The organism is Paraburkholderia sp. AV2, from assembly GCF_054968425.1.
The window spans coordinates 49,450-107,120 of sequence record NZ_JBANLK010000018.1 but is presented as its reverse complement, the minus strand read 5'-3'; the positions used below and the strand labels follow the sequence as shown (position 1 = coordinate 107,120).

Here is a 57,671-nt window from a genome sequence, read left to right as displayed (position 1 = left end):
GTCGCGAGCGGATGCGGCGTCAAACGGCGGCGCACCCACGCGGCGAGCGGATGGTCGTCGGGAATGCCAGTACCGGCAAGACCGTTCACCGGCATTCCAAGCCTTTGCCCGCTTCCCTCGACCGCCGCGAGGCGTTCGGCGACGACGCTGCCCGGCAACACGTCCATAGCCGATTCGCCGCTTTCGACCAGCAGGCTGTCAAGACACACCAGAGCACGAATGGATTCGCGCCGCCGGTCCGCAACGCCGGAGGCCACGAGGCCGCCGAAGCTATGCCCGACCAGCACCACGTCTTCCAGTTCTTCCGCCTCGAAAAGGCGTTCGATGTCGGAGATCGATACGTCGAGCGACGTCACCGCTTCCAGCAGGTGGCGCCGCTCGCCGAGCCCGGTGAGCGTCGGTGCGAAGGCACGGTGCCCTCGCGCAAGCAGGCGCTCCATCACGAACCGCCAGCACCAGCCGCCGTGCCAGGCGCCATGGACCAGAACGAACGTATACCCCTGCTGGTGCCCCGCCTGATCGGCAGCCGATACGGTTGATGTTGCTTGATGCATGCGAGTGCCTCCATCGGCAACCCTGATAGTGGATCCATCGTCAGCGCTTCTCGAAGACTGCGATGACGCGCCCGCTCCGGTCTCTCCGCAGCAGAATCGTTGTGCGAACCGTGACGACCAGCGCCCATCTCCCAGCGTTGCGCAGGACGACCAGACAGCCGCTCCGCCATCTCGGCGACCATTGTCTGGTCGTCGCCACTGAGCCTGGCAAGCAGCGGCCTCACATACTTCCGCTGATCGCGTGAGCATCGCGTCGATGGGTGATCGTCGAATTTCGCGTCGGTGATTTTTGTTCTGGATAACGACGCATTGGAAAAAATTCCGGTGTTTCTACGCCCACTCGACAACAACCGACAACTCCCGCAAGCGTCCTACTCTTGTCCTTCGGCCTCGGTCTTCTCCAGCATTCGCATGGCGGCCTTCTCGGCATTCGCCACATGCAGACGCGCGGCTTCCTGGGCCGCGTCGGCATTGCGCGCCTTGAGCGCCTTGTAAAGCCGGTCGATTTCGCGCAGGCTGCTGGGCAGGCGATCGCGGTGCATCAGCGAGGTCGCCCGCAGCAGATTCACGCGCGAATAGAGACTCGTCAGTATCTCCTTGATAAGCGCGTTACCGCAGTTATCGAGCAGCACGTCATACAGCGCGGCCTTTGCCTTCAGCACGCCAGCCTGGTCTTGCGCCGCGGCCTGCGCGCGCAATTCCTTCGCCGCCTCACCGAACCGGGCGATTGCCGCATCGGCTGCCAGCCGCGCAAATTCGTGCGCGGCGAAGCCTTCGAGCAATCCGCGCAACGCATACAGTTCCGCCGCTTCCTGTCGTGACATGACCGCGACGACCGGCCCTTTGTGCGGCACGCTGCGGACCAGCTTCTCCGCTTCCAGCCGGCGCAGCGCTTCACGCACCGAGGTCCGGCTCACACCGAGCGTCTCGCACAGTTCACGCTCGATCAGTCGCGCGCCGGGTGCGAAGCGCCCGCTCATGATCGCCTGCCGTAATACGTTCTCGACCTGGTGGCGCAGTGTCTCAGGCCTTACAACGGCAATCTCGATCGACATAATGTACTCCCGTCCGACAATTCAAACCGTTCGCATCATACATGGAATGTCTTCGAATTATCCAGGATTGCGCCTCTCAACAGCGCCACGCCGGTCAAAAATCCGCAGCCAGATCGACGTTCTTCGTCTCCTTCAGGAACAGCAGCGCGATGACGAACGAACCGACGATCCACGCCACCGGATACCACAGCCCGAAATAGATGTTGCCCTGTTGCGCGGACAACGCGAACGAGATTGTCGGCAGCAGGCCACCAATCCAGCCGCTCGCGAAATGATACGGAAACGACATCGACGTATAGCGGATTCGCGTGGGGAACATCTCGACGAGCGCGGGCGCGGTCGGCGTCAACGCGAGCGTCATGAGCGCGAGCAGCACGACCAGCAGCAGAAACACCATCGGCTTGTTAAAGCGTTCCGGCGAGGCCTTGCGCGGGAAGCCAGCGGAGTCGAGCGCCTGCCTCAAGCGCGCGGCAAATGCCGTCGACTTCGCCTTCGCTTCGCCCGCCGCGAGACTTGATATGTCGTAGGCCTCGACGGCATCGCCGCCGATATGCACTGTCGCCGGTTGGCCCGCCGGCGCGTCGTGGGTTTCATAGCTGACGCCCGCTTCGGTCAGCGCTTCGCGTGCGATGTCACACGAACTCGTGAAATGCCGCGAGCCGAGCGGGTTGAACATGAACGAGCAGGATTGCGCGTCGGCGCCGACCCATACGGGCACGTTCGCCTGCGCCTCGGCAAGCGCGGGATTCGCGTAGCGCGTCATCGCGTGGAAAATCGGGAACAGCGTGAGCGCGGTCAGCACGAAGCTGATCAGCAGGATCGGCTTGCGTCCGAAACGGTCGCACAGCCAGCCCGATACCAGAAAAAGCGGCGTGCAGACAAGCGTTGCCAGCGTGACGACGACGTTGGCCGCGGTCGCGTCAACCTTCAGCGTATGGGTCAGGAAAAAGGTCGGATACAGTACGGCGGTGTAGTACACGCAGGTCATGCCGCCGCAGATCGCGAAGAGCGCGACCAACAGCCGCTTCAGATTCGCCAGATCGAAGAACGTGTCCTTCAGCGGCGAGCGCGACAGCCGGTTCTCGTTCTTCAACGCCTGAAACGCCGGAGACTCTTCCATCTTCATCCGGATAAGTACCGAGACCACGAGCAGCAGGATCGAAAAGATGAACGGAACGCGCCAGCCCCAGGTGTCGAATTGCTCGCCGGTCAGCGCGCGCGTGGCAAGCACGACCGCGAACGACATCAGCAGGCCGACGGTGCCGGTCGCCGAGATCCACGAGGTATTGAATCCGCGCCGGTTCTTCGGCGAATGCTCGGCGACGTAGGTCGCGGCGCCGCCGTATTCGCCGCCCAGGGCGAGCCCCTGCAGCATGCGCAGCCCGATCAGAATCACCGGCGCGGCAATGCCGATGGACGCATAACCCGGCAACAAGCCGACGCCAACCGTGGACAAGCCCATGATCGCGATCGTCACGATGAAAGTGCGCTTGCGGCCGATCCGGTCGCCGATCCGGCCGAACACCACCGCCCCCACCGGCCGCATGATGAAACCGACCCCAAAGGTCAGCAGTGCAAATATAAATCCCGTCACCGGATTCACGCCGGCGAAGAAGCGGCTCGCAATTACCGTTGCGAGCGAACCGTACAGCGTGAAGTCGTACCACTCGAACACCGTGCCGATAGAGGCAGCCGCAATGACCCGCACCGTCGAGGTGCTCATGCCTTCCGATACCTGCGTGCCATTGCGAGCGCTTGCCACGTCCGAACCCATCATTTTCTCTGTCTCCTGCCTGTCGTGTCTGGAAAGTACCGCGCGTGCGGGCCACGCGGACATCTCGCGCCTCGCGCCGGCCCGTGCCGCTACATCGTCACGATCTGCCGGACCGCCCTGCCATCGCGCAAACGGTCCATTCCGGTGTTGATCTCGTCAAGCGGCAAACGATGCGTGACGAGCCGGTCCACCGGCAAACGGCCGCGCCGGTACAGATCGAGGTAGCGCGGCACGTCGCGCGACGGCACGCTACTGCCCATATAGCTGCCGCGAATCGATTTCTCGTCGGCGACCAGCGAGACGGGGGGAATCGAGAAAAGTGTCGATGGCGGCGGCAAACCCGCCGTCACCAGTTCGCCGCCGCGCCGTGCGATCGCGTAGCCGAGTTCCAGCGCGGCGCCCGCGCCGGCCGTCTCGATCACCACCTCGACGCCACCGCCCGTCGCATCGCGCACCGCTTCGACGACGTGCCCGGACTTCGCGTCGAATGTCTCGGTCGCGCCGAGTGCGCGCGCCAGTTCCAGCTTGTCCGGGTTCACGTCGATCGCCACGACACGCGACGCGCCGGCCGCGAGCGCACCCAGTAGCGCGGCGAGACCGACTCCGCCCAACCCGATCACCGCCACCTGCGAACCCGGTGCGATACGCGCGGCGTTCACCGCCGAGCCGACGCCGGTCAATACCGCGCAGCCGAAAAGCGCGGCTTCTTCGAGCGCGATCTCCGGGTCCACCTTCACGAGCGAATACCTCGATACGGTTGCGTACTCGGCGAACGCCGAAATGCCCGAGTGATGGTTCAGCGGCTCGCCATTGCGCGACAGCCGACGGCCGCCGCCAAGCAACGAGCCAGCCGCGCCGGCAATCGCGCCGGGCTCGCACAGCGCCGGGCGGCCGCTCGCGCAGGGATTGCAATGGCCACATGCGGCGACAAACACGGACACGACGTGATCGCCCGGCTTCAGATCGGTCACATGAGGTCCGATCTCCTCGACCACGCCGGCGGCCTCGTGGCCGATCACCATCGGCAACGGCCTGGGTCGCACGCCCTCGACCACCGACAGGTCCGAATGGCAAATACCCGCCGCGACGATGCGGATCAGCACCTCGCCCGGACCCGGCGGCGCGAGCTCGACCGTTTCAATGGAGAGCGGCCGCGTCTCGGCGTAGGGCGCCGGGAGGCCAGACCGGTCGAGCACTGCAGCGCGTATCTTCATCATATGGTCTCCTTAATTAATTGAAAGGACAGCGGGACCGGTGCGAGTCCATCGCGCTCACCGGGCCGGCTGTTCCCCGGCAAGACCTGCGGGATAAGCGTTCACGGAAGCCGCTTATCCCTGGTCCGCTGTCAGTTCCGCCTCGTATGCGCGGATCGCCTCGCTTGCAATCCGGAACGCGGCCAGCGCGAGCGGCACGCCGCAATACACGCTGGCCTGCATGAGCACCGCACGGATCTCGTCTTTCGTCACGCCGTTGCGCAGTGCGCCACGAACGTGGACCGCCAGTTCGTGGTGCTGGCTCATCGCGGTGAGCATGCCCAGATTGAGCAGACTGCGAATCTTGAACGGCAAGGTATCGTCGCCCCATATCTCGCCCCAGCAGTATTCGGTGACGAGCTTCTGCATCGGCCGGTTGAAGTCGTCCGCGTTGGCCCATGACTTCTCCACGTGCGCGGCTCCCAGGACCGTCTTGCGGTTCTCGAAACCCCTCTTGAAACATTCGTCGCGTTCCATTGCATTTTTCCTTTGTGGTTCATGACGGGCGATCAGCGGTCGGGCAAGGCGCCATGCTGCATGGTTTTCCCGACCCGTTGCCCGGCAATGAATCCGGTGAATTTTCCCGGTAATCAATGCGGCTCGTAGCCGACCAGCGCCTTCGTCTCCAGATACTCCCGCAGTCCGGCCTCGCCCCACTCGCGGCCGTTGCCCGAGCGCTTGTAGCCACCGAACGGAGCCTGAAAGTCGACCGGCGGGTAATTCAGGTGTACGCCGCCCGCGTGTATCGCACGCCCGACTTTGCGCGCGCGCGCGAGGCTGCCCGACTGCACGTACGCGGCCAGGCCGTAATCGGTATCGTTGGCAATCGCGATCGCCTCGTCTTCGGTGTCGTAGGGCATCATCGACAAAACCGGCCCGAAGATCTCCTCGCGCGCAATGGTCATCCGGGGCGTCACGTCGGCAAAGATGGTTGGTTTGACGAAGTAACCGCGCTCGATGCCCTCGGGCCTGCCAATCCCCCCCGTGACGAGCCGTGCGCCTTCGTCGATGCCGGTCTGGATCAAGGTCTGAACCCGCGTGAACTGATTGCGGTTCACCAACGGTCCTAGTTGCGTCGCGGGATCGTCGGTCGGGCCGGTGCGATAGCATTCGGCCGCCTGCTTCGCGATCCGCGCGGCATCGTCCATCAGTGCGCGCGGCACCAGCATGCGCGTCGGAATCGAACATGACTGGCCCGAATTCGTGAAACACGCGCCCACGCCGCGCTTCACCGCCTCGGTGAGATCGACATCGTCGAGCAGGATGTTGGGCGACTTGCCGCCCAGTTCCTGCGCAACACGCTTCACGTTGTCCGCGGCCATCTTCGCGACGAGAACGCCGGCCCGAGTCGAGCCGGTGAACGACACCATGTCGATGCCGGGATGCGATGCGATCGCCGCGCCGACACCCGGGCCATCGCCGTGCACGAGATTGAACACGCCCGGCGGCACGCCCGCCTCGTCCAGCACCTCGGCAAACAGCCACGCGCTGACCGGCGAGTACTCGCTCGGCTTGAGCACCATCGTGCAGCCCGCGGCCAGTGCGGGGGCGATCTTCACGACGATCTGATTGACCGGCCAGTTCCACGGCGTGATGAGTCCGCAAACGCCGATCGGCTCCAGCACGACACGCGTGCTGCCGCGCTGCGTTTCGAACTCGAAACGCTGCAGTACGTCGATCAGCGCGCGCAGGTGCGCCACTCCGCGAACCGCCTGGCCGCCGCGCGCGAACGCGATAGGCGAACCCATTTCAATGCGCATCGCCTCGGCGAATTCGTCGATGCGGCGCTCGTAGATATTCAGGACGCGCTCGAGCAACACGACGCGTTGCTCGACGCTCGTTGCGGCATAGCCGGGAAATGCACGACGCGCGGCATTCACGGCGCGCTCGACATCGTCCGCGTTGCCCATTGCGAGCTTTCCGAACGGCGTCTCGGTTGCGGGATCGACCAGTTCGAACCACGCGGGCGCCGAGGGCTCCACCCATTTTCCGTCGATGTAGAACTGCGTTCCTCGTTGCATTGCAAAACTCCTGATTGGCGGCCGCTCAGGCCTCGTCGGCGAGCAGGCGGTACATCTCGGTGTGATCGGTCGCGGGCGTGGAAAGCGCCGCTGCGTCGCTCCACAGGCCGACGCAGGTCACGCCGAGTTTCATCGGATAGCGGACTGCCTCGGAGAGCGCGCGGGCGATCTTCAGATCCTTGTTCATCAGTTGCAGCGCGAAGCCGGATGCGAACGTGCCGCTCAGCATGAACTGCCGCACCTTGTTTTCCGATGTGTTGCTGCGCCCCGTCGACGCATTCAGCACGTCGTTCATGACAGCCGGATCGATGCCGAAGCGCTCGGCGACATGAAGGGCTTCGACCGTCGCTACGAGCCCCGCCGCGGAGACGTAGTTGTTCAGCGCCTTGGCCGCATGTCCGGCGCCGGCTGCGCCGATGTGCAGCACGCTCTTGCCCATTGCGTCGAGCACGGAACGGCAGCGCTCCAGCACGGCCGCGTCGCCGCCCACGAGGATCGCGAGTGTGCCGTCGGTTGCGCGCTTCACGCCACCGGACACGGGAGCATCGAGATAGTCGAGACCGGACTCCGCGAGCGTCTTGCCGAGGCGGCGGGAGCGCTCCGGCTCCGCCGAACTCATGTCGATCACGACGCTGCCTTTTTGCAACCGCGCCGCCCAGCCCGCCACGCCGCCGTCGCCCGACAGGACCCGCTCCACGATCTCCGAATTGGGCAACATCGTGATCAGCACGTCGAGCGACGCGGCACTCCCGGGGGTCAGCCGCGCAATGTTGGGCAGCTCAGCCAGCGTGTTCACGCGCGCTTCGTCGACGTCGTCGATGAACAGCTCGAAGCCCGCGCCCACAAGACATTTCACCATCGGCGCGCCCATCATGCCGAGTCCGATAAAGCCGATTTTTTTCGGTCGTTTCATGATTCTTTCCTGCCAAGCGATAAGGAATACGTAATGTTTCCGAGTTTCAACGCAGCGCCGAATAAGTGGTCGGCGTCAGAAAAATATTCTCTATGCGTTCGACGATGGGCTTGTCCGCTTCGCTCGCGGCACGCTTCTCGATCCATTCGGGATCCGCCTGGAATGCGTTCCACCTGGCCTCGCGCTGTACAAGACTTTCCCATTTCAGCAGATACGTCAGCGAGTGATTGCTCGGTCCGATCAGCGTGGTCCAGAAGCCTATCTGCTCGATTCCGTACTTGTCGAAAAAGCCAAGCGTGGTGCTGGTGAAACGCTCGTGTAGCGCCGGTAGCCGGCCCGGCGCGCAGTGATAGATCCGCATTTCGACAATCATTGGTTTCTCGCTGGCTCACTATGAACAAGGGATAACAGCGGCGCGCACCGCAAACTACGTACGGCTTTCGCGGTCGGAAAGCAGGCTGGACGATGACCGCGCGTTGCGCCGGAACGCGTGAAAAACCGGGTCGATCGGGCGTGCATGCCGGTCTGTCTCCATCCTGATGCCGAAGGCCAGCACTCCCGTAAAGTGGGCCGGCTCGTGTCGTTTCTATTTTCGTGATTATATTCTTGTCGGACAATCGGTCAAGAATATAAATGTACTTTTTCGCGCCGGCCGGACGACGGCTTGGCCGTGCCGCGCAAAAAAAAGGCCGCCGGGCAATCCCGGCAGCCTTTTCCAGCGCTGCGGCCTCATTCCGGACAAGCCGTTACATATCGGACGGAATCGCTAACCCCGCTTCTTCGCGGTGGCGAAGATGTCGACCCGATGCGACTCGCGATACAAGAACAACGTCACGACGATGGCCAACGCCGTCCAGAACAGCGGATACCATAGCCCCGCATAGATATTTCCGCGCGCGGCTGCAATCGCGAACGAAAGCGCCGGCAGCAGCCCGCCGATCCAGCCGCTTGCAACGTGAAACGGAATCGACATCGACGTATAGCGCAATTCCGTTGGGAACATTTCCACGAGAATCGCCGCGATGGGCGCATAAGTCAGGCTCATCACGAACACGAGGTAAAGCACGAGCAGGAGCACGGGCAGGAAACGGAACTGCTGCGGGTCGGCCTTCAGCGGATAACCGGCCTTCACGAGCGCGGCGCCGATCGCCTTGTTGAATCCTTCGGCCTGCGTTTTCAACCCGACGGCGTTCAGGCCTGTGGCGTCGAAGCCCGCAACCACCGTGTCGCCGATCGTCACGGTCGTTTTCGCGCCAGGCGCCGCCGGCGCCACCGAATAGTTGGCCGACGCGCCGCCCAGCGTCTTGCGCGCGACGTCGCAAGCATTGCTGAACGTGCGCACGCCGACCGGATCGAACATGAACGCGCACTGCCGCGGGTCGGCATGAATCACAGCGGGACTCGCGGCCTGCGCCTCGGCAAGCGCGGGGTTGGCGTAGTGCGTGATGGTGCGGAACACCGGGAAAAGCGTCAGCGCGGCCAGCAGATAGCCGGCCAGCAAGACGGGCTTGCGGCCGAAGCGGTCCGACAACGCGCCGCAGCCGTAGAGCATTGGCACGGCGGCGATCATTGCGATCGCGACGATCAGGTTCGACGTGGTCGCGTCGACCCGCAATACGCGCGTCAAGAAAAACATCGGATAGATGACGACGACGTACCAGACCACCGTCATTCCTCCGCAGACGCCGAACAGCGCGATCAGCACCTGGCGCAGGTTGCGCCCGCGCAGCGCGTCGCGCACGGGCGCGCGGGAGAGCTCGCCAGCCTTGCGAGCCTTCTCGAATGCCGGCGACTCGTCCATGCGCCGGCGCAGCAGCAGCGACACGACGAGCAGCACGATCGACAGCGAGAACGGCACGCGCCAGCCCCACACGAAGAAGTTCGCGCCGGTCGCAACGCGTGTCACGATCGTCACGATCAATGCGCCAAGCAGGCCCGTCGATGCGGTCGCCTGGATCAGCGCCGTATTGCGGCCGCGATGCCGCTGCGGCGAATGCTCGGCCACGTAGGTCGCCGCGCCGCCGAACTCGCCGCCCACCGCGAAGCCCTGCAGGAGCCGCGCGAGAATCAGGATCACCGGCGCGGCGATGCCGATCGACGCGTAACCCGGCGTCAACGCCACCGCGCAGGTCGAAAGTCCCATCAGCGACACGGTGGTCATGAAGGTCTTCTTGCGTCCGATCATGTCGCCGAGCCGGCCGAACACCACGGCGCCGAGCGGCCGCACAACGAAGCCGACCGAGAACGTCATCATCGCGAAGATGAACGCCGTGCCCGAATCGATGCCGGTGAAGAAGTTCGCGGCAATCACGTCCGCGAGCGAACCGTAAAGCACGAAGTCATACCATTCGAACACGGTTCCCGCCACCGCGCCCGCCATGGCCCGCTTGTCCTTGCGCGACAGCTCGAGGCTGCCCCGCACCATACCGACATCCATCGCTGTCTCCTGTGTCGACCGCCGCTCGCGCCCTGCCGCCCGCGCCGGTCTCATGCACGACCATTGCCGCGGCGGTCTTCGCGCTGCCTGCCGCCTTACGTGCGTCTCATGATGGGCGAGTTATCAAACGAATCCTACCTGTACCTTGCCCAGCACCCCGAAGTCCACCACCATCGAGTTGCCGGCGGCGACTGCCATCGGCGCGACACAGGCCCCGGTCGTCACAATGTGGCCCGCCTGCAGGCCCTCGCCGATGCCGTTCAGTTCGTTCGCGAGCCACGTCATGGCGATGCGCGGATCGCCGAGCACGTTCGCCCCGCTGCCTTCGCCCGCCAGCGTGCCGTCGCGATACGCGCGCACGCCGTGGCCGACCAGGTCGATCGATCGCCAGTCGGCCGGCGTCGCTCCGCTCACGACGAGCCACGACGCGCAGGCGCCGTCGGCGATCAGCTGCAACGCGCCCACGCTCGCGAAGTCGCGGTAGCGCGAGTCCGGTACCTCGATCGCGAGATGCAGCGTATCCACCGCGTCCATCACTTCCTCGCTGCGATATGGCTCGGCGCGCGGCGGCAGCGCTCGCTTCATGCGAAACGCGAATTCCGCCTCGGCGACATTCATCACGTTCGATCCCATCGGAATCGCGAGGCCGTCCGCGATCACGCGCTCGGACAGAAGCCGCGCGGCAATCGGCCCGTCCACGCCGATGTGCTTCTGCCCCGCTGCGCTGGTCGCGGCGATCTTCCAGCCGGCAACCTGCCGCCCCGACAAGCGTGCCACCTCGCGCTGCACCGCGTAGGCGTCGGCACGGTTGTCGGGCCGGCACGCAGCCGGCAATGCGTCGAAGCGCGTTGCGTGGTCGAAATGTGCCCACAGCGCGCGGGCCGCTTCATTCAGATGTTGCTGGTTCACGTTGGCTCCCGTCTCGATCAGTCAATGCATACCGCCCAAATAAGCCGCCCGCACCGCCTCGTTGTCGTGCAGGCTCGCGGCCGGCCCTTCGATCGTGATCCGGCCGTTCTCGAGCACATAGCCGTAATCGCTTACCTGCAATGCCGCCGCCGCGAACTGCTCGACGACGAGCATCGTCACGCCCTGTTCGCGCAGGCGCTCAATCGTTCTGAAAACTTCCTCGACGAGCAGCGGCGCCAGTCCCATGGACGGTTCGTCGAGCAGCACGACCTCGGGATTGAGCATGATCGCGCGCGCCATCGCGAGCATCTGCTGCTCGCCGCCGGACAGGGTGCCCGCCAGTTGCGCGGCGCGCCGGCGCAATACCGGGAAGAGGTCCATCGCGCGCTCCAGGTCCTCGCCGATATCGCCCTTGCTGCGTGCGCCGATGAAGCGCGAGAACGCACCCAGCTCGAGGTTGTCGCGCACCGAAAGCGTCGGGAACACGCGCCGACCCTCCGGACTGTGTGCAAGGCCCAGTCGTGCGATACGGTGCGCGTCGAGGCCGGTAATGTCGGTGCCGTTCAACACCACGCGCCCGGCCCGGGCATGCACCATTCCGGAAATCATCCGCATCGTCGTCGTCTTGCCGGCGCCGTTCGAGCCGATCAGGCTCACAACGCTTCCCCCCGCGACGACCAGCGAAATGCCGTGCAGCACCTCGGTGGAACCATAACCAGCATAAGCGCCGTCAACGATGAGCATACGGGTCTCCTATGCCGCGCCGCCGACCAGCGGCGTGGCGGCGGATGCGCCGAGGTAGGCCTCGATCACGCGCCGGTCGTTCGAGATCTTCGTCGGCGGCCCTTCCGCGATCTTCTGGCCGAAATCGAGCACCGACACCTGATCGCAGATCGCCATCACCAGGTCCATGTGATGCTCGATCAGGACTACTGTGATACCGTGCTCGCGGATCTTCTCGATCATTTTCCGCAGCTCCGGCAGATCGTTCGGACGCAAGCCGGCGGCCGGCTCGTCTAGCAGCAGCAGCGACGGCTCAGTGCCGAGCGCGCGGGCAATCTCCAGCATCCGCTGGCGGCCGTACGGCAGATCGCGCGCGCGAGTCGGCGCGAACTCCTGCATGCCGACGAAGCCGAGCAGAGCCGCCGCGCGCGCACGCGCCGCCCGTTCCTCTCGCCGGAAGCGCGGCGTACGGAAGATCACGTCGATCAGGTTAGAACGGAACATCTGGTGCAGCCCGACCAGCACGTTGTCGAGCGCGCTCATTTCTCCGAAGAGTTGCACATTCTGGAAGGTGCGCGCCATGCCGCGCTGCGCGATGCGAGCCGGCTTGAGTCCATCGCAGCGCTCACCATTGAACTGGATGTCGCCGCTCGTCGCCGCGTAGACGCCGGTGAGCACGTTCATCATCGTGCTCTTGCCGGAACCGTTCGGGCCGATCAGCCCGTGAACCGAGCCGCGCTTGACTTGCAGCGTGACGTCGTTGAGCGCGCGCAGGCCGCCGAACTGCATCACGACCGACGCGAGGTCGAGCACGCACTCCGGCTGGGCCGCCGCCGCCGCGTCGCGCGCCGAACGCGCCAAGGTCCACGCGCCGACCGGGACGGCGACGGCGGGCGTCTGCGCATCGACCCGCTTCGCACCGCGCCAGTTGGCGGCGAAGTCCCGCACGTAGCCGGCAATGCCATCGGGCAGGTAGTAAACCACGCCGAGAATCATCAGCCCGAAGATCGTGAGGCGCTGGCTCACGATGTCGGTAAGCGTGAAAGCGAACGCGACGAACGCGGCCATCACGAGCACCGGCGCGAGCAGCGTTTTCCATGCGGCGCGGCGCGTGCGCCACGCGTGCACGACGAGCAGCGCGACCAGCACGGCGAGCACGACGGTCAACCAGCGAAACAACACGATGTCCGACAGCAGGTTCGGCAACACGACGATCGTGGTCGAGCCGATCAGCGTGCCGACCCGCGAGCGGCGCCCGCCCAGCGTGACGGCCAGCAGGAACAGCGTGGAGAGCTCCATCGAGAACGTGTTCGGCGCGATGTATTCCTCCGAGATCCCGTAGAGCGAGCCCGCCAGCCCTGCGAACGCCGCGCTGATGACGAACGCGATCACCTTGTAGCGATACACGGACACGCCCATGCAGTCCGCCGCGACGGGACTTCCGCGCAGTGCGAGAAACGCGCGGCCATAATGCGAGGAGAGGATGCGCGTGACGACCAGCATCGCCAGCGTCGTGACCGCGAGCACGACATAGTAGAAGTCGGTGGCGCTCACCAGATGCCCGGCGACTACGGGCTTGTTAATGGCGAGACCTTGCGCGCCGTTGGTGAGAAAGTCCATTTCGTTCAGCAGGATCTGGACGATGGTGCCGAATGCGAGCGTGACCATTGCGAGGTACGGTCCCGTCAGCCGCAGCGACGGCACGGCCAGCACCGCGCCGAACAGCGAGGTCACCACGAGCGCCGCAGGCACGGCGATCCACACGGACAGCCCGGCGCTCGTCATCAGGATGCCCGTCGTGTAGGCACCGATGCCGAAGAGTCCCGCATGCCCGATCGACACCTCGCCCGTATACCCCACCACGATGTCGAGCCCGAAGATCAGCACCGCATAGATGCCGATGATAACCAGCAGGTGCGTGTAGTACGGATTGCTGCTCACCAGCGGGAAGACTGCAAGGGCCGCGAAGAGCAGCCAGCCCGCGAACGTTTTCGAGCGGTTCATCGCTACACCTTCCTGATCGAGGTCCGGCCGAACAGGCCCGCCGGCTTCACGGCCAGCACGGCGAGCAGCAGCAGCAGACCGGGCACGTCCTTGTAGCCGCTCGACACGTAGTAGCCGGTGAACGTTTCGACTACGCCTAGAATGAGCCCGCCCGCGATGATCCCGAAGCCCGAGGTCAGCCCGCCGATGATCGCAACGGCGAATGCCTTCAGCCCGAGCGTCGCGCCCATGTCCGCTCCCGCCACGGTCAACGGCGCGATCAGGATGCCCGCGAACGCGGCGCTCATGCACGACAACGCATAGGAAAACGTCACGACCAACCGCGTGTTGATGCCCATCAGCGCAGCCGCGTCGGCGTCGCTGGCGGTCGCGACCACCGCCTTGCCGTAGATGGTCTTGCGGTTGAAAAGCTCAACCGCCGCCATCAGCGCGAGCGCGCCGACGATCACGAGTATTTCCATCGGCAGGATGTTCGCGCCCGCCACCGTGATGCGCGTGTCGGGCAGCGGCGATGGAAATTTCAGGTCGTCGGTTCCCCAGATGTTCTCGGCCACGTTGGTCATGATGATGCCGAGCGCGATCGTCGCCATGATCCAGCCTTCGCTTTTCGCCGCTATCGCGCGCCGCACGCTGATGCGCTCCGTGATCACGCCGACGGCCGCCCCCACGATCAGCACGAGCGGGATCATCAGCCAGTAGCTACCCACGAACTCCATGATGGTGAGGCCGGACAGCGCGCCGATCGCGAGCGCCTGCCCCTGCGCGAAATTCATGGTGCCGGAGGTGGCGAAAGTGAGCTGATAGCCGAACGCGGTGACCGAATAGATCATGCCGACCGCGCATCCGCTCACGATGATCTGCAGGATGACGTTCATGTGAGTCTTCCCGTGCCGGTTCAGCGCGCCGCCTGCGCCTGGGTCTCGTCCATCTTCACGACGCGCCCGCCCTTGATCTCGGCCATCACCGCGACCGAGCCGTCGCGAATCGCGTCGTGGTCGGTCTTCGAGAACGGATGGTCGTAGGTCATGATGAGGCCGTCGATCTTCTGGTTCAGGTTCTCGAGCGCATCGCGCACCTTCGGGCCGTCCGTCGTGCCTGCCTGCTTCATCGCCGCCGCCATCAGATACACCACGTCATAACCTTGCGCCGCCCATACCGCGCCCGGAATGTAATTCGTGTGGTACGCCTTCGCATATTTCTCGATGAACGCCTGGCGGCGCGGCGAGCCGTCGGCCACGAAGGTCTGCGGAAAACGCGTGCCCTCCGCGTTGGGGCCCGCGAGCTGGATGTAGTTCGGCATCGATAGCGTCCAGCTGCCGATCATCGGCACCTTCCAGCCGAGCTTCGCCATCTCGTTGGCGATCTGCGCGAGTTCCGGCCCCTCGCCATAGGTGAGCAACGCCTGAGCGCCGGCCGCCTTTGCCCGCAGCACCTGCGAGGTCATGTCCACGTCGCCCTGGTTCCACTTCTCGACGTCCACCGGAGTGATGCCCAGCCTGGCGAGCGCTGCCGTCATGTCCTCGCGCCCGAGCTGGCCGTAGTTCGACGAATCGGCGAATACGGCAACCTTCGTGAGGTGCTCGCGATTGATGGCCTCGTTCGCGATCATGCCGGCCTGGATGCGGTCGACCAGCGACACGCGGAACACATAGCTCTTCGGATAGGCCGGCGTCATGAACACCTTCGTGACCTGAGTGCCGCTCGGCCCCGGTGTCAGGAGCGGAATCTGCGCGTCCTGGTAGACTTTCTGGCTTGCGAGAATTACGCCGGTAGAAATGATCCCGACGCTCGCCGCCACGTGCTCCTTGTACACCAGCTCCTGGGCGATCTGCAGACCGCGGGCGTTGTTCGCCTGATCATCGCGCTCGACCATCACGAGCGGGCGGCCCAGGACGCCGCCTGACGCGTTGATCTCGTCGATCGCAAGCTTGATGCCGTTGCGCATGGAGATGCCCATCGGCGCGGAGCCGCCCGTGAACGGACCCGACACGCCCAGTTTGATGGGATCGGCGGCATGCGCGGCGATCGTTACGCAGGCCGCTGCCACGGCAATTACCCAGCGCAGATTTCTTTTACTCGACATGACTGTCTCCTTCGTTGACCGGAGTGCGCACACTGTCATGGACTCCGGTCACGTGAATGTTATTGACTGGTGCTTAAGCGCTTACTCCGTACCCGTACAAGTCGTTTATGGCGCCGCATCGTATGCGGCTTCATATGCGAACAGCAGAAAAGCTCAGTGGATGTGGTACCCGCCGTTTACGTCGAGCACGACGCCCGTTACGTACGCGGACAGATCGGAGGCAAGGAACAGGCACACGTTCGCCACGTCCTGCGCGGTGCCGAGACGGCCGAGCGGCGTGCTGGCCGCCACGCTGGCCTTGCCTTCGTCGGTGATCTTGCCGATCAGCAGATCCGTGTCGATCAGCCCCGGGGCGATCGCGTTCGCACGAATGCCGTCGGGCGCCAGTTCGCGCGCCATCGACTTCGCGAGCGCCTGCACCGCGCCCTTCGCGGCCGCATAGTGCGGGCCGCCCAGCACGCCGCCGCCGCGCTGCGCCGCAAGCGAGCCCATACAGACGATCGTGCCGCTGCGACGGCCGCGAAAATGCGGCGTCATCGCGCGGGACATGTTGAACGTGCCGCGCAGACTGACGTCGAGCACGAGGTCGTAATCGTCCATCGAGCTGTCCATCAGGCGGTTCGCCTGACTCACACCCGCGTTGTTCACGAGGATGTCGACCGCGCCGAACGTCTCGACAATGTCCTTCACGACCTGCTCGCAGCGCCCGGCATCGCGCACGTCGCACGCGTAGCCCCGATGCGCGTCGCCGATCGCCGCAGCGGCTGCGCGCGCGTCCTCCTCGCGCAGGTCGATCAGCGCGACACGCGCGCCGTGCTGCGCGAAAAGCCGCGCCGTTGCCCAGCCAATGCCCTTCCGCGATGCGCATCCCGTCACGATCGCCGTCTTGCCGTCCAGTAACATCGCTTGGTCTCCTGCCTGTGTTGGTGATGAATTCCGTGGGCGCCTAGGCGATCAACACGACCGAGCCGAGCGTGCGGCCCGCCACGATGTCGCGATGCGCCTGTGCGGCGTCGCGCAGCGGATAACTGTTGCCGACCTTGACCTTCAGCACGTTGTCGCGCACCAGGCCGAACAGCGCGGTCGCCCCCGTGCGGAAATCGCTCGCGTCCGCCGTGTATTGCGTCACCGTGGGACGCGTGATGAACAGCGATCCCTTGCTGCGCAGATGCATCAGCGAGACCGGCCCCGGATCGCCCGACGGCCAGCCGAACGAAACGATCAATCCAAAACGCCGCGCGCTGTCGAGCGAGCCCTCGAAGGTCGCGCGCCCGATGCTTTCGTAGACGACCGCGACGCCCTTGCCGCCGGTCACCTCCTTGACCTTGGCGACGAAGTCCTGCTCGGGAATCACGACCGCGTGCGCACAGCCGAACTCGCGCGCCGTATCGGCCTTCAGCAGCGTGTCGACCGTGCCGATCACCGTCGCTCCCAGATGCGTGAGCCACTGCGTGAGCATCAGTCCGACGCCGCCGGCCGCCGCGTGCACGAGCACCGTGTCGCCGCGCTCGATCGGACGCAGGCGCGTGGACAGGTACCACGCGGTCAGGCCGCGAAAGAGCGCGCCAGCCGCGAGATCGGGCGCGAGTGTCTGGTCGGGCAGCGCGATCACGCGCTCCGCCGGTACTACCCGCTCCTCGGCATAACTGCCGGGCGTGAAGTACATGTAGGCGACCCGCTGCCCCTCTTTCACGTGCTGCACGTTCGCGCCCACTTCCGTCGCCGTGCCCACCGCCGCAAAGCCGATTCCGGTGGGCAGCGCGGCCGGCATCTCCCCGGCGCGGATCTGCGTATCGATGTAATCGACACCGATCGCCTCGTGCTTCACCCGAATATCGTCCGGGCCGGCCGGCTTCACCGGCTCCTCGACCCATGTCATGACTTCCGGTCCCCCGGTTTGCTCGACAACGAGACGTCCTGTAGTTCTGCTCATCGATTCACTCCAGACGGACTACTGCTGTAGTCGGGTTGATCGTATTGGTTCATGGACCCGTGCTCACCGGTTCGCGCTCATTGCGCGGTCCAGCCGCCATCCACCAGCAGCGAGGTGCCGGTCACCATCGAGGCCGCCGGCGAGCACAGGTAGACGGCCGCCGCCGCGATGTCGCGCACATGCGCCATGTGCCCGAGCGGGATCTTCGAGACGAGAAAATCGTACTTCTCCTCGGTATCGACGATGCTGCGCACGAGCGCCGTGTCGACGAACGTCGGCGCAATGCAGTTCACGCGGATGCGCTGCGGTGCAAGCTCGATCGCCATGGCTTTCGTGAGCCCTTCCACCGCGTGCTTGGTCATGCAGTAGACGGTACGATTCGGCGAGCCGATGTGCCCCATCTGCGACGAGATGTTGAGCACCACGCCGCCGCGCGCCGCCCGCTGCGGGTCGGCGAGCATCTTGCGCACGGCCGCCTGCGCGACCACGAAACACGCCCGCACGTTCAGGTCGAGTACCGTATCGAGATGGGCATCCGGGACATCGACGAACGGTTCCGGAATATTGGTGCCCGCATTGTTGACGACGATGTCGAGCTGCGCGAGATCGTCGATCACCGCGCGAATGGCCGCGCTGTCGGTCACGTCGCACACGGCCACGCGCGCGCTGCCGCCGCGCCGCTCGATCTGCGCTGCGACGGCTTCCAGTTCGGCGCGCGTGCGCGAGACCAGCACGACCTGCGCGCCCGCGTCGGCCAGCGCGCGCGCAATGGCCGCGCCGATGCCCCGCCCCGCGCCCGTCACGAGCGCGACCTGGTTGTCGATGCGAAACGGCAACACGGGAGCAAGGTCTTCGTTGTGGTTTGGGGCGCTCGTCGGAAACATGGCGGTCTATCGGCTCGCAAATAAATGAGTGAAGAAGGGTCGATCGCGTGCTCAACGGATCACGAACGGATCGGCTGTCTCCTGGGCGGTGCTGATCCAGACGCTCTTCGTCTGCAGGTATTCGCGAATCGCGTCCATGCCGTTCTCGCGGCCGATTCCCGAACGCTTGTAGCCGCCGAACGGCGACATATAGCTCACGGCGCGATACATGTTGACCCACACGATGCCGACCTTCAGCCGCTTCGGCAGTTCGATCGCGCGGCGCAGGTCGCTCGTCCATACGCCCGCGGCGAGACCGTACAGGCTGTCGTTGGCGATCTCGACCGCCTCGTCGTCGTCGCGAAAACGGATGCAGCTGAGCACCGGGCCGAACACTTCCTCCTGCGCGATGCGCATGTCGTTGCGCACGTCGGCGAAAATGGTGGGCTCGACGAACTGGCCCGAGCCGCATTCGGGGCGGTGCGCGGGCGAACCGCCCAGCACGCAGCGCGCACCTTCCTTTTTCGCTATGTCGATATAGCTCAGGATCTTTTCGTATTGCGGCGGCGTGGTCACGGGGCCCACCTGGGTCGTCGTTTCCTGCGGATCGCCCATGCGCGCCGCGCGCGCGAACGCGACCAGCCGTTCGACGAACTCGTCGTACACGCTCTCCTGCACGAGCACGCGCGAGCCGGCCACGCAAGTCTGCCCGGTCGCGGCGAAAATGCCGGAAATCGCACCCTTCACCGCATTGTCGAGATTCGCATCGGCGAACACGATGTTCGCGGACTTGCCGCCCAGCTCGAGCGTCACGTGCTTGAAGTCGCGCGCCGCCGCCTCGTAGATCTTCTGGCCGCCGGTCTCGCTGCCGGTGAAGCCGATCTTCGCGACGCGGCGGTCCGCAACGAGCGGCGCGCCCACTTCGGCGCCATAGCCGGTCACGACGTTGAGCACGCCCGGCGGAAAACCGGCTTCCTCGAATAGCCTCGCGAGTTCGAGCGCAGACGCCGACGTGAACTCCGAAGGCTTCAGCACGAACGTATTGCCGGCGGCCAGCCCCGGCGCCAGTTTGTTGACGGCGAGCAGAAGCGGCGAATTCCACGCCGTGATCGCGACGCAGACGCCAAGCGGCTCGTGACACGTGTAGTTGAACGTATCGGCCTTGTCGATCGGCAGTACCGCGCCTTCGATCTTGTCTGCGAGACCGCCGAAATACCGGAAGTATTCCGGCAGGTACGCCATTTGTGCGCGCATCTCGTTGATGAGCTTGCCGTTGTCGCGCACCTCGACGCGTGCGAGGCGCTCCGCATCGCGCGCGATCAGGTCGGCGAGACGGTGCAGCAGCAGCCCGCGCGCACTCGCCTTCAACTTCGCCCACGCACCGCCCTCGAACGCCCGGCTGGCCGCATCGACCGCGCGCGCCGCATCGAGCTTGCCGGCGCGCGGCAACACCGCCCACGGTTTCTGCGTATAGGGGTCGATGGTTTCGAAGGTCGCGCCGTCGGCGGCGTCGACCCATTCTCCGCCGATATACATCCGGTACTGCTGCAAATCGCTCGTCATCGGGATAGCGCTCCTTCCGGATCCATGGTTCAGATCACGCCGGCTTCGGCCAGCGCGCGCAGGTCCGCGTCACCGAGTCCCAGCCAGCTTGTATAGACTTCGCTGTTGTCGGCGCCCAGCGCGCGGCCCGCGTGGCGAAACTGCGCCGGCGTCGCGGACATTCTCGGCACCGGCGCCGGCACCACCAGTTTGCCGACGCGCGGATCGTCGATATGCAGGAGATTGCCGCGTGCCTCGTATTGCGGGTCCTCGAATATTTCGCGGATCGAATAAATCTGCGCGCACGGCACACCGCCGTCGCGCGTGCTCTCGAGCACCTCCGGTAGCGTGCGGCTGCCTATCCAGCCGGCAACGAGTGCGTTCACGCGGTCGCGGTTCGCCACGCGGATGGCGCTGGTGCGAAACTGCTCGACGAGTTCCGGCTGCCCTATCACGAGCGCGAGGCGCTCGAACATCTTGTCGTTGGTGCATGCGAGCGCGACCCATTCGCCGCTCGCGGTCTGGTAGTGGCTGTGCGGCACAACGTTGACCGTGTCGGCGCCCATACGCTCGCGCACGTTGCCGTACTTCGCATAGGCCGGCGCGATTTCGTCGAGCAACCGGAACACCGACTCGTACAGGCCGATGTCGATGAATTGTCCGCGCCCGCTCACCGCGCGCGCCTGCAACGCGGTCAGCACGCCAATCGCGCCCCACATGCCCGACACGTAGTCGGCCATCGACGTGGAGCCCGGCACAACCGGCGGTCCATCGCGTTCGCCCGCAAGCCAGGAGAGTCCCGCGAACGCATGCGCGATACGCGCGAAGCCGGGCTCGTCGCGCTTCGGCCCGGTCTGCCCGTATGCGCTGATGCGCAGCATGATGAGACGCGGGTTGATTTCGCTAAGTGCGTCGAAGCCGAGGCCCCAGCGTTCGAGCGTGCCGGGGCGGAAGTTTTCGAGCACGACGTCTGACTGTGCGACGAGCTTGCGAAACACCTCCGCGCCCGCGGGCTTGCGCAAGTCGAGCGTCACCGTCTTTTTGTTGCGCGACTCGCTAAGCCATACGAGGCTGTCACCGCACTCGGTCACCGTGCCAAACTGGCGCAGCGAATCGCCGGTTTTGGGCTGCTCGATCTTGATGACCTGCGCACCGAAGTCCGCGAGTATCGTGCCGCAAAACGGCGCGGCCACGAATGTCGCGATATCGAGCACCTTGAGATCCGCGAGTGCGCCCGGCTTGAGGTCGCCCAGCACGGTCTCTGCTTCATCCGATGTTTCCAATGCCATCATCGATTCCTGTTCGTTATCCGCGTCGCGCCAAGGCGCATCCGATGAAGCGAACTTTACGATTCAGGCATGGAACCAACAAACGCATTTATCTTTTGAATTGTGCAATCTGTTGGCACAATCGGCTGCGCCCGGCGCCGCGGGGAAACCCTGAGCAACAAGCAATGGCGGGGCTTGCGCGCGGGTCCGCTGACATCTCGCCGACGCCTGCCGACCCGCCGCACCCGGCGCGGGTGACGCATGGGTACCTTGCGCGAGCGTCGTCTAAGGGAAAATCATTAGGCGCGGTCATGGCGCGGACAAACCGGCCAATCCGGCCTATTATCCGGTTCAGTCGATTACTTGCGAGCCCAGCATGGCGTCTCCAACCCGATCGCTGGCCAACATCAATCTGAAACTGCTGCAAACGTTCATCCTCATTGGCGAGCACGGCAGTTTTCGCGTCGCGGCCGAAAAATCGTTCAAGTCGCAGTCCGCGATCAGTTCGCAGATAAGGCAGCTCGAACTGCAATTGGGCGTCGATCTCTTTCACCGCACCACGCGCAGTGTGCGGCTCACCGACGAAGGTACCGAACTGCTGCAATGCGCGAGACGCGCACTGCTCGAAGTCGAGTCGGGCCTGCGGCGAATACACGAACTCGCGGACATCCGGCGCGGCCGCGTGTCGCTATCGTGCTCGCCGACCATCGCGGAAACGCGGCTCGCCAAGGTGCTCGCCGAGTTCGAGCGCGAGTATCCCGGCGTCGAGGTATTCGTGCAGGAGGTCACGTCTGAGGCCCTCTTCGACAGCATCCGCAAGCGCGAGGTCGATTTCGGCGTGGGGCCGGTGGTCAATCACCCGGAGTTCCGTTTCGAGCCGATCCTGACCGACCCGTTCTACGCCATCGTGCCCAAGCGCTTCATCACCACGAGCCGCAAGACCATCGATCTCGCGACGCTCACCAACATGCCGCTGCTCGTGCTCAACCGTGCCACCGCGCTGCGCGCGATGCTCGAGGAGGTCATGAATACACAGCATCTGTCCTATACGACGCGATACCAGTTCGCGCAGGCGCAGACGCTGATCTCGATGGCCAACGCCGAACTCGGAGCGGCGATCCTGCCCGAGATCGCCCTACCGTCACGCACCGATCCGTCAACATGGGTGCTGCGCATCGTCAATCCGCCGCTATCGCGGCAGATCGCCGTCATCACGATGCGCGGCCAGAACCTGTCGCCCGCCTCGACACGGCTCGTGCAGTTGCTCAAGCAACTGATCGGAGGCCCGGTCACCAACCGACCCGCGCTCGCACACGATTGATTGAGCGAAGAACACGCATAATCGACGCAATAATGTCAATTGTCAGCCGGATGGCAGACCTATTAAAGTGGGCCGGAAGAAACCTTGCGTCCCCACGAGCCATTCGACGATATGACGAACAAAGGCACTTCCGCCGCCAAGCATCGCCCGGGCCGATTCTTCGAGGATTTCCGTCTCGGCCAGGTCATCCGCCACGGCACGCCGCGCACCGTCACCGACGGCGACGCTTCGGTCTACATAGCACTTACGGGCAGCCGCCACGTGACCCATTCGTCGGTGATGGTCGCGCGCGAGCTGGGCTTCGAAAGCCGGCCCATCGACGATCTGCTGCTGTTCAACATGGCCTTCGGCAAGACGGTTCCCGAAGTCTCGCTCAACGCGGTCGCGAACCTCGGCTACGCGGAAGCACGCTTCCTGAGCCCGGTGTTCGCCGGCAGCACGCTGCATTGCGAAAGCGTCGTGATCGGCCTGAGGGAGAATTCGAACGGCCGCAGCGGCATTGTCTACGTGCGCTCCACGTGTTACCGGGAAGACAGCCACGCGGTATTGAGCTGGGTGCGCTGGGTGATGGTTCACAAGTCGTCGCCGGGCGCAACGACGCGCGAACAGCATGTGCCCGACCTGCAGGATCATGTTGCGCCCGGCCAGCTGGTGGTGCAGGCACGCCTGCGCTCGACCGAGGCACTCGAGGATCTGCGCGAAGCCACGGGGTCCGCCGACGTTTGGGATGACTACACAATCGGCGAACGGATCGATCATCCCGGCGGCGCGACGATCGAGGAAGCCGAGCACATGATGGCCACGCGCCTCTATCAGAACAACGCACGGCCGCACTTCGACGCGCTCGCCATGCAGCGCGCGCCGACCGGCCGGCGGCTCGTGTATGGCGGCCATGCGATGTCGGTTTGCCGTTCGCTCGCCTACGACGGGCTAGAAAACGTGCTCGGCATGCTGGCCATCAACGGCGGCACGCACGTCGCGCCCACTGTCGGCGGCGACACGCTCTATGCGTATTCGGAGGTGCTCGACAAGTGGAAATTGCCGGGCCGCGCCGATGTCGGCGCATTGCGGCTGCGTCTTGTCGGGGTGAAGAATCTCGCACCCGCCGAAGTGCGCAACGCCAGGATCCGGCACGACAACGGCGCGATGGGCTGGCATCCGGCGGTCGTGCTCGATCTCGACTATACGGTGGCGATGCCGCGGCGGTCGAACGGACGCGCACGCGCCGAATGACGACTGGATGACCGACGGCGGACCCCAGGCTATTGGACCGTCCACCCGCCATCCACCGGCATGGCCGCGCCGCGAATCTGGCCAGCCGGCTCCGAGCAGAGGAACACCACCAGCGCGCCGATCTGCTCCGCGGTCTGGAACTGACCGGTCGGGATCTTCTCGGCGATCATCAGCGCCTGGGCCTGCTGTTTCGTAATGCCGTCGCGTTCGGCCCAGTCGTCGATCTGCTTCTGGACGAGCGGCGTCAGGATCATCCCCGGGCAGATTGCATTGCATGTCACGCCGCTCTTCGCCGTCTCCAGCGCGACAACCTTTGTCAGGCCGATCACGCCATGTTTCGCCGCGGCATAGGCCGACTTCGTCACCGAGGCGACGAGCGCATGCGCAGACGCGATGTTGACGATGCGTCCCCAGTCGCGCGCGCGCATTTGCGGCAACACGGCCTTGATCGCATGAAAGTTCGACGAGAGATTGGTGGCGATGATCGCGTCCCAGCGGTCCTCCGGGAACTCGTCGATCGGACAGGTATATTGAATGCCCGCGTTGTTCACGAGGATGTCGACGGCACCGAGACGCTCCGTGCACTGCTGCACCAACGCGCGCACTTCAGCCGGTTTCGTCACGTCAGCCGCGCCATGCACGACGCGCCCGCCGGACAGTTCCGCGAGTTCCCGGCACTGCGCGTCGATCTTCAACGCATCGCCGAAACCGTGGATCATCAGGTCCGCGCCTGCCAGCGCCAGGCAGCGGGCGATACCAAGCCCGATGCCGCTCGTCGAGCCAGTCACGAGCGCAATCTTGCCGTTCAGCGTATTCATGAGGTTTCCCGTTGGACGTGGCCGCGTGGTCAGGCTGCCGTTTGCGCGCGCGCGGCTTTGCTCGCGTCCACCAGCATCTGCAGGCGCGGAACGAAGAACGGTGCCGGCTTCAGGATTCGCGACTGCTGGTCGACGATCAGCGGCATCAGCTTTTTCAGATAGTCCTGCCAGTCCGGGTCGGCAACCATCTGCTCGCGCAGCTTCACGCGCTGATTGATGTCGTCGAAGGCCCACAGATGAACGATCAGGTTCAACGTGCCGATTTCCGACGAGTAGTAACCCACCATATACGGCAAATGCCTCGCCTGAATCACCATGCCCTCCTCCTCGTACAGCTTGAGGAAATCGGGCGCCTTGCCGGGCTGGACCGTATAAATGCGTTCTTCCACGAACATGATTTGCTCTCCTTATCGATATGAAGATTCGACTGCCCAAAAACGGCGCTGCGGCGCCGTCGCTCAGTTGCGCGCGTCTTCCAGGATCATCTGCGACGCTTTTTCCGCGATCATGATAGTCGGCGCGTTGGTATTGCCCGAGGTGATGGCCGGCATCACGGAAGCGTCCACCACGCGCAGATTGCCGACGTCGTGCACGCGCAGACGCGCATCCACCACCGCCATGCCGTCGCAGCCCATCTTGCAGCTACCCACCGGGTGATACATCGGCTGCGCGTTGGCGCGCAGGTACGCAAGCAGCTCGTCGTCCGAGCCCACGCCGGGCCCGGGCACCGTCTCCTTCACAACGTGCTCCACGAAAGGCGGCGCGGCGAACATCCGGCGCATCCAGCGCACGCCGGACATCAGCACGCGGCAATCCTCGCTGTCGGTCAGATAGTTGAACAGAATTTGCGGCGAGGCGAACGGATCGGCGGCTGCGAGCGAGAGCCGACCACGCGATCTCGGCCTGCTCTGACTGCACGACGCGGTCACGGCCGGAACGTTCTCGGCCGTAATGCGGCCGTCCTTGCGCACGAGAATGCTGAAAGGCCGGAACTGCAACTGCAGATCGGGCCTCGTCAGGTCGGGCCGCGAGCGCAGATACGCGCCGACCTGCGCGGCCGCGCTGGTCAGCAGCCCGCTGCGGGTCAGCACGTAACGCAGCACGTGCGGCAGCACGCGCAGGTTCGACGAAATCTTCCGGTTGATCGAAAACTCCGGCGACACCTGCGCAAGATAATGCACATAGGTGTGATCGTGCAGGTTTTCGCCGACACCCGGCAGGTCGTGCACGACGTCGATCCCGAACGAACGCAGTTGCTGCGCCGGACCAATTCCCGACAACATCAGCAACTGCGGCGAATTGATCGCACCACCCGAAAGGATCACCTCCCGCGCAAGCGCCCGATGTTCGACGCCTGCCTGCCGATACACGACACCCGTCGCGACGCGCCCCTGCATGAGCACCTTCAGCACGTGCGCGTTGACACGCACGTCGAGATTCGGGCGACGCCTCGCGGGCGCGAGAAATGCGCTCGATGCGGACTCGCGCGCGCCCTGGCGCAGATTGAGTTGCAGATAACCGATGCCTTCGTGCGTCTCGCCGCCGAAGTCCGTATTGAGCGGCACGCCGATCCCTCGGCCTGCCTCGACGAATGCCCGCGACGCGACATGCGGCGCCTTCAGGTTCTCGACGCTCAGTTCGCCATCGGCGCCGTGATAAGCGGTGCTGCCGCCTTCGTAGCACTCGCTGCGCCGATAGAACGGCAACACGTCGTCCCACCCCCAGCCGCGATTGCCCAGGTCGCGCCAATGGTTGTAGTCGTCCGGATGTCCGCGCATGTAGACAAGACCATTAATCGAGCTCGATCCGCCGAGCGTCTTGCCGCGCGGACACGCCAGCATGCGGCCATTCAATCCCGGCTCGCTGCTCGTCGTATAGCGCCAGTTCACGCCGGGGTCGGAAATGAGGCGCGTCATGCCGGCTGGAATTCTGATCCAGAGCTTGTTGTCGGGCGGCCCCGCTTCGAGCAGCAGCACGCGGGTGCGCGCGTCCTTTGACAACCGGTTCGCCAGCACGCAGCCCGCGGAACCCGCGCCCACGATGACGTAATCGTATTGCGTCGTGTCCATCTGGTGTGTCTCGCTCCTCATGGCAGGCCGCGATGCGGGCTACCTTATGTTGTGACGCTACTTTACGGGCGCCGTGCCGGCCTGACCAGCGCAATAATGTGAGCCATTCTGCAATTTGGCCGATCAATCGGGCCGTTCGGCGCGAGGGCTCATTGTGCTGTCCATCCGCCGTCCACGCGGATGCAGGTGCCGGTCGTCATCGCCGCCGCCGGCGACGCCAGATAGATGGCCGCGCCCGCCACGTCTTCGATCTGCCCGAGGCGGCCGAGCGGAATCTTCTCCACCATCTCGCGCTGCTTCGCGGACGTATCGACGATACGGCGAATCAGCGGCGTATCGATAAAGGTCGGCGCGATGCTGTTCACGCGAATCCGCTGTGGCGCCAGTTCCACCGCCATCGCTTTCGTCAGCCCTTCCACCGCATGCTTGGTCATGCAGTAAGGACCGCGCAGCGGCGCGCCCACGTGTCCCATCTGCGAGCTCACGTTGATCACGCACGCATCCGTCGCGCGCGGACCCGCCGCGAGCATGCGCCTCACCGCGGCCTGCGCGACGACGAAATACGAACGGACATTGAGTCCCAGCATCACGTCGAGCTCCGCCTCGGACACGTCGACGAACGGACCCGGAAAATTGGTGCCCGCATTGTTGACGACGATGTCGAGCGCATCCAGACCGCCGATGATCGCGCGCATGGCGTCGCTGCACGTGACGTCGGCGGGAGCGATGTTCAGGCGCCCGGCGCCAGCCGCGCGAGCGCGCCGGGCAAGCAGTTCGAGTTTCGCGGCCGTGCGCGCAACCAGCACGAGATCCGCCCCCTCGCGGGCAAACGCAAGCGCGATCGCCGCGCCGATGCCTTCGCTCGCGCCCGTAATGAGCGCCGTCCTGCCCGCCAGCAACGCGCGTCCGTGAGCCCCCGCGCGCGGCATCTCAATGCTTGCTCCGGCCATGTCTGACACCGTCCTCTCTATCGATCCCTATCGGAGAGCCGCGTCGTCCCGGCGGCCCGATGCCTCGCCGCGCCTCGCGCGCGCAAGGATCCGCTGCGCGCGCGCGATCACTGGCGCGTCGACCATCTGTCCGTCAACCGTGAACACCCCGTCACCGTGGCGAGCGCCCTCGACAATCCGCTCGGCCCAAGCGCACTCCTCTTCTCCCGGCGTGAAGGCGCGATTGACCACCGGCACCTGCGCCGGGTGAATGCACAGCTTGCCGCCAAAACCGAGGCGGCGCGCGTGTTCGCTCGCCCGCCGCATGGCGTGAGCGTCGCGAAATTCGAGCGACGGACCATCGAGCGGCGCACCGATACCCGCCACGCGCGAGGCCAGCACGAGCCGCGAACGAAAGTACAAGAGCGCTTCCTCGTCGCCCTGCAGGTCGAGGTCGGCGGCGAAATCGACGGTGCCGAACATCAGCCGCGCGACGCCGGGCCATGCCGCGATCCGCTCGACGTTCGCCATGCCGGACGCCGACTCGATCAGCGGGAAAAATGGCCTGGGCTCGCGCAAGCGGTTCGACGCCTGCGCCAGATCGTCCGGCTCGCCGACTTTCGGCAACACGATGCCGAGCACGCCGGGCCGGTCGCATAGCGCCATGTCGTCGTCGAACCACGCGCTGCCGGGCGCATTGACTCGCACGAGCGCGCGCGCGCCGGCGTCGGTCCATGCGCGCACCGCCTCGCGCGCCTCGGCTTTCGCAGACGGCGCAACGGCATCCTCCAGGTCGACGATGACGCCATCCGCGCCGCTGCGCAGCGCCTTGCCGAAGCGTTCGGGATGGGTAGCCGGCACGAACAGGCAGGAGCGCAGATCAACGGGATTCGTCATGGCAAGCCTTCGGAGATGGAACGCTCAGACGCACACGGTGGGATCGGCCTCGGGGCCGGCCACCACGCAGGCCTCATGCAGCTGCGAACGCGCGGACGCATCGAGGCCAAGCACTCCGGCGAGCACCTCGTCGGTATGTTCGCCGAGCATCGCTGCCGGCCGCTGCGCGCCGCGCAGCCGGTCCGGCGCGCGTACCGGCGTACCGGCCGCCCAGTGCGTGCCGATGCCGGCCGTGCTCACGCGCTCGTAGAGCGGATTCGACCCGCCTACGCGGAGATCGTCCGCAAGCAGTTCGCGAACGCTGCGGTAGGGTCCCCAACACACGCGGCGAGCATCGAAAAGCGTGGCGATCTCGTCGTATGAGCGCGTCGCGAACCACGGCTCGAACACGGCAGCGATCGCGTTGCGTGCCGCGTAACGGTCCGCCTCGCGGGCGAAGTCGCCGCCGACGCGCGTCTCCAGTTCCGCGAACTCGCGCGCGAGTCCGCATGCGTCGACGAGCGCGCGCCACTGCCCGGCTGAGATGCCCGCGATCATCAGCCTCCGGCCGTCGCGCGTGACGAAATCGCGGCCGAACGCGCCATATATGTGATTGCCGATCGCTTCGCGCTGCGTGCCGAGTACTTCCACTTCCGTCATCACGCCCAGATGCGACAGCATCGAAAACGCGACGTCCGACAATGCGAGCCGCAACTGCGTGCCCGCCCCCGTCTGCCGGCGCGACATCACCGCGCACGCGATCGCCATCGCCGCCTGGTAGGCGCAGCACGCATCCCAGGCGGGAAACGGGTTGTTGACGGGCGCGTCGCCCGCGCCTGTGACGAACGGATAGCCGCTCGCGCAATTGACCGTGTAATCGACGGCCGTGGAGCCGTCGAAATTGCCTTCGATCGTGCAGGTGATCATGTCCGCGCGCCGCGCGGCGAGGAGCGCGTGATCGAGCCACGGCACGCCGATATTGGTCAGCAATATGCCGCCCTCCGGGCCGGGTGCGGTGGCGAGACGCTGGACGAGTTCGCGGCCCGCGGCGCTGCGCAGGTCGATCGCGATGGACTTCTTGCCCTTGTTCAGGCCGGTCCAGTAGAGGCTGCGCCCGGACGGCGCGACCGGCATGCGGTTGTAGTCGATGCCGCCGCCGATCATGTCGACGCGTATCACCTCCGCGCCGAACTGGGCCAACGTGAGCCCCGCGAGCGGCGCCGCGATGAACGCCGAGCTTTCGATCACGCGCACGCCGCGCAAGAAATCGTAGCTCACAATTTCTCCCCGAAAGCCGCGTGCGCTTCCATGGTCACGCAGCCTTGCGCGTCGCGGGTCCAGAGATCCGCTGCCGCGCCGTCCGCGCACGGCGCCCCGCACAGCGAGAAAGCGTGAGGGCCGGCAAGCGGGCGAACGCCGCGAAACGAAAAGCTCGCAAGGCGGCGGCCCGTCGCGCTGACGGCCAGATGCGCGAGCAACGTGGCGAGCAGCGGACCCTGCACGACGAGACCCGCGTGCCCCTCGGCATGCATCGCGTAGTCGCGATCGTAGTGAATGCGATGTGAGTTGAAGGTCAGGGCGGAATAGCGGAACAGCAGCGCCGGATCGGGCCGCATGCTCCGCTCCCACCGGGCGTCGCCCCGCGCGGGCTTGCCGGGCACGGGCACGCCGCCGCCGCTCGCAGCCGGACCGCGATAGACCAGATCCTGCTCTTCGTCGACAAGCAGTTCGGCGCCGCGGCTGTACCGGTGACGCAGCGTGACGAACAGGAGTCTGCCCGAGCGCCCGGCCGTCTCGCGTATGCCCGCGACCGACGACGCGCGTGTCAACGTATCGCCAACGCGCAAAGGCGCATGAAGCGTCAGGCGGCCGCCGGCCCACATGCGGCGCGGCAGGTCGGCCGGCGGCGGGAAGATACCGCGCGTGGAGTGACCATCCTCTCCGAGTTCGCGGGCAAGCGCTGGCGTCACGCAGTACATCCAGTGCCAAAGCGGCGGCAACGGGCCGCCTGCGCGAGGTGCGTCGTCGGCCAGCGTCGCCGCCGCCGCCGATGCGCGAAAGTGATCGACGCACTCAGTCCGGGTTTCGATGCGGTCGACCCAGTCGTGCGCAATGTCGTTTTCCATGCTTCGCGTCGGCCCGCCTGTCGATATGGTGCGGACAAGGTTAGGGAAACTCGACGGGCCTGACAAACAAAATTATTGCACCGACTATGCGAATTGATCGATCAATTCACCTGTTCCGCGGCGGATGGAAATGGCGATGTTCATGCGCTTGACCCACTGGGTCGGGCGACCCGCCGCGGACTTCGTGCGGATGCGGCCGCAGTAGGCCCCCCTCCCGGCTGTAGCCTTGCTCGCCACCTAGAAGCATGGAAGACGGACTTCCGCAGCCAATCCACCTTCCGGCCGGATTGAAAGTTCGAGCTTGCCATGATGTTGCCGCGCGATCCTCTCCGCGATCGCAAGACCCAGTCCGGTACCCGCAGCCCGGTCAGCGCTCTCCACGCGCCTGAACGGTTGCCGGATTACCGTCAGCAACTCCTCGGGGACACCCGGTCCAGCGTCCTCGACGACGAGCACGACGCATCCTCCATCGCAGTATGTTCGGACTGCCAATCCAACTTTTCCGTGAACCACCGCGTTGTGCATCAGGTTCATCAGTAGCCGTTGCATGCCGACGGCGCGATAAGGAATCTCCGGCAACGGCGCCAGATCGAGCTCAAACACGTGCCCGAGCCCCGCGTAATCAGCGGCAAGCTGTTCCACCAGGGCATTGAGATCACCCGGCACGCGCGGCTCGTCATCCCAGCCGCGGGCGAAATCGATGAACTGGGCGACGATCGTATCGATCTCGGAGACGAAGCGCTCCGCGTTCGCGAGCGGCGCATCGAACGACTCCGGTGCGGTAATCGCCATACGCAACTTCGTCAACGGCGTGCGGATATCGTGCGAAATGCCGGCCAGCATTTCCGTGCGCGTTGCCTCCACGCCGGCAAGCGCTTCCACCATCCGGTTGAAGGCCTCGGCCACTCTCGCCAGCTCCGTGGGCCCTTTCGCGGGAACGGGCTCCGGCCAGCTGCCGCGCTCGATCGTCGCGGCAGCATTCGCGAGTCGTCGCAGTGGGCCGGCCGTGTGACGCTGGATCAACCACGCGCCGAGCGCGGGCAGCATGGCGAGTGTCAGCGCGATACCCATCGCACCGAGCGACAGCGACTGCCCGATCGCCGCGGCCACGGGCAATGCGACCCAGTAGTACCGGCCGTCGATCACGAGGCGCACCCAGAAGCGATGTTGGCCGCCAGCTTCCCCATACGCCTGCGCCCCGGGAGGAAGACGCTCGCTCAACACGCGAAGAAATCGGCGGACCGTATAAGCATGTGGCAGCAATCTGTGCGTATCGACCGGGGGCGTACCCGAAACGCCGCCGTTCATCGCCGTCAGCTCCCGGCTCCGCTCAGGCTCAGGCAAGGCCACCAGCAAACGCTCCATCATGGCGGTTTGCGAGGCGACCAGCGAAGCCGCTTCGTCTATGCGCGGTTTCTGGACAAAAATGAAGATCGACAGGAACGTCGAAACCTGGCTCGTGATGACAACCAGCACGAGCAGCACGAGGTTGCGTCCGAGCAGCGAAGCGGGCAATAAGCGGGTCATCCTTCGAGCTCTGCCATCAGCATGTATCCCACACCCCAAACGGTACGAATAAAGCGAGGCTTCGAAGCATCCGCTTCGATGATCTGCCGCAGGCGCAGAACCTGCACGTCGACGCTGCGCGCATTCGCGTCGTAGTCGCGGCCATGCGAGCGTTCGATCAGATTCAGCCGGCTCACTGGCCGGTTGGGCGTCTGCGCGAGCGCGCAGAGCAGACGCAGTTCCGCCTGACCAAGTTCGACCTCCTGTCCGTCATGGGCCGTCAGCTCATGAAGCAGCAGATCAAGGTGGAAGTCGCCGAATTTCAGTCTGACCGCTTCGTCGTCGAACCGGATGCCATCCCGCGAAACGCGCCTTTTCAGCGCCAGTTCCTGACGGCGCAATATGGCGCGAATGCGCGCGAGCAACTCGCTCGGCAGGAAGGGCTTCGCCAGGTAATCGTCGGCGCCATGCTCGAGTCCGACCACGCGATCGACTGGCTCGCCGCGCGCCGTGAGCATGAGAATGGGAATGATCTGTCCTTGCGCCCGCAGGCGACGGCAAACGGAGAAGCCGTCTTCGCCCGGCATCATGATGTCGAGAATCAGCAGGTCGTACGGCTCGCGCTCGAGAAACATGTCCATCTGCTGGCTGTTCTTCGCCGTACGCACGTCAAAGCCGTGCGCCGCCAGATAGCGCTGCAACATGTTGCGGATTTCCGCTTCGTCGTCCAGTACGATGATGCGGGCAGCCCGCCTGTCGCCGGGAGCCGGAATGGTAGTCAACATGGCGATCTGCGGTCCTCCCCTATCGACGGGCAAAACCATTGTTGCGCACAGGGCACGCTTACTGGCGATGCTGCGCCGCGTAGCGCTCGATGTCGTCCAGCGTCACGTAACCCTTGTGGTCCGCGTCGATCTGGTCGAAATTCTTCGCCACTCTCGGCATGCCGGCCTGCGCTTCCGCCAGCGTCAGCTTGCCGTCGTGGTTCGTGTCGGCCGCATCGAATCGGGCCTGGAGCTTTTGCAACGCTGCGCCTTGCGCATAAGCCGTCGAAGTTGCCAAGGCAGCGATCAGAATCAGACAGGTACGTTTCATTTTTCTCTCCATGAAAAAGACAAGCTGGCTGCTTGAAACTCGTCTGGAAAACGAGTGTAAGAAAACCCGCTGCAATACAGGTTTCGAATGTGTAAAAATAAATGTCAGCCTATGTCACGCCCCAGTGCCGGCCGGTGCCGCCCGTCGTCCGGAAATGAAGCGTAAACATCGGAGGCCGGCCGACGCGGACATGGCAATCGTGTAACGGGAAAATTGACGGCACCGGGTACCGTCGGGAATTCAGCACTTGCCGTCCCTATTCCCCGGCGGCGCGCTGGCGCCGCAGCAACGCCGCCCGACTTCGCAGTTCCTCCGTCGTCTCGCCATCACCGTCCGCGCGCCAGCCTGGCGGACGAAACAAGTGTCCCAACACCGTGGCCAGGTTCCGCGCGGCAGTCAGGTCGCGAGCGAGACTTGCCCAGTGCCCGAATTCCACGACGAACGGATTCTGCGATCGCGTAGGCGTGACGAGACCGTAGCGACAGGGAAGCTCGTCGCGCTCGGCCACATACGTGCCGAACAGACGATCGAAAATAATCAGCGCACCGCCATAGTTGGCATCGAGGTACTCGACATTCGACGCATGGTGGACACGATGTGCGGATGGCGTATTGAAAACGTACTCCAGCCAGCCAAGCCGTGGAATCCAGGTGTTGTGAATCCAGAACTGGTAGAGCAGATTGATGGACAACGACGCCAGGACGACATGGGGATTCACACCCAGCCAGATGAGCGGGGTGAAGAAAAGCCCGCTTCCCGTCAGCTTGCCGGTCCAGCCGAGACGGTAAGCCGTGGACAGCGTCAACTGGTTCGGCGAATGATGGACCGCATGCGAGGCCCAGAAGAACCGGATACGATGTGCCGCGCGGTGATACCAGTAGTAAAAAAACTCCTGCCCGACGAACACCAGCAACAACGTCGGTATGCCGTGCAGCGGAACGGTGTAGATCCGGTACTGCCAGGCAAGGGCGAAAACCGGCGCAGCGAACGAGAGCGGCAGGCGGTCAATGACGCGGCGCCCCGCCATGTCGACGAGCGAAATCCCCATCTCGTACCATGCGAACAGCGCACCTCCGCGACGCGCCCGCCAGGAAAGCACGACGGCCTCGACCAACGACAGGCCGATCAATACAGACGAAACGACAAAAGCAGATCTGAGTGTGTGAGCCATGCCTGGGAAACCGGTAAGCACGGGACGACCGTTCGGGTGCCAGGCATCACTTGGAATGCCAACGCCAGGTAGTCCGAAATGGTGCCGTAGACATCGAACATTTCAATAAGGCGCGTAGTAGTAGTACACCGGACGCGTATATACGACGGGTGGCGCCACAACGACGGGCGCGGGCGGCATGACGATCGTGTCGCCCTTCGCAGTAATGCACTGGGCGTAGGCGTTGTCATACTGCCGCTGCAATGCGGCTTCCGTCTGTCCGCGCTGGTTCGCACCCGCAGCCGAACCCAGCAGGAGACCGACGCCCGCGCCTATTGCGGCACCCGCACCTGCGTTACCCGCTCCCGCGCCGATCAGGGCGCCCGCAGCCGCGCCGCCGGCGGTACCGAGCACGGGCGCCGCCGCGCCCGATTGCGCCGTTGAATGACTCGAAGCCATCGGGTTCACAAGCTGAGACGCGTACGTGCGACAACTAAAATCGTCTTGCTGGAATGCGTTGAGTGTCTTCCCCGGAGCGGGGAGCGCAGATACGGTCGGGTAGCTGGGCGGCACCACCGCGCAAGCGCAAAGGGCAAGCAGCGTGCAAACCAGGAGCACAAGGTAGCCCGGACGGAAAATATTCATGATGTGCAGAAACAGTCGTTGCGAGGAGTGAGTGCCCGCGTAGTCCTAAAACCGGTACGCGAGCCCGAGGGAACCGAAGACGCTTGCCCGCCGCTCGACGATCGGACTGGCGGCCGCGTCGCCGACCAACGTGCCGACACCGGCGGCAGCGCGCAGCGACCAGCGCGCGTCGAGGCGATGATCGAGCGCGACCTTCAGATCGACGCGCGAAAATCCCGCCGACGGTGAATACACCGGCAGATGTGCGGCACTATCGATCGACTGCTCGCTGTCGATGCCAAAGTAGGTCTGCTCGGCCGGGCCGTTCGACCAGACCGTATCGGCCGAAACCGTCACCTTGTCCTGCGGCATCTCGAGCGCAACGTAAGACACGCCCAGCGTCGCGTGATTGCCGTAGCCGGCGTGCGCCGACTGAAGGAACTTCAGGTTCACGGCCATCCGGCCCATTTCCCAGCGAACGAACGCGCCATACACGAGCGAATCGTCGATATTGCCCGTTCCGTTGAGGATCGTTGCGTAGTCCTGGTCACGACCTAGACCGACACCGATGAGCGGACCGGCGCTCAGATGTGTACCGATCGGCCAGGCCACCCCGCCGTCGAGCCCCTCGGCAAAGAACCGCATCCCCGAAGCCGTCTGGCTCGAGAGCGCAATGACGGGTAATGGCAACACACGATAAGCGGTTGCCCCCTGATAGCGCGGCAACGCCGTGATATCGAGACCTATGCTGCCGTCTGGCGAGGACTGCGCAAAGGCACAAGTCCCGTACACCCATGTGCATACGATGAGCGTAAGAGACACTACGCTTCGGTGACTACGGCCTGCGCGGCCGTTCGGCGACGTGAGATCGGGAAAAAATTCGGACATGGGCGATCAAGCGGATGGGTAGCGGGAGGGAAGGACGCTCGAAGCACGCAGCGTTGGTCAGGACCAGTGGCCAGGCACCCAGACGTTACCGACCCAATGGGCCCCTACCCAGACGCGTGGCGGAACCACCACCATAGGCGCCGGCGCGACCACGACGGGCGCTGGAGCGACGGCAACGGCCACTGGCGCAGCAGCCGGCACCATCACGGCAGACGGCGCAGCAACCACCGGAGGCACGACCGCAACGACCGCGGCCGGCGGAGGCGCTGCCACGGCGACGCCGGGCGCCGGAGCGACGACCGCAACGTGGGGGGCTCCCGTTATGACTACGCCGCCGGTGGTGACCGTGCCGCCATGCGGACCGGTCACGCTGCCCGATGTCGCCACGACTCCCGGCGCCACATGCACGGCCGTCGTCGTATGAGAGACGGTTTCGCCCGCCGGACCCGTGACGCTCGCCGTCCGCGTACAGACACCGCCCGCGCAACGGGTCGAACCCGAATGCGAGTAAGTTCCGTTCGGTCCGCTGAGGGTCCCCGAAGACGAGAACTGCCCCGGCCCGGTTCTCGTCACGCTATCCGACGTGCTGACCGTGTGGCCATTGGGACCGGTCACGCTGCCGTCGTGCGTGCAGGTTCCGCCTGCACAACTGGTCGATCCGCTGTGCGTGTAGCGACCGCCGTCAGGACCGGTCGCAGTGCCCGCATTCGTGAATTGCCCCGGGGCCGTACGCGTGACCGTGCCGTGATTCGTCGCGAGACCTCCGTACGGCCCCACGACACCGCCGCTATGCGTACAGGCGTTGCCGCCGCACGAGCCGTAACGCACGAGATGCGCATCGGCACCCTGGCAGAGTAGCGCCAGCAGTACCGACGCCGTAGCCGGAACAACGTTTCTCATGAATGCCCTCTTGCGGAAAAGACGAATCAACGCCGCCAATGTAGAAAAACGCGAGGGCAATAGCTGTTAGCAATTCATGTCAAACGATGTCGGCGAACATTAGAGCGCACCGGGAGAAGGCGAAGAAAGGTCGAAACGCGATGACATATTTTCAGAACAGATTTTCATTGGCACGCCGATTACGCTTGCATTCGTGGCCGGCACCCGTCGGTCTTTCAACCCTGCCTCACCAAGGATCTGCGATGAAACTGCGTTATCTGATCGCCTCTGCAAATGGGCTGGCATTCGCGCTGCTGGCGCAGTCCGCAATGGCCGGCGTGGCCATTGGCATCACGGTTCCAGTCGCACCCGTCGTGCCGGTCGTACCGACTTACGCCCCCGTAATCATCCCGGCTGCACCGGTCGTCGTCGCCGCGGCTCCGGTGGTGGTTCCCCCTCCTCCGGTCATCGTCGCACCGGTGCCCGTAGCCGTCCGGCCTGTTTATGCCGCTCCGTACTACCCGGCCGTCACCGTGCATACCGGGTACTGGGCGCGCGGTGTCGTCGTCGTTCACTAGTCCCCGCCCCGTGCCGCCGTGTGAGCCACAGCGGCATTCCGCCCCGTTCCTCAGCAGTGGCGTTCGAGGCGGCGGAGAGGCCCCGTCTCTCCCCGCTTCCTTTTTCCTCCGACCGCGCGTTACAGGTAAGTCCCTCTTTGCTTCCGGCCGGAAGTCTTCAGTCACGAACGGTCCCGCTGAACCAGACGTCACCCCTGGGTAGAGGATGTAACGCTGCTTGCAGCCACGGGAGCGCTGGCCGGCGGAGTGTCCGCCGGTTGGGTGCTGTTCGTTGCGTTATGCCTCGTCAATGCTCCAGACAGCGACGGTGCGCCGGGAATCAGGACACAACCGCTCACGGTGAGCGCCGGCATGGCAAAGGCGGTGAATAATCGGAGCGAGTTGAGTTTGAAAGCATCGAACGATGCGTACGACTGAGTATGTCCGCAAGTCTCCTAGCCCAAAGGTCTCCAGAGGTGCCCCCCTGGAGACTCTGCAACCGGATTGAGTGTCTCGCGCTCCCAGGCAAGACGTTTATAAAAATTCCCGATTGCGGGATTTGCCCGGGATCGGGATTTTCAACGCGTGTTTCGTATGGCTTACTTCGTGCCCACGGTCTGCGACGGCACCCACTTGCCGTCGACGACCTTGTACACCGTTACGCCACCATACTTCAGGTCTCCATACTGATCGTAGGCCAGCTCGTTAGTGGTCACGCCCTTCATGTTCGTGGCCTTCAGCGCGGCGAGATAGACGTGCGGATCGGTCGAGTTCGCTTTCTTCATCGCGTTGAACACCGCCATCGTGCCGTCGTAGGCATAAGGCGCGTACAGTTCCACCGGCTGGTTAAAGCGCTTCATGTAGTGATCCGAAAATTCCTTGCCGCTCGGCATCTGGGCAAGCGGGCTGCCCTCCGAAGCGGCCAGCGTGCCCTCGGACGCCGCGCCCGCGATCTTGATCAGGTTGTCGGACTGCACCATGTCCGGGCCGATCAGCGGCGCCTTGATGGCAAGCGAGCGCATCTGCTTGAGCATCGGCGCAGCCTGCGTATCGGCGCCGCCGTAGAACACCGCGTCGACATCCGACGCCTTGATCTTCGTAAGGATCGCGCGGAAGTCCACGGCCTTGTCGTTCGTATAGTCCTGATCGACCACGGTGGCGCCTGCCGCCTTCACGGCCTTCGTGAACTCCTCCGCCACGCCCTGCCCGTAGGCGGTGCGGTCGTCGACGATCGCGAAGCGCTTGAACTTGAGATCTTTCGCGGCGTACTCGCCAAGGACGCTGCCCAGTTGCGTGTCGGAAGTCAGCAGGCGGAAAGTGGTGGGCAGGCCGAGGCGCGTATAGGTGGGCGCCGTGGCCATGGCAATTTCGGGAATGCCCGCTCTCGCATAAATCGGCGCAGCCGGGATGCTGGTGCCCGAGTTGTAGTGTCCGATCACCGCGACCACGCCATCGTCCACGAGCTTTTGCGCAACCGTCGTGCCGGTCCGGGGGTCCGCCTGGTCATCCTGCGCATCGAGCACGAAGTGCACCGGCTTGCCGCCGATCACCGGATGGGTCGCGTTCATGTCCTCGATCGCCAGCTCCACGCCGCTCTTGAAGTCGGCGCCGTAATGCGCCTGGCCGCCGGTGAGCGGCGCGGCGAAACCGATCTTGACGTCGTCGGTCTGAGCGAAGGCCGCGGTGCTGCCCAGTGCAGCGGCAGTGCAGGCGAGCGCGGCAATGGCGGTGGCCATGGCGCTCGCGCGCAACGGCAGACGATATTCGGAATGGTTCATCGGGTCTATTTCCTCACACTTTCACGTTGTTCATGGACGCCGCCTTATCGTTCATAACACGCTCGCGGCGTGTGGCATTCCTCCGCAACAGCAAACGCCACACGAACGGCGAATAGCGTCGCGGCTCGCGACGAGCCGCCTCGTGTGTTGCAAGGTTGTGCCGACTGGATCAGCGATGAAAACAAGTATGGCTACGCGCGGCACCGGCGGCTTGGGGGCTTTTATGCGTCAGGATGACGAAATCGGCATAGTGCCGCGCGGGCGCCCTTCGGCGCCCCGGGGAAACCCTCGGATCCCGCGCGGCGGACGGATCGGCGCCGGAATGGCGACCGGGGACGTCAGGTCCCGCTCCGCCCGTTGATATCCAGCACGAGCCACCTGCCGATATAACGCGAGCCGTCCGAAGAAAGATGGTCCCGGTCGGCGTACAGGAACTCGCCTCCCTGCCGCGCATAGCAGCTCCGCGCGTCGCACAGGAGCGGCATGGGATTGAACACCTTCACGCCGGGGAATTGCTCCAGCACCGCGAGGATGCGCGCCTGGGTGCCCGCCAGCCTGCGCTCGACCTTCGCGCGCGAGACCGAGCACGACGAGCGTATCGAGATTTGCACGGGGCGACGCACGCAGGTGTCCGGATCGAAATCGAGCTCGGGCGTGTCGAGCACGAACACCACGTTCTTGCCGGCCGCGGTGAGCTTGCGCAAGGTCTGCGCGAGCCCCGCGAGGTAAACGTCCAGATTGGACTCGCCGTCCTGCCCGCCGGCATGTTGGCCGGCAGGCACGAGCCGGATATAGCTGCCCTCGTCGTAGTCGAAGCCTCCCTTGATCGACGAGATCGCGTAGCTCGACAGAATCACCGAATGGATATCGGGCGACTTCGTCACGTAATCGAGCACATCGTCGAACAGCGCCGCGCAATGTTTGACATAGCCCCCCAGGTGAATGTCGATACCGTAGAACGGCGGACAATTGCCGCTGCCGACCGCGAGGATCCCCGTGCCGGAGGCCGAGAGCGCCGACTGAAGCCCTTCGTAGTAGTGATTGGCGTGGCTGTCGCCGAGCAGCGCCACGACAGGACGGCCGTTGGACTCGGGCATCATGCAGAAGTCGGATCTGGGGAAAGTTTTCTTGCATTCACGCGTGAATGCCCAGCCCTCCTGATGCCCGCCGAAGTTCGCGTCGGGAAAGCGGTCGGGGAAGCCGTTGTCGCGCGAAATGGCATAGCTGGATAATCCGACACCCATCATCGCCACGAAGAGCCCGGTGGCGACGCGCGCCGGATAGCGCCGCGCCTGACGGCTGAATCGCGCGGGCGCTTCGACGAAGCTGAACGTCATGCAAGACAGTACGACGGCAGCCCCGATGGCGGCGACCAGCATCGGGGTTGTCGGCGCACCGCCGCTCAGGAGGCGGAGGAAGGCCAGTATCGGCCAGTGCCAGAGATAGAGCGGATAGCTGATCAGCCCGATATAAGCAAACGGTTTGAGCGAAAGCACGCGGCGATTGAGCCAGGCCGCCGGCCCGGCGGCGATGATAAGCGTGGCGCCCCCCGCCGGCAACGCTGCACGCCAGCCTGGAAACAGCGTTTTCGGATCGAACAGCACGAGGCTCGCGACGACGAGCGCGAGCCCCGCGAACGAGACGAAGTCGTGCAGCGCCTGCCTCGTGCCGCTCGCTTGCGTCGCCCGGTATTCGCCCGAAGCAGGCCCGCGCGTGCGTAGAAATTCCGTCCACGCCAGCGTGGAGCCGAACAGCAGCTCCCAGAAACGCGTGACCGGCAGATAGAACGCCGCGGTCGCGTGGGTCCCGCTCAGCCAGATGCTGCTGGCAAGCGAGAGCAGAATGGCCGCGGCGATGACGAGCGTCGCCACGCGCCGGCTCGTGAATCTCCAGAGCCCATACAGCGCGACCGGCCAGACGATGTAGTACTGCTCCTCGACGCCAAGCGACCACAGATGCAGGAGCACGCTGGACGAAGCGCCCTGCGAGAAGTAGTCCTCGGTCATATAAAAATAGATGTTCGCCACGAACGCGACACTGGCCAGCGCGTCGCGCGCGAGACGCGCGAGCTCGCCGGACGCCATCAGCGCGAGGCCCGCCGAGAGGCTGGCGACCAGCACGACGACGAGTGCCGGATAGATACGCTTGATGCGCCGCACGTAGAAGTCGACGAGGCTGAAGCGCCCCTGATCGAGCGTCTCGATGATGTGCTGGGAAATCAGGTAGCCGGAGATGGCGAAGAAAATATCCACGCCGACGAAGCCGCCCGTCAGCGCGCGAGGGCAGGCATGAAAGATGACGACCGAAACGACCGCGACCGCGCGCAATCCATCGATGTCCGGCCGATAGCCCTGTGCGGGCTTGCGTGATGTAGCGCTCACTGTGGTCTCATCCCGAATGTCCGTGTGGCTGCGGGTCTCACCAACGGCCGGTGCGCGCGAATACGACGCGCCGCAGGGCGCACTGTGCTGGTTGCCTGCCACATGGTATCGGCGCGGTGAATGCGGACTGTTGCCCACCTCACGCAAACGCACGCATCGCGCGCATCCGGCTACGGGCGGCGTGCGTCATGCCTCGGACAAGACCATTAAAGCAGGCGCTCCGACGCGCCACCGTGGTTGAGCGCACAGTCCGATGGCGCCGATCGCGCGGACAATGAGATCCAGCCTGTCGCCAGCGGCGGCGGCGCGCCGCTCTTCGCCCGCGCGCTCCGCAGCCCGCACGCCTCCCGGAGCCAGCCTTATGCCCCTTCTGTCGACCGCGCTCGAACGCGAGCGCAACAACTTCGATCTGGTCCGCCTGCTCGCCGCCGTGGCGGTCGTCTACGGCCACTCATTCGTGCTTCAGCAACCCGACGGCCGCGTCGACCTCGTCACGGCATTCCTCGGCTTCGACTATTCCGGCAGCCTGGGCGTGTTTGCGTTCTTTCTGCTAAGCGGCATGCTCGTGACCGCCAGCTTCGACCGGCAGCGTTCGGCGCCGCGTTTTCTTGTGTTGCGCATATCGCGAATCTGGCCCGCCGTTGCCGTGGGCGCCCTCTTCGTCATGTTCGTCATTGGCCCGTTCTTCACTACGCTGCCGTTGCGCCAGTACTTCACGTCGGGCACCACGTGGAGCAATCTCGACACCTTCTCCACGATCGTGCTCGGCAAGCACATTGCGGTTGCAGGTGTCTTCGAGCATGACCTCTACTCGATCTGCGCGCCCCTCTGGACGCTGCCCATCGAGGTGCGATACTACTTCGTCGTGCTCGTCACCGGCATGATGGGCTTGCTCAAGACGCGCCGCGGCATGATGCTCGCCATCCTCATCGGCATGGTGCCGTTTCTCGTGCACCCGCATCTGGACCCGCATGTCTACATCACGCTGCGCCATCTCGACAAAAAGCCCGGCGGCTATGCCTTCTTCCCGGAACCCGTATTCATGGCGGGCATGCTGCTCTATGCCTTTCGCAAAAGCGTGAATATCAACGGCTGGGCGGCTGCGACCCTGTTCGCCGCCTATCTTGCCCTGCGCGGCACGCCGCTGGCGCAGCCGGTTTTCTACCTGGCGTTTGCGTATGGCGTGCTGTGGTTCGGCACGACGCCGTTGCTGCACCGCTTCGTACCGCGCAGCGATTATTCGTTCGGGATCTATGTCTATGGATTCCCGATCCAGCAATGCGTTGCGCACCTCTGGCCGAATCTGGATCCCCTCATCTCGTTGCTGATCGCCGGACCGGTCATCTTCGCCTGCGCATTCGCCTCATGGCATTGCATCGAGCGCCCCGCGATCCGGTGGACGCGCAGACGTCTCGCGAAAACGCGCGGCGCGGCAAGACAACCCGCACCCATGGCCGAAGCGGCGACGCGCTGAGCGTTCGCGTCGGCCCGAGGCGCGAAGGGACCGGTTCCGCAGCGGCCCGCTATGTGCGCGCGCCCACAGACAAAAATGTAAGCCATTCGTATTGTTTGGGTATCGACGTTTTGTCGGGGGCCGGTGGACCGCGAGACTGGCCCCGTCAAACAATGGGAACGGCAGGGTGAATCGTAAGGGGGTGGCCATGACGCTATCGCGCATACGCGAACACGAGGGTATGGGGTTGCCCGCGCGCACGAGACCCTCTGGCACGCGACCCGCGCCATCCCGGCCGCTGGAGTCGGCAAGGCAGGCGCCCGCCGTCAGGATGACCAACCTATCGTTTTCGATCGTCATCGCCAACTACAACTACGAGCGCTTCGTCGGCGAGGCGATTGAAAGCGCGCTGACGCAGGACTGGCCGCAAGTCGAAGTGATCGTCGTGGACGACGGATCGACGGACCACTCCGCCGCGATCATCCGGTCGTTCGGCGACAAGATCATCGCCGTATTCAAGGAAAACGGCGGCCAGCGCGACGCCAATAACGTGGGATTCCAGCACAGCACGGGCGACGTGATCATTTTTCTCGACGCCGATGACATATTGCGCCCGCACGCCTTGCGAGCCATTGCCGCCGCCTGGCGACCGGGACTGAGCAAGGTCCAGGTGCAGATGCAACGCGTGGATGCCCTAAGGCGTCCCATACGAAACGTCATCCCGAAGATTCCCGCGGCGTTATCGCCGCAGACCATTCGCCGCTGGGCCTATGCGACATCGGAATATCCGTCTCCGCCAGGCTCGGGGAACGCCTGGTCCCGTCGCTTTCTCGATCAGATCTTTCCGCTGGACGAGAGCCACGATTCGTTTACCGACTCCACCTGCATCGCCATGGCACCGTACATCGGCGACGTCGAAACCATTGCCAGCCCGCTCGTGCTGTACCGGATGCATGGCGGCAACGACAGCGCCATGGGCGCAAAGGACTCGAACTTCCGCAGGGAAGTCGCGCGCGCGCTCAAACGACATGCGGCGGCATGCAAAGCGTGCGAGATGATCGGCACCTCGCCGCCACCGCAAGCCGCGCTGTTTCGGGGGCCGCACCTGCTGCAGCTCAGGATCGCTTCGTTGCGCCTGACGCCGGAGCAGCATCCGCTTGCCCGCGACAGCCGGTTACGCGCGCTTTTCGACGCCGTCGTCCTGCCCTTTCGCTCGAACTTCGAGCAGCCGACCTTCCGCATCCTCGTGTCCGGCTGGAGCATCCTCACCCTGCTCGCCCCGCGCAAGATCGCGGGCATGTTGATACGCAAGCGATTCGTTTGACGAGTTGCCGGTCGCGTTCCCGTCCGTCACCGGGAGCGTTGGGCCGCCCACAGACATGGCCGGGCCGGGCGAAAACAATGACCTCTCCCGAAATGCAACCGGGCGCGCCGCCAAAGCGCTCCCGGACCCGAGAAGCAGGAAGATAGTCATGAACGCGCTCAACCTGGTCTTCGAACGGGTGATCAGTCATCGATTCGTGTCGGGCAACGTGCGAAAGCTCTTTGCCCCGATGCCTCGTTTGCACGATCTAATGACGTACCGCGTTGCAGAGCATAACGAACTGATTTCCTTCGACGCGTTCGACACACTGATTACGCGGCCTCTGCAGCGGCCTGCCGATTTGTTCCTGCTGTGCGGATACAAGCTGAAAGCGAGCTTCGATTCGCCCGTCGAGCCGGAGGAATGGCTGAAGATCCGGCAGAGCGCAGAGAGCCGGGCGCGCAAGTCGGCTGTCGAGCACGAAGTGACGCTGCTCCAGATTTACGGGGAGATCGCGGCATCGGCAGACTTATCCGCGGCGCTCCTGGAGACGGCGCAGGAAATCGAGGTCGGCCTCGAAAAGCTCCTGTCACGGCCCATCGCAGCGATGGTCGAGGCCTTCAATGCCTGCGCCACCCAGGGACGGACGGCGATCATCTCCGATATCTATCTCTCCCGGCCCGACCTCGATGCGATGCTGCAACGCTGCGGCGTGCACGTCAAACCGGCCGATCTGTACATATCGTGCGAGAGCGGCCAAACGAAGCGGACGAGCTCGCTCTTCGCGGTAGCAAAAGGGGCAAGCAAAAGGCATTTACATGTCGGCGACAATGTCTTCTCGGATCTGTTCCAGGTCTGGTTGTCCCGCGGACGCGCCGCACCGTTTTTCAAGGCGTCGCCCACTCGCCTTGAACGAGCACTCGGCAATGACCGGATCGAACCACCCCTGCTCCGCTCCGCGCTCTCGGGAAGCGCGCGCACGGCGCGTCTGCGCGTGGGCTGCCGCGCGCCGCACGAGCAATCTCTCGCGGAGGTATCGGCTGGCTTTACGGCGCCGCTGCTCCTGACGTTCGTTGTCTGGATTCTGAAACAGGCGGAACGCAAGCAGATCGAGAGGCTGTTTTTCCTGGCGCGTGACGGCCAGATTCTCCTTTCCATGGCGAGGAAGATCGCCAGGGCTTACCACCTTCCGGTCACGCTCGACTACCTGTACGTATCCAGGCAATCGCTGCATTTGCCCGCGCTCTCCAGTGTGGCTGCCGACGATTTGACCAGCTTCGGCTTCCGGCCGGGTCAATCGCTGGCCGACGTCCTCAGGAAATTCGGCATCGACGTCGCGCACCCGGCCGTTGTCCGCTTTCTGCAGCGCCACGATATCCACTCGCCACGAGCGCCGATGAACGCGCTCGAACTGGACGCGATACTCGCCGGCATACGGTGCGACGCAGAGCTTACGCAGTTGATCGACGCGACCGCCGCGTCGGCGCGGGAATTGCTCCTCGACTATCTGCGGCAGAAAGGATTCTGCTGTGCCGGCAACGTCGGCCTGGTCGATATCGGATGGCGCGGCAATCTGCAGCGCTCGCTCGCGCAGGTGGCGCGCAGTGGCGACGCCGGATTCAACGATCGGTTGTCCGGCTTCTATTTCGGGCTTTACCATCGCCCCGCGAACTGCGGCAGCCTGGACGACTTCCTGGGTGCGTCGGTGGCCGCGCCGATCAGGCCTTACGTCCGCGGCTCGATGTTCGAAGCGCTTTGCGCCGCCGATCACGGCACGACAACCGGCTACGAGCGAACGAACGACGGCACCGTCGTGCCGAAGCTCCTCACGGCGGATAATCCGGAGGCAACGGCATGGGGCCTGAAGATTCAGCACGACGTGGTCAATGCCTATGTCGACGACGTGCTGGCCGTGCTGACCGAGGCTGGCCTGAACCTCCTGGACTGCCTCGACGGTCTCTCGCAAGGTGCCGCAACCGTGACCCGAATGGTGGTGGGTTCGCCGTCTCGCGGTGAGGCGAATGCACTGGGTTCCTTCCCGCACGCCAGCGATCAGCTACATCGCGTCTTTGAAGAAGTCGCGCCCCCGCTATCGCTCGACGCACGTGCATGGTGGTCAAAGCTGCGGGATCGGGGCGACGCCCCCCTCATTTCCTACTGGCCCGAGGCGAGTGTGGTTCGTGCGATGCCATCGCTCGGAGCGAGCATGATGCTGGGCGGCCTTGGCCTTGGAAGAAAGCTGCGCGCGCGTCGCTAACGCAGCCGCTCGAATGATCAGACGGAGTCCGGATACCGGCCCAGCCGCGCCTGCACTTCGAAAGGCGCATCGGCATGAACCTTCCCCGCGTTCGACCTCGCCGCCGCCACGCGGGCGCGCTCCGGCTCCGGCGCGCGGCGCCATGCCCGCGCGCTCAACCCGCCCGCCGCCGCCGCGAGCACGTAGAAGCACACGCCCAGATCGAAGATCGAGGCCGACACCGACGCCACGATGAGCGCCGCGTACATGCCATGCCGGGAGGCGTAACACACGGCGCGCTCGGTGAGCGGATAGTCGCGGGGAATCGGCGTCAGCGTGCTCTTCGCGAGAAAGATCGTGTAGCAAAGCGTACCGACCACGCCAAGACAGGCAAGTACCACCATCACGAAGCTCGACACCCGCACACTGCCAAGCCCCACCCCAATGCCGTAGGTGTCGAGGAAATTCGTGAACGCCTGGGCGTTGAAACTCGAACGCTCGACGCCCGAATCGCTGTCTGCCTTGCTGAGCACCGTCGCGTCGATAAAATCGCCTAGCGCTCTCGCCACCCCCGGCATGAACAGCACGATGTATAACGCCAACAGCACGCCGAGGCACGCCATGAGCGCCCACATGCGCGCCTTGCGCGCGTTGGCCGTGCGCGAGATGCGTCCGGGCCGGCTCACGAGCAGCACCATCAGATAACCTGCGAGACCCACATAGGCGCTGCCCGAGGTCGAAAGCAGCAGCAGCGCGCCGCTGGCTGCGGCAAGTGCGCCCGACGTCTTCGGCCGATAACCCACGAGCCAGAGATTGACGCAGACGGCGAAGAGCTGGAGCGTGAAATACGCGAATGCCGAGGCCTCGCTGAACGTCCCGCTGATACGCAGCAGGCCGCCGAGTTCCGAGCCGTTGAAATAGGCAAAGTCGGCTGTCTTCACGAATGCGAGCGCATCGACGCCCGCCAGATGCGAGGCGATGTCCACCGCGGCCGCGAGCACGTCGAGCGCCGTGAGCGCGAGCACCGCCTTCGCGAGCACATCATAGGCTCCGCGGCAGCGTAGAAATACGTACATGGAGCAGAACACCACGAGATCCCCCACACAGTAGACCGCCTGTGAGAGATTCCCCGAGACCGGCCCGAGCGCCTGCAGCAGCCCTGCCGAGTTGGGATCGGCATTGCGGTCGATGGTGAACACGAGCGTCGAGCCGGCCAGCGCGCGCGGCAGCACGATCGCACCGAACACGCCCCACGCGCACGTGCACAGCAACCAGAACCCCGGCTTGCCGATGGAAATCGACTCGCACAGCATCTTGCCGCCGCCGAGGTTGAAAGCGCGGATCGCGAAGAACACCATGAACAGATTGGCCGGCATGATGCCAACGCCGCCAGGCAGCACGAGCGCAACCGCGCACGCGAGCAGGCTGAGCACCACCAGTCCGTAAACCGCCCATCGATACGACGCGTTCAGCGCCAGGAGGCCAGCGAGAAACACGATGACCCCGTATGCGGAAAGTCCCACCTCAGCCTCCCGCCCTGAATGTCGGTACGCCAGTGCGTATGCAACGCTTCATGTCGCGCTCCCTTCTCATGCTCAGAGTTCGAGGATGCGCTGCGGATGAATGACGCCTTTCACGATGTCGAGGAATGCGAGCACGTTCCCCTTGAGCCGCCCGCGATAATCGAACACCGGATGGCCACGCAAGCTGTGATAGAGATTCGAGCACAGATGGCGCGAGATGAAACTGCAGGCGCGCCGCGCCCGCATGGTGCGCTTGCGGGTGAGGTAGATCGGATTGGCGATCTGGGAGTAGCCCAGCCGCACGCCCGAGGTCCGGCCGCTGCTCACGCCCAGATGCACGCCGAGACACGACGGCTCGTACACCATCGTGCCGTGCGTGCGCGCACGCGCCGTGAAGTCGTAGTCCTCCTGCCAGCCGTAGAGCGGCAGCGCTTCGTCAAAGCGGCACTGGCGTATCACGCGGCCGGCAAATGCCATGTTGCAGCCATACGCGCAGCCAATTTCGCGGCGTTCGAAACCCGACGCCCAGTGGTCTTCGGGCGCTCGCTCGCCCGAGAGGAAAGCGAGCGCATCGGCTTCCTTCAGACCGCCGACCTTCACACCGTCGGCAAGCACTTGCCCCGTCACACCGGCCACGTGGGGGTCCGCCTCGAAGAGCGCCTCGCACTCGCGCAACCACGCGCGATGCGGACGGAAATCGTCGTCGAAGAAACTGACGAACCAGCGGTCTGCGTCCGCCGCACTGCCCCGCGCATCGCCCATGTCCGCAAGCAGCGCCTCGATGCCCGCGTTGCGCTGCGTCGTGAGGCCGGGGGCCTTCGCAATCAGCAGCTTCACATCGGCCGATGCGCAGAGCGGATGCTCCAAAACCCGCGGCAAATCGCCTTCGCCGGCCCCGACGATATAGACGCCGTGAGGCCGCGCGTCCTGCCCGTGCAGGAAGTCGAGCAGCGTCGCCGTCTCGGCCGGCCGGCCCTTGGTCGCCACGATGACATATCTCTTCATGCCGTTCCCCGAATCTCTCGTATGACTGATGGGTCCTCGCCGACGTCTCACGCCGAGCGCCAGCGCCTGGTGACGACGGGCGGCTCGGCCGTGCCCCGGCACGTTTGCACCGCGCGCTCGATCATGCTCATGAATTCGCGCTGGAAACGCTCGGCGGCAAAGCGTTGTGCATTGCGCCGACACGCTTCGGGATTGAAGGGTGCATGCGCCTCGAAGCGTGCAAGCGCATCGACGATGGAGGCCACGCTCTGCTCCTCGAAGAAGAGTCCGGTGGCGTACTCGGGATCCTGCGAGTCGATCACCGTTTCTCGCGCACCGCCGCGGCCAAAGGCGATCACGGGCGTACCGCACGCCTGCGCCTCGACAACGGAAATTCCGAAGTCCTCTTCGGCGGCGAACACGAACGCGCGCGCGCGCTGCATGTAATCGACCAGCACGCTGTCCGGCTGGTAACCGAGCAGTGTGACGTTGGACGTGGCCTGTGCCCGTGCGCGCGCAAAGTCCGGTCCGTCTCCGATCACCACGAGGCGCTTCTCCGGCATGGCCGCGAACGCCTCTACGATGAGCGGAATGCGCTTGTACGGCACCATGCGCGAGGCGATCAGATAGAAATCCTCATGGTGCTGGCCGATCCCGAAACGCTCGACGTCGACGGGCGGATGGATCACCGTCGCCTCGCAGCCGTACACCTTTCGAATGCGCCGTGCAATGAACGCCGAGTTGGCGGCAAATGCATCCACGCCGTGCGCGGTCCGCAGATCCCAGATTCGCATGTAGTGCAACAGGCCGCGCGCGAGCCAGCTCTTGAAGCCGTGCTCGATGCCCGCTTCGGCGAGATACTGATGCTGCAGGTCCCACGCGTAGCGGATCGGCGAATGCACGTAGCTCACATGCACCTGGTTGGGGCCCGTGAGCACGCCCTTGGCCACGGCGTGGCTCGACGAGATCACGAGGTCGTAGGACGAAAGGTCGAACTGTTCGACCGCGAGCGGCATGAGCGGCAGATAGGAGCGATACGAGGACTTTGCACGCGGCATGTGCTGGATGAACGAGGTGCTCGCATGCTTGCCGCCCAGCGCACTGCGATGCTGCTCGGGAAAGAAGTCGACGATGCTGTAAAGGTCGGCGCTCGGGAACATCTGGATGATCTGCTCCAGGACCTTCTCCGACCCCGCATACGAGACGAGCCAGTCGTGGACGATCGCCACCTTGCCGAAGCGGCGCGGGTCGTTCGCACCGCTCGCTGCCGGATTGGTATGCACTACATGAGCCACGGCGAGATCTCCTCGATCAGTTTGACGGCGGTCGCGCGCCACGTGAGCGCGGCAGTACGCTCGCGGCCGCGCTCACGCAGCGTTTCGCGCAACGCGGCGTCGGCGGTCACGCGTTCGAGCAGCGCGGCGAGTTGCGCGGGATCGTCGGGCGAGGTGTAGAGCACCGCGTCGCCGCACGCTTCGACTACCGATGGCAGGCGTGAGGCGATCACCGGGCAGCCGAGCGCGAGGGCCTCGACAGGCGGCAGGCCGAATCCCTCGTAACGCGACGGGTAGACGAAGCACGCCGCGCGCCGGTACAGCGAGACGAGTTCCTCGTCGCTGACATAACCGAGATGCTTGACGAAATCGGGCAGTGCGTCGCCGGACGCGCCATAAACGCGTGGGTCGCCGCCGCCCACGACCACGATGTCGAACCGCGCATCGCGGATTTGCCGCGCGGCCTCGGCGACGAGCCGGAAATTCTTGTGGCGGTTCAGACTGCCGACCGCCAGCACGAACGGCCTGGCGTGCTCGCCGGCGCCGACAGGAAAGCCGGAGATCCCTGCCGCATCCGGCGTCTGCGTGGCCTCGCGCATGCGCAGCATATGCTCGCCACTTTCCTGAACCACGCCGATCTTGGCGAACGGAATGCGATACGCCTCGCACAACTCGCGCCGCGAAAATTCGGAAACGGTGATGACGCGGCGCGCGATGCGTCCGATGCTGGGCGCCATGAGGCGATACCACGCGACGAAAGAGCGGCTATAACTGTCCGGCACGCGCGCAGGCGCAGCATCGTGCAGCACGGTCACCTGACTCCGGTAGAGCAGCGGCCCCGAATTGCACAGGTTCAGTAGCAGTCCGCCTCGCACGGCCCTCGGCAATGCGAGCTGCTCCCAGCGCAAGCCGCCGCCCTGCCCGCTCGCGCGCAGCCGCACGTGCGCGAACGGGTTCGACATGCCGCCCAGCGCGGCGGGCACGACGATCTCCGCGCGCAAACCTGCCACAACGGGGTCGCGCGTCTCGATCAGTGCGTCGATGGCGCGCACCGTCTCGAAGGCGAAGCGGTCGACACCGGTCGCGCGGCGGCCGAGAAAGCGGCCGTTGATGACCAGCGAACGGGTTTGCGGAGTGTTCATCGGCGTGGTCCGGATGTGGTTTTCCCGTCGCCCCTCAGACGCGGGCCGCGGCAGAGTCGCCGCGAGAGGCGGAACGACAAGCGGGATTCGCTATGTATCGCAGTGCGAACTGATTGAGCTGACGGGAAGGAAGCAGGCACAGCAGCGTAAGACCGAGTGCGCCGAGCTTCTTGCCGGCACTCCAATACGGATTACGTACGAGCGAGGCGAAATAGCGATCCGATTCGAACATCAGCCGGCGCCAGCGCTCGGCGGTCGGCGCTTCGTAGAGCCGCACGCACAACCGGTTCTTCTCGTAGGAAAAGTCGATGAAATGTACCGGCAGATCTTCCCCGAGACGGGCACGGATCATCTGGCGCAACGTCTCCCAACGCCATGGGAACGAACGTTCCACCTCGCTCACGTCCTCGTAGTTGCCGACCAGAATACCCGCCTGACCGACCGTCGCGCTGCGCCTCTCGCCGGCCTTGCGGTGCACGCGATAGCCGCCCAGTGCGCCATCGAGCGCGCAAATCGAACCGATGAGCGCGATTCCGTAGATCGCGAAGAAGTCCGCGGTCTTGCTATGCTGCTTCGATACAGGAATGGGAAAAACCGCGCGCAGCGCGCTCACGCGATAAGCGTTGCCGGAGGCCGGCGGCGAGGGATAGAGCCAGCCGCGGCGCAGGAGCGCGCCGCAGTCGCGCGGGGGCGTCGAATTCGGCACGCGCACGCCGGTCCGCACACCATCTTCGCGGACCACGTCGAGCCGGAACTGCACCTTGACGTAGTCGCCCGTTTCGAATGCGCGCAGCACTTCAGCGATGGCGTTTGGGTACAGGATATCGTCGGAATCGAGAAACAGCACGTATTCCGTCTGCACGAGCGAGAGCCCGAGGTTGTAAACCGACGATTGTCCCTGGTTCTCCTTGAACACCGGGGCCACGCGCGCACCGAAGCTTTCGATAATCGCGCGCGAGCCGTCGGTGGATCCATCGTCGATTACCAGCACGCATACGCGGGCTTGCACGCCGACACCCGCGAGCGCGTCAACGTTCGCAAGCGCCGACTCGATCGCCTCGCGCAAAAAGCGCGCGTAGTTGTAGTTGCCGATAACGACGGTGATGTCCTTCATGAATTCAGCTCCGGGTGGCGGCGCCGTCTTGCGGGTCGCCGTAGCTCGAGTAGCCGTAGGCCGCGTATTCGCTCCCGTACTTGCCCGGCCGCGTGGTCATGTCGTTGAAGATCACGCCGCGGACCGGGACCCCGATCTGCTCGAACCGGCGCACGGACTCGCGCAGCTCCGAGACGCTCGTCACGCCGTGGCGCGCAATCAGGAACACCGTCCCCGCGAGATTGGCCACGATGCCCGAGTCGGCCACCGGCAGAATGGGCGGCGCATCGATCAGCACGACGTCATACACGCCGTCGGCCCACTGCGCGAAGCGCTGAAAGCTGCCGCTCTTGAGCAGTTCGCTCGCATTCGTCACGTAGCCGCCGTTGGCGACAAAATCGACGCTGGGCATGACCTGCCGATGCAGCGCGTCTTCATATGCGCCATCCCACTCCACGACGTCGATGATGCCGGGGCTGGCCGGCACGCCCACATGGCGGTTGAGCGAGCCGCGCCGCAGATCGGCGTCCACCAGCAGCACGCGCTTGCCCGACGCGCCGAGCAGCGCCGCGAGGTTCACCGAGACGAACGACTTGCCCACGACAGGCGTTGGCCCCGCGAGCAGCACGATATGGTTGGCGGCCTCCTCCAGGGAAAACTCGAGCGCGCTGCGAAAGCTGCGCAGACTCTCGATGGCCGCGTCGAACGCCGCGGTGCGCGCGAGGACCGTGGTCGTGCCCGGCGAGTTCGCCGGCAGGCGCCGCGTCAGTTCGTGCTGCACGCGGCTGCGCGGCACGGCGGCATAGACCGTCAGGCCCGTGCCCACTTCGATGTCGTCGACAACCGTAATGCCGCTATTGAACTTGCGCTTGAGCAGCGCGAACGCCACGCTTGCGAACAGGCCGGTGAGCAGCGCGGCCAGCACGACAAAGGCGCGCTTGGGTCGGATCGGGCTCTCGGGAGTCTCCGCACTGTCGATCAGGCGTACGTTGGAGACTTTGCCGGCCTTGAGCAGGCGCAGTTGCTCCTTGTTGTTCAACAGGTTCGTATAGATGTTGGTATCCACCTGCACCTCGCGCTGCAGCCGCAGCACGCCCTGCTCGAGCGGCGGCAGCGCGCGCGTCTGACTGGCCAGCAGAGCGAGCGACTTCTGCGCTTCGTCCAGTTGCCCGTCGACCGCGACCAGCGCAGGGTTGTCCGGAGTAAAGCGGGCCAGCAACTGCGCGCGCTGCTGGCGCAGGTCGGCAATGCGCGTTTGCGCCTGGGCCGAACTCTGCAACAGCGCGGCGGCTTCCGCACTCAGGTCCACGGCGCCGTGCTCCGAACGAAACGCATTGAACTCGCTTTCCGCTTTTTCGAGCTGAGCCTTGAGTTCGGGCAACTGCTGATCGAGGAACGCAATCTGCTTTTCGGCTTCCTCCTGGGTGTGCTGCACGTTCTGCCGCACGTACTCGTTGCCGATGGCGTTGAGAATCTCGGCCGTCTTGGCGGGATTCGCGCCTTCCAGCGCGACGCCTATCACGTCGGACTCCTTACCCTTCTCCGAGATCATCAGGCCAGCCTGCAGCATCTGGATCGCGGCCAGCTCCGAATTGCGCACGATCTGGAAGGTCACGCCGGGATGCGCATCGATCGAATTCACGAGCAGATCGATCGCGCCGCCCGGCACCTCGGCGTGCAGGGGTACGCCGAGCCGCCCCTTCAGCTCCACGCCGTCGTGACGCAGCGTATAAGCGCCGCCGTTCTGCGCGGTAATAATGAAGGGCGCGCCGTGCAGGCGGTCGGGCACGTCGAAATGCCCGACGTCGATGGCCTCGTTGCCCCACGCGTAGCCGCCCCAGCCCGACCAGTCCGAGACCGACAGATGCCGCGCGATCCACTTGCCGACGACCGGGAAGTAGCGCGGCGCAGCGTCCAGATAGAGATGAGTCACGTCCACGGCGCGCGAAACGATCATGCGCGAACGCAGCACCTCGATCTCCGCGGAAGCCGCGGTCTTCACCGCGAACATCGACGAGAGATCGGCGAGCGCGCTCTTCGTGGAGCTCTCGTTCTCCTCCACCTGAACGAGGATATCGGCCTGATAAACCGGCTGTGCGAGCAGCGCATACGCGCCGCCCACCACCGTGAAGATCGCCGTGACGATCGCGATCATCTTGCGGCTCTGGTACAGGGTGTCGAGCACGCCGCCTAAATGGCCGCCCTCGGGCGGCGCCGGCAGGCCGGGTTCGAGCAGGTAATCACGCTGGTTCATCCGTTCTCTCCATCCGTGTGCCCGCGGTCTCGCAGGACGCACGCGCAAGCCATACTGGCAATCGGGTCAAGGGCCCACGGCGCGACTCGCCGCGGCAGCCTCGGTGGCCGGCAAAATCAGACCGATAACGCGGGCCCACTTGACGAGCGGGGAGGCGTCGACGAATACGACATCGTTAGGCTTGAGATCGAACGCATCGGCCGTGGCCATCGCAGCCGCCGACGAAGCATTGAGGTGGTAGACCACCGGCTTCGCAGTGTCGCGGCCGCGCACGACATACACCTGAGACGCATCGCCCGACACCTGGCTGATGCCGCCCGCGTCGCCGAGCGCCTGGTTCAACGACATTCGGCCGTTGTTGAACTCCACTCCGCCGGGTCGTTGCACTTCGCCGACCACGAACACCTTGCTGTCCGCCTGCGCGTACACGCGCACGAGATCGCCGTCGCGCAGAATGATGCGGTCGGGGTTCACCCCCTTGCGGATCATGTCCGGCATGTCCACGACCACGGTTTCGTCGCCGCGCGTCACCGCCACGCGAGAGCGGTCCGAGAGGCTCGTGAAGCCGCCCGCGCGGTTGATCGCCTCGGGCAGCGTCATCGGCACGTCGTTGAGCGCCTGCACGCCGGGCGTCTTGACTTCGCCGTCCAGATAGACGCGCTTGCTGCGGTAGGTCTGAATGCGCACCGTCACCTGCGGTTGGCGCACGTAGCGCGCGAGCTTCTCCGCGAGCGCGTCGCGCACGCCCATTTCCGTGAGGCCGGCAACTTTCAGCGGACCAATATAGGCATACTGAATGAAGCCGTTCGTGTCGACGGTGTAACCCTCCGAAACCGAGCTGGCGCCGGAGGTATCGCTCCCGCCGCCCGAGCCCGCCGTGCCCGGCATGTTGAGCTCGGGGTGATCCCACACCACGATGCTCAGAATGTCGCCCGGTCCGACTTCGTAGGGTCTGGCTGTCGCGAACAGCTTCGTCACGCCTTCGGGTACCCCTTTGGGCTGTTCCGCCCGCTCCTTGTCGACCAGATCGCGTGTGATCTCGACCAGCGAGCCTGCGGGCGCACCGTCCGCGCCCTGCGTCGCGAGCGCGGTCGCAGCCGGGCCCGTACCGTCCGGCGTGGCGGCGCCGCCCGAATTCGCCGGCGTACCGCTATACGTCATGCCCGGCGAAAATGCGCAGCCGGCCAGCGCCGCGACCGCGACCGCCGATGCCAGTCCCCTCAGTCCCGCGGACCGTGTGCGCTCGTACGCACGCGCACAGCCGGACGGCACATCGTCCCGGCACAGGCGAGCCATTTTCCGCCACCCGCGCATACGCGCAGCGTGCGCATATTTCATCCAGGCCCTGCAAACATTGCTGATCGACATCGTCCCACCCCCAATCTTGCATGTGGCCGCCCCGTGACGTCATGTGCGCCGCGAATTCCAGCCTGTCCACCTCAGTCCGTGCTACGGTCCCACTCCCTGCCCGGCGGCGCCGGGCGTCGGGTGCCGCCTCCGGTTCGCCCTCCTCCCGAGCGCACCGCGTCGGCCTTCCCGTCCTGTCGTTGCCTTCTATCCCGAAGCCGACCCGTAGCGCCGGCTTCAGTACGCGCCCGTCCCCTTGATCACCACGAAGAAGGTCTTGAAAAGAATCCCGATATCCCGATGCAGAGACCAGTTCTGCACGTAGCTCACGTCAAGCGAGACACGCGTCGCGTAATCGGTCTCGCAGCGTCCGCTGACCTGCCAGAGCCCTGTAATGCCGGGCGTCGCCATCAGGTAATACTTGCTGCTCGCTCCGTAGCGCTCGAGCTCCTGATCGATGATGGGCCGCGGACCCACGAGGCTCATCTCGCCGCGCACGACGTTCCAGAGTTGCGGCAGTTCGTCGAGACTGGTACGTCGCAAGAAATGGCCGATGCGCGTGATACGCACGTCGTGCCTGAGCTTGAACTCGCGCTCCCATTCGACCCGCGCTTCGGGGTCGGTGTCGAGCAGTTGCTTGAGCACCTCATCCGCATTCACCACCATCGAGCGAAACTTCAGACAACGAAATTTTCTGCCGTTGCGTCCCACCCGGGTGTGGCCGTACAACGCAGGACCGCCATCGCTCTTCACGATGAGCACCAGTCCGACGAGCACCGGCAGCAGCAGCGCGATCAGCACGATGCCCACCACGACGTCGAACACGCGTTTCATCGCGTGCCTGAACGCGGTCGACCACGACGGGATTTCGGGCGCTTCCCGCACTACCTTGCCGCGGCGCAGCCACGCACCCGCCTGACGCGCCACGCCGAAGCCGGTGACGAACACGGTGTGCGAAGCGAGCAACGAGATGCCCGTGGTCAAGGTCCAGTAGATGAACCACGGCATGGAAATCAGATTGTCGCGATGCAAACCGTAGAGCAAAGCCAGGGCGCAAAGCTGCACGGCGAGCCAGGCAAAGGCCGTGCGGCTCGCTACGCTGACGACCGAACGGGTGCCCCGCGATGCGTAGGTCCCGCACGCGGGAAACACCGACAAGGCCAGGGCCGCCACGAACGCCACCAGCGTGGGATCGGGATGATGCGGCGGGCCCATGTCGGGCAGATGCAGATTGAAGTGCAGCGCGCCGAACGCGCCCAGAACGATAAGCGCAATATCGATCGCGCGGTGAATTAGCGCAGACATATCCCCACCCCGAAACATAGCGTGTATGGTCAACGTTCCCGCCCCCGCCCCACACGTTGCTGTCGTCTCCGTCGCAGCGGCCATTAGGCCGCGGGGCCCAAAGGGGTTGGGCCCCCCCCGGCGGTAACGCGCGCGGACGGTGGGCGCCCCCCCCGCCCCTTTTTTTTGCGGCCCCCCGGCGCCCCCAGCCCCCGG

49 protein-coding genes (1 of these 49 running past the window's edge) are annotated in these 57,671 nt (G+C 64.9%); 6 read left to right on the top strand and 43 right to left on the bottom strand.

Annotated features, from left to right (window positions below; genetic code table 11):
- From V8683_RS15110 to V8683_RS15020, 19 genes are all read right to left on the bottom strand, one after another.
- A protein-coding gene (locus tag V8683_RS15110) for an alpha/beta fold hydrolase (protein ID WP_411186722.1) crosses the window boundary here: on the bottom strand, positions 1-554 show its 5' portion. 226 nt of this gene lie to the left of the window's left edge; the window shows 554 of its 780 coding nt (coding positions 1-554); the start codon lies at positions 552-554; its stop codon lies off the left edge, out of view.
- Between the two features lie 371 nt (positions 555-925).
- Positions 926-1,609 (bottom strand): GntR family transcriptional regulator, encoded by a 684-nt coding sequence (locus V8683_RS15105; protein ID WP_411186724.1) that lies wholly within the window; start codon positions 1,607-1,609, stop codon positions 926-928.
- 94 nt (positions 1,610-1,703) lie between these two features.
- A complete protein-coding gene (locus V8683_RS15100; RefSeq protein ID WP_411190428.1) occupies positions 1,704-3,383 on the bottom strand; it encodes an MFS transporter in 1,680 nt (559 codons plus the stop codon).
- 89 nt (positions 3,384-3,472) lie between these two features.
- Entirely contained in the window at positions 3,473-4,597 is a 1,125-nt protein-coding gene (locus V8683_RS15095; RefSeq protein WP_411190429.1) for a zinc-dependent alcohol dehydrogenase family protein, read from the bottom strand.
- Positions 4,598-4,711: 114 nt separating this feature from the next.
- Positions 4,712-5,113 carry a carboxymuconolactone decarboxylase family protein gene (locus tag V8683_RS15090; RefSeq protein WP_411186726.1) on the bottom strand — a complete coding sequence of 134 codons (402 nt, stop codon included), beginning with the start codon at positions 5,111-5,113 and terminating at the stop codon, positions 4,712-4,714.
- Between the two features lie 113 nt (positions 5,114-5,226).
- Complete coding sequence (locus tag V8683_RS15085; RefSeq protein ID WP_411186728.1) at positions 5,227-6,657, bottom strand: aldehyde dehydrogenase family protein; 1,431 nt, start codon at positions 6,655-6,657, stop codon at positions 5,227-5,229.
- Positions 6,658-6,682: 25 nt separating this feature from the next.
- Complete coding sequence (locus V8683_RS15080) at positions 6,683-7,570, bottom strand: NAD(P)-dependent oxidoreductase (RefSeq protein WP_411186730.1); 888 nt, start codon at positions 7,568-7,570, stop codon at positions 6,683-6,685.
- Positions 7,571-7,616: 46 nt separating this feature from the next.
- Entirely contained in the window at positions 7,617-7,943 is a 327-nt protein-coding gene (locus tag V8683_RS15075; RefSeq protein WP_411186732.1) for an NIPSNAP family protein, read from the bottom strand.
- A 393-nt stretch (positions 7,944-8,336) separates the two neighbouring features.
- Positions 8,337-10,007 (bottom strand): MFS transporter, encoded by a 1,671-nt coding sequence (locus V8683_RS15070; protein ID WP_411186734.1) that lies wholly within the window; start codon positions 10,005-10,007, stop codon positions 8,337-8,339.
- A 123-nt stretch (positions 10,008-10,130) separates the two neighbouring features.
- Complete coding sequence (locus V8683_RS15065; protein WP_411186736.1) at positions 10,131-10,916, bottom strand: 2-keto-4-pentenoate hydratase; 786 nt, start codon at positions 10,914-10,916, stop codon at positions 10,131-10,133.
- A gap of 21 nt (positions 10,917-10,937) precedes the next feature.
- Positions 10,938-11,660 carry an ABC transporter ATP-binding protein gene (locus V8683_RS15060; RefSeq protein WP_411186738.1) on the bottom strand — a complete coding sequence of 241 codons (723 nt, stop codon included), beginning with the start codon at positions 11,658-11,660 and terminating at the stop codon, positions 10,938-10,940.
- Positions 11,661-11,669: 9 nt separating this feature from the next.
- Positions 11,670-13,643: a branched-chain amino acid ABC transporter ATP-binding protein/permease gene (locus tag V8683_RS15055; protein WP_411186740.1), complete on the bottom strand. Its 1,974-nt coding sequence runs from the start codon at positions 13,641-13,643 to the stop codon at positions 11,670-11,672.
- A 2-nt stretch (positions 13,644-13,645) separates the two neighbouring features.
- On the bottom strand, positions 13,646-14,518 hold the full coding sequence (locus tag V8683_RS15050; RefSeq protein ID WP_411186742.1) for a branched-chain amino acid ABC transporter permease: 873 nt from the start codon (positions 14,516-14,518) through the stop codon (positions 13,646-13,648).
- 20 nt (positions 14,519-14,538) lie between these two features.
- Positions 14,539-15,726, bottom strand: coding sequence for an ABC transporter substrate-binding protein (locus V8683_RS15045; protein WP_411186744.1), 1,188 nt, complete (start codon positions 15,724-15,726; stop codon positions 14,539-14,541).
- Between the two features lie 153 nt (positions 15,727-15,879).
- The gene (locus V8683_RS15040; RefSeq protein WP_411186746.1) at positions 15,880-16,629 is read right to left on the bottom strand and encodes an SDR family NAD(P)-dependent oxidoreductase; all 750 of its coding nucleotides are present in this window, start codon (positions 16,627-16,629) and stop codon (positions 15,880-15,882) included.
- A gap of 43 nt (positions 16,630-16,672) precedes the next feature.
- Entirely contained in the window at positions 16,673-17,659 is a 987-nt protein-coding gene (locus V8683_RS15035; RefSeq protein ID WP_411186748.1) for a quinone oxidoreductase family protein, read from the bottom strand.
- A gap of 77 nt (positions 17,660-17,736) precedes the next feature.
- The gene (locus V8683_RS15030) at positions 17,737-18,543 is read right to left on the bottom strand and encodes an SDR family NAD(P)-dependent oxidoreductase (RefSeq protein ID WP_411186750.1); all 807 of its coding nucleotides are present in this window, start codon (positions 18,541-18,543) and stop codon (positions 17,737-17,739) included.
- A 51-nt stretch (positions 18,544-18,594) separates the two neighbouring features.
- On the bottom strand, positions 18,595-20,085 hold the full coding sequence (locus tag V8683_RS15025) for an aldehyde dehydrogenase (protein WP_411186752.1): 1,491 nt from the start codon (positions 20,083-20,085) through the stop codon (positions 18,595-18,597).
- A 29-nt stretch (positions 20,086-20,114) separates the two neighbouring features.
- Complete coding sequence (locus V8683_RS15020; protein ID WP_411190430.1) at positions 20,115-21,347, bottom strand: CaiB/BaiF CoA transferase family protein; 1,233 nt, start codon at positions 21,345-21,347, stop codon at positions 20,115-20,117.
- A gap of 361 nt (positions 21,348-21,708) precedes the next feature.
- Between V8683_RS15020 and V8683_RS15015 the strand changes: the two genes are divergently transcribed.
- Together V8683_RS15015 and V8683_RS15010 are read left to right on the top strand one after the other, a co-directional pair.
- On the top strand, positions 21,709-22,653 hold the full coding sequence (locus V8683_RS15015) for a LysR family transcriptional regulator (RefSeq protein ID WP_411186754.1): 945 nt from the start codon (positions 21,709-21,711) through the stop codon (positions 22,651-22,653).
- Positions 22,654-22,764: 111 nt separating this feature from the next.
- Entirely contained in the window at positions 22,765-23,886 is a 1,122-nt protein-coding gene (locus tag V8683_RS15010; protein ID WP_411186756.1) for a MaoC family dehydratase, read from the top strand.
- Positions 23,887-23,915: 29 nt separating this feature from the next.
- Here V8683_RS15010 and V8683_RS15005 read toward each other — a convergent pair whose 3' ends face one another.
- From V8683_RS15005 to V8683_RS14940, 14 genes are all read right to left on the bottom strand, one after another.
- Positions 23,916-24,704, bottom strand: coding sequence for a 3-hydroxybutyrate dehydrogenase (locus tag V8683_RS15005; RefSeq protein WP_411186758.1), 789 nt, complete (start codon positions 24,702-24,704; stop codon positions 23,916-23,918).
- A 29-nt stretch (positions 24,705-24,733) separates the two neighbouring features.
- The gene (locus tag V8683_RS15000) at positions 24,734-25,099 is read right to left on the bottom strand and encodes an NIPSNAP family protein (protein WP_411186760.1); all 366 of its coding nucleotides are present in this window, start codon (positions 25,097-25,099) and stop codon (positions 24,734-24,736) included.
- A 63-nt stretch (positions 25,100-25,162) separates the two neighbouring features.
- The gene (locus tag V8683_RS14995; RefSeq protein WP_411186762.1) at positions 25,163-26,773 is read right to left on the bottom strand and encodes a GMC family oxidoreductase; all 1,611 of its coding nucleotides are present in this window, start codon (positions 26,771-26,773) and stop codon (positions 25,163-25,165) included.
- Positions 26,774-26,922: 149 nt separating this feature from the next.
- Positions 26,923-27,723 carry an SDR family NAD(P)-dependent oxidoreductase gene (locus V8683_RS14990; protein ID WP_411186764.1) on the bottom strand — a complete coding sequence of 267 codons (801 nt, stop codon included), beginning with the start codon at positions 27,721-27,723 and terminating at the stop codon, positions 26,923-26,925.
- A 27-nt stretch (positions 27,724-27,750) separates the two neighbouring features.
- Positions 27,751-28,599 carry an HpcH/HpaI aldolase/citrate lyase family protein gene (locus tag V8683_RS14985; RefSeq protein ID WP_411186766.1) on the bottom strand — a complete coding sequence of 283 codons (849 nt, stop codon included), beginning with the start codon at positions 28,597-28,599 and terminating at the stop codon, positions 27,751-27,753.
- A 24-nt stretch (positions 28,600-28,623) separates the two neighbouring features.
- Positions 28,624-29,856, bottom strand: a complete 1,233-nt coding sequence (locus V8683_RS14980; protein WP_411186767.1) for a CoA transferase — start codon at positions 29,854-29,856, stop codon at positions 28,624-28,626.
- Positions 29,853-30,704, bottom strand: a complete 852-nt coding sequence (locus V8683_RS14975) for an HTD2 family dehydratase (protein ID WP_411186769.1) — start codon at positions 30,702-30,704, stop codon at positions 29,853-29,855. The genes V8683_RS14980 and V8683_RS14975 overlap by 4 nt, the downstream gene beginning before the upstream one ends.
- Positions 30,705-30,941: 237 nt before the next feature.
- Positions 30,942-32,219 (bottom strand): ATP-binding protein, encoded by a 1,278-nt coding sequence (locus V8683_RS14970; protein WP_411186771.1) that lies wholly within the window; start codon positions 32,217-32,219, stop codon positions 30,942-30,944.
- A gap of 8 nt (positions 32,220-32,227) precedes the next feature.
- A complete protein-coding gene (locus tag V8683_RS14965) occupies positions 32,228-32,995 on the bottom strand; it encodes a response regulator (protein ID WP_411186773.1) in 768 nt (255 codons plus the stop codon).
- Positions 32,996-33,053: 58 nt separating this feature from the next.
- Positions 33,054-33,305, bottom strand: a complete 252-nt coding sequence (locus tag V8683_RS14960; protein WP_411186775.1) for an EF-hand domain-containing protein — start codon at positions 33,303-33,305, stop codon at positions 33,054-33,056.
- A 256-nt stretch (positions 33,306-33,561) separates the two neighbouring features.
- On the bottom strand, positions 33,562-34,476 hold the full coding sequence (locus tag V8683_RS14955) for a sterol desaturase family protein (protein WP_411186777.1): 915 nt from the start codon (positions 34,474-34,476) through the stop codon (positions 33,562-33,564).
- 102 nt (positions 34,477-34,578) lie between these two features.
- Positions 34,579-34,914, bottom strand: a complete 336-nt coding sequence (locus V8683_RS14950) for a glycine zipper domain-containing protein (RefSeq protein WP_411186779.1) — start codon at positions 34,912-34,914, stop codon at positions 34,579-34,581.
- A 231-nt stretch (positions 34,915-35,145) separates the two neighbouring features.
- The gene (locus V8683_RS14945) at positions 35,146-35,967 is read right to left on the bottom strand and encodes a MipA/OmpV family protein (protein ID WP_411186781.1); all 822 of its coding nucleotides are present in this window, start codon (positions 35,965-35,967) and stop codon (positions 35,146-35,148) included.
- Positions 35,968-36,024: 57 nt separating this feature from the next.
- Entirely contained in the window at positions 36,025-36,867 is an 843-nt protein-coding gene (locus V8683_RS14940; protein WP_411186783.1) for a heme utilization protein, read from the bottom strand.
- Between the two features lie 242 nt (positions 36,868-37,109).
- On the opposite strand from V8683_RS14940, the gene V8683_RS14935 reads away from it, so the two are divergent.
- Positions 37,110-37,424: a hypothetical protein gene (locus V8683_RS14935; RefSeq protein ID WP_411186785.1), complete on the top strand. Its 315-nt coding sequence runs from the start codon at positions 37,110-37,112 to the stop codon at positions 37,422-37,424.
- A gap of 578 nt (positions 37,425-38,002) precedes the next feature.
- Here V8683_RS14935 and V8683_RS14930 read toward each other — a convergent pair.
- Together V8683_RS14930 and V8683_RS14925 are read right to left on the bottom strand one after the other, a co-directional pair.
- Entirely contained in the window at positions 38,003-39,139 is a 1,137-nt protein-coding gene (locus V8683_RS14930; protein WP_411190431.1) for a branched-chain amino acid ABC transporter substrate-binding protein, read from the bottom strand.
- Positions 39,140-39,519: 380 nt separating this feature from the next.
- Positions 39,520-41,562 (bottom strand): acyltransferase family protein, encoded by a 2,043-nt coding sequence (locus V8683_RS14925; protein WP_411186787.1) that lies wholly within the window; start codon positions 41,560-41,562, stop codon positions 39,520-39,522.
- A 361-nt stretch (positions 41,563-41,923) separates the two neighbouring features.
- Here V8683_RS14925 and V8683_RS14920 point away from each other — a divergent pair, with 361 nt between their 5' ends.
- From V8683_RS14920 to V8683_RS14910, 3 genes are all read left to right on the top strand, one after another.
- Positions 41,924-43,036 carry an acyltransferase family protein gene (locus V8683_RS14920; RefSeq protein WP_411186789.1) on the top strand — a complete coding sequence of 371 codons (1,113 nt, stop codon included), beginning with the start codon at positions 41,924-41,926 and terminating at the stop codon, positions 43,034-43,036.
- Between the two features lie 310 nt (positions 43,037-43,346).
- Positions 43,347-44,339 carry a glycosyltransferase family 2 protein gene (locus V8683_RS14915; protein WP_411186791.1) on the top strand — a complete coding sequence of 331 codons (993 nt, stop codon included), beginning with the start codon at positions 43,347-43,349 and terminating at the stop codon, positions 44,337-44,339.
- Between the two features lie 148 nt (positions 44,340-44,487).
- Positions 44,488-46,575 carry a haloacid dehalogenase gene (locus V8683_RS14910; RefSeq protein ID WP_411186793.1) on the top strand — a complete coding sequence of 696 codons (2,088 nt, stop codon included), beginning with the start codon at positions 44,488-44,490 and terminating at the stop codon, positions 46,573-46,575.
- Positions 46,576-46,592: 17 nt separating this feature from the next.
- Here V8683_RS14910 and V8683_RS14905 read toward each other — a convergent pair whose 3' ends face one another.
- From V8683_RS14905 to V8683_RS14870, 8 genes are all read right to left on the bottom strand, one after another.
- Complete coding sequence (locus V8683_RS14905) at positions 46,593-48,077, bottom strand: hypothetical protein (RefSeq protein WP_411186795.1); 1,485 nt, start codon at positions 48,075-48,077, stop codon at positions 46,593-46,595.
- 72 nt (positions 48,078-48,149) lie between these two features.
- Positions 48,150-49,082: a glycosyltransferase family 2 protein gene (locus V8683_RS14900; protein WP_411186797.1), complete on the bottom strand. Its 933-nt coding sequence runs from the start codon at positions 49,080-49,082 to the stop codon at positions 48,150-48,152.
- Positions 49,083-49,129: 47 nt separating this feature from the next.
- Entirely contained in the window at positions 49,130-50,356 is a 1,227-nt protein-coding gene (locus tag V8683_RS14895) for a glycosyltransferase family 4 protein (protein ID WP_411186799.1), read from the bottom strand.
- Complete coding sequence (locus tag V8683_RS14890) at positions 50,344-51,477, bottom strand: glycosyltransferase family 4 protein (RefSeq protein ID WP_411186801.1); 1,134 nt, start codon at positions 51,475-51,477, stop codon at positions 50,344-50,346. The genes V8683_RS14895 and V8683_RS14890 overlap by 13 nt, the downstream gene beginning before the upstream one ends.
- 34 nt (positions 51,478-51,511) lie before the next feature.
- Positions 51,512-52,591 carry a glycosyltransferase family 2 protein gene (locus tag V8683_RS14885; RefSeq protein ID WP_411186803.1) on the bottom strand — a complete coding sequence of 360 codons (1,080 nt, stop codon included), beginning with the start codon at positions 52,589-52,591 and terminating at the stop codon, positions 51,512-51,514.
- A 4-nt stretch (positions 52,592-52,595) separates the two neighbouring features.
- Complete coding sequence (locus V8683_RS14880; protein WP_411186805.1) at positions 52,596-54,824, bottom strand: GNVR domain-containing protein; 2,229 nt, start codon at positions 54,822-54,824, stop codon at positions 52,596-52,598.
- 66 nt (positions 54,825-54,890) lie between these two features.
- On the bottom strand, positions 54,891-56,192 hold the full coding sequence (locus V8683_RS14875) for a polysaccharide biosynthesis/export family protein (protein WP_411186807.1): 1,302 nt from the start codon (positions 56,190-56,192) through the stop codon (positions 54,891-54,893).
- A 216-nt stretch (positions 56,193-56,408) separates the two neighbouring features.
- Positions 56,409-57,476 (bottom strand): sugar transferase, encoded by a 1,068-nt coding sequence (locus tag V8683_RS14870; protein ID WP_411186809.1) that lies wholly within the window; start codon positions 57,474-57,476, stop codon positions 56,409-56,411.
- Positions 57,477-57,671: the final 195 nt, after the last annotated feature.

Coding starts and splice junctions, on each gene's coding strand:
- V8683_RS15045 (WP_411186744.1), bottom strand. CDS start 15,726: ATGTCGAGTAAAAGAAATCTGCGCTGGGTAATTGCCGTGGCAGCGGCC.
- V8683_RS14880 (WP_411186805.1), bottom strand. CDS start 54,824: ATGAACCAGCGTGATTACCTGCTCGAACCCGGCCTGCCGGCGCCGCCC.
- V8683_RS15105 (WP_411186724.1), bottom strand. CDS start 1,609: ATGTCGATCGAGATTGCCGTTGTAAGGCCTGAGACACTGCGCCACCAG.
- V8683_RS15075 (WP_411186732.1), bottom strand. CDS start 7,943: ATGATTGTCGAAATGCGGATCTATCACTGCGCGCCGGGCCGGCTACCG.
- V8683_RS15025 (WP_411186752.1), bottom strand. CDS start 20,085: ATGACGAGCGATTTGCAGCAGTACCGGATGTATATCGGCGGAGAATGG.
- V8683_RS14985 (WP_411186766.1), bottom strand. CDS start 28,599: ATGACGAATCCCGTTGATCTGCGCTCCTGCCTGTTCGTGCCGGCTACC.
- V8683_RS14965 (WP_411186773.1), bottom strand. CDS start 32,995: ATGTTGACTACCATTCCGGCTCCCGGCGACAGGCGGGCTGCCCGCATC.
- V8683_RS14870 (WP_411186809.1), bottom strand. CDS start 57,476: ATGTCTGCGCTAATTCACCGCGCGATCGATATTGCGCTTATCGTTCTG.
- V8683_RS15050 (WP_411186742.1), bottom strand. CDS start 14,518: ATGAACGTCATCCTGCAGATCATCGTGAGCGGATGCGCGGTCGGCATG.
- V8683_RS15090 (WP_411186726.1), bottom strand. CDS start 5,113: ATGGAACGCGACGAATGTTTCAAGAGGGGTTTCGAGAACCGCAAGACG.
- V8683_RS15015 (WP_411186754.1), top strand. CDS start 21,709: ATGGCGTCTCCAACCCGATCGCTGGCCAACATCAATCTGAAACTGCTG.
- V8683_RS15085 (WP_411186728.1), bottom strand. CDS start 6,657: ATGCAACGAGGAACGCAGTTCTACATCGACGGAAAATGGGTGGAGCCC.
- V8683_RS14940 (WP_411186783.1), bottom strand. CDS start 36,867: ATGAGAAACGTTGTTCCGGCTACGGCGTCGGTACTGCTGGCGCTACTC.
- V8683_RS14990 (WP_411186764.1), bottom strand. CDS start 27,723: ATGGCCGGAGCAAGCATTGAGATGCCGCGCGCGGGGGCTCACGGACGC.
- V8683_RS14930 (WP_411190431.1), bottom strand. CDS start 39,139: ATGGCCACCGCCATTGCCGCGCTCGCCTGCACTGCCGCTGCACTGGGC.
- V8683_RS14975 (WP_411186769.1), bottom strand. CDS start 30,704: ATGGAAAACGACATTGCGCACGACTGGGTCGACCGCATCGAAACCCGG.
- V8683_RS15010 (WP_411186756.1), top strand. CDS start 22,765: ATGACGAACAAAGGCACTTCCGCCGCCAAGCATCGCCCGGGCCGATTC.
- V8683_RS14920 (WP_411186789.1), top strand. CDS start 41,924: ATGCCCCTTCTGTCGACCGCGCTCGAACGCGAGCGCAACAACTTCGAT.
- V8683_RS15095 (WP_411190429.1), bottom strand. CDS start 4,597: ATGAAGATACGCGCTGCAGTGCTCGACCGGTCTGGCCTCCCGGCGCCC.
- V8683_RS15040 (WP_411186746.1), bottom strand. CDS start 16,629: ATGTTACTGGACGGCAAGACGGCGATCGTGACGGGATGCGCATCGCGG.
- V8683_RS15005 (WP_411186758.1), bottom strand. CDS start 24,704: ATGAATACGCTGAACGGCAAGATTGCGCTCGTGACTGGCTCGACGAGC.
- V8683_RS14950 (WP_411186779.1), bottom strand. CDS start 34,914: ATGGCTTCGAGTCATTCAACGGCGCAATCGGGCGCGGCGGCGCCCGTG.
- V8683_RS15000 (WP_411186760.1), bottom strand. CDS start 25,099: ATGTTCGTGGAAGAACGCATTTATACGGTCCAGCCCGGCAAGGCGCCC.
- V8683_RS15055 (WP_411186740.1), bottom strand. CDS start 13,643: ATGAACCGCTCGAAAACGTTCGCGGGCTGGCTGCTCTTCGCGGCCCTT.
- V8683_RS15030 (WP_411186750.1), bottom strand. CDS start 18,543: ATGTTTCCGACGAGCGCCCCAAACCACAACGAAGACCTTGCTCCCGTG.
- V8683_RS15070 (WP_411186734.1), bottom strand. CDS start 10,007: ATGGATGTCGGTATGGTGCGGGGCAGCCTCGAGCTGTCGCGCAAGGAC.
- V8683_RS14935 (WP_411186785.1), top strand. CDS start 37,110: ATGAAACTGCGTTATCTGATCGCCTCTGCAAATGGGCTGGCATTCGCG.
- V8683_RS15060 (WP_411186738.1), bottom strand. CDS start 11,660: ATGCTCATCGTTGACGGCGCTTATGCTGGTTATGGTTCCACCGAGGTG.
- V8683_RS14890 (WP_411186801.1), bottom strand. CDS start 51,477: ATGAACACTCCGCAAACCCGTTCGCTGGTCATCAACGGCCGCTTTCTC.
- V8683_RS15100 (WP_411190428.1), bottom strand. CDS start 3,383: ATGGGTTCGGACGTGGCAAGCGCTCGCAATGGCACGCAGGTATCGGAA.
- V8683_RS14885 (WP_411186803.1), bottom strand. CDS start 52,591: ATGAAGGACATCACCGTCGTTATCGGCAACTACAACTACGCGCGCTTT.
- V8683_RS15035 (WP_411186748.1), bottom strand. CDS start 17,659: ATGAGCAGAACTACAGGACGTCTCGTTGTCGAGCAAACCGGGGGACCG.
- V8683_RS14960 (WP_411186775.1), bottom strand. CDS start 33,305: ATGAAACGTACCTGTCTGATTCTGATCGCTGCCTTGGCAACTTCGACG.
- V8683_RS14995 (WP_411186762.1), bottom strand. CDS start 26,773: ATGGACACGACGCAATACGATTACGTCATCGTGGGCGCGGGTTCCGCG.
- V8683_RS14910 (WP_411186793.1), top strand. CDS start 44,488: ATGAACGCGCTCAACCTGGTCTTCGAACGGGTGATCAGTCATCGATTC.
- V8683_RS14945 (WP_411186781.1), bottom strand. CDS start 35,967: ATGTCCGAATTTTTTCCCGATCTCACGTCGCCGAACGGCCGCGCAGGC.
- V8683_RS14900 (WP_411186797.1), bottom strand. CDS start 49,082: ATGAAGAGATATGTCATCGTGGCGACCAAGGGCCGGCCGGCCGAGACG.
- V8683_RS14875 (WP_411186807.1), bottom strand. CDS start 56,192: ATGTCGATCAGCAATGTTTGCAGGGCCTGGATGAAATATGCGCACGCT.
- V8683_RS15080 (WP_411186730.1), bottom strand. CDS start 7,570: ATGAAACGACCGAAAAAAATCGGCTTTATCGGACTCGGCATGATGGGC.
- V8683_RS14955 (WP_411186777.1), bottom strand. CDS start 34,476: ATGGCTCACACACTCAGATCTGCTTTTGTCGTTTCGTCTGTATTGATC.
- V8683_RS14915 (WP_411186791.1), top strand. CDS start 43,347: ATGACCAACCTATCGTTTTCGATCGTCATCGCCAACTACAACTACGAG.